Below are 56,854 nucleotides of genomic sequence, written 5' to 3' on the forward strand. Positions count from 1 at the left end.
TCTGAAGCGGGCAGCGTCTTTCTTCGGGGCGGAGCTCGACCGCCAACACCGGAAGTAGTCGCGTTCATCGACGCGAACAAGACCGACGTCGTCGAGGGTCGCCCGCTGGGAGTCGAGCCCATCTGCGCTGTGTTGCAGGTAGCTCCGAGCACGTATTACGCCGCGAAAGACCGCGCCCCGTCAGTGCGGTCGATCAATGACGCCGTCCTGACCCCTGAGCTTGTCGCTCTCTGGGAAGACAACTACCGCGTCTACGGGGTCCGCAAGCTCGGGAAAGCGGCTCGGCGCGCCGGGCTCGAGATCGGCCGCGATCAGACGGGCCGGCTCATGCGAGCGGCGGGTATCGCCGGGGCGACCCGGTCGAAGCGGGTGAAGACGACCAGACCAGATCCGACCTCACAGCGGCACCCTGATCTGGTGAAGCGGGAGTTCACCGCGGCCGCGCCGAACCGGCTCTGGGTCACCGACGTGACGTTCGTGCCGACGTGGGCCGGCGTCGCATACGTCTGCTTCATCATTGACGCGTTCAGTCGGATGATCGTGGGGTGGCGGTGCGCGTCACATATGGGTACCGAGATGGTTCTCGACGCGATCGAGATGGCCCGCTGGTCCCGGGGCCGCCATCACGAGGATCTGCGTTGCCACAGCGATGCCGGGTCTCAATTCACGTCGATTCGCTACGGCGAACGCCTCGCCGAGATCGGCGTGACGCCATCGATCGGAACCGTCGGCGATTCGTATGACAACGCGCTGGCCGAGACGGTCAACGGCTACTACAAGACCGAACTGGTCCGCGGACCGGCCAGATCTGGCCCCTGGAAGACGGTTGAAGATCTGGAACTGGCGACCCTCGGATGGGTGCACTGGCACAACCCACAGCGCCTGCATGGCTACCTCGGCGATGTCCCACCGACCGAGTTCGAGGAAGCGTTCTATGCTGACCAAACAGCAGCCGACCGGCTGCTGGGAATCAAATAACGCGAGTCTCCATCAAACCCAGAGCGCTTCAGGGCATCCGTCGCGAGCTTCTTGTGCTGGCCGCCACGCAGGGCTCCTTGATGGGCGTAGGCCTCGACCAGGATGCTGAGATCCTCGGTGGCGCCATCCAACTCCACACGTCCGCCGTTACCCGTGGGGATCGACGTCTTTGTGAGCGCGACGTCGAGTCGCTCGCCGAGGGCGGCGATGATGAGCACCTCGGCGCCCCGCTGTGTGTGCGAATCGGAAGGATGAACTGCTGGCAGCTCTTCGTTCACGTTGGCCCATCGAGCTGCGCGTTGGGAACCGCGGGGGAGAGCTCAGGTGTCATCCGTCAAACTCCCACGGCTCCCGATATTGAGCGCCATCACCCAACGCATCCACAAGCTCCTGAGGACAGACGAGTCTGTCCTCTCCATAGTCATGGGAGCGACTCTGATCCCACACGCTGCCAGCCACGGAGGTCACCGAAAGCCGGTAGCAGGTGTAAACGGACGACTGGGACGGCGCAAACCATCCGCCTGTGTCGGAGCTGCCGCCCGGACGGTGCCCGGAGGTCACGAACAGATCAAACCCCACGACCGGGTCATCGAACCTATCGGAGCTTTCGGACACGTTGTAGAAGACGGTCGCGCCGACGGCAGGATCGATGAAGTCGGGACTCGAGACCCCATCCCAGTAGTCCGCAGCATCGCCGAGCGACTCGATGAAGCTCTTCGGGTCAGATCCCGCGAGAGCGCGGTCACCGATGACTCCGTAGACGACGTTCTCCTGCCGATCGAGCTGCAACCAGAGCCTGGAATCGATTGGGGCGGGCGCGCATGCCGCGCACATTAAGAGCGCGCCGACGATCGTGGCGCTCGCGACCACCCGCCTCGCATCAAGGAGCATCGGTCCCATTATCTGCGCATGTGAGGAAGGTCCGTCGCCATCAAAGACTGAACCGGAGTGACACATGCTGCCCGCGAGGTCATGGATCCTTGCCTGCTCGTGGTTCGATCGCCGATGGCCTCGCAACTCGCGATGTCAAGTGGCACGCGAGCGTCGTCGGTCAGAGGTTCCGCAATGCGTCGCGCACCCTGCCTGCTGCTTCCTCGGGGGTAACAGCGGGGATGCACTGGTGATCCAGCGATGCACTCCATTCGGCGGCCGATGGAAGGTGCGCGAAGGACACCTTGGAAGCTCTCGTGTACGGACCCCACCGCCCGAATACCTCGGATGCGGTCGCATCGATGTAGCCGGCCTCGGCGAGTGCCCAGAGATCGTAAAGGTCTCGTGGGGCTTCCCGGTCGTTCCACGAAGACAGCTTCGACGCAACGAACGCTGCGGGGGTGAGTACTCGTAGACGCGCGGGTGGAGCGTCGCTGTAGCGCTGCTCGATATCGACTATCTCGGTGGGCCACTGCGGATAGCCCTCTGACGACAGCAACTGGATCTGCACGCGCACATCCCCTACCTGCATCACGGACGGATGCGGGTGTCTCGCCTCCCTCAGCCGCGGGGTGAACGTCACTGTGCCGAAGCTGCGGCGCAGTTGACGGGTGACAGCCTCCTCGATCTCGTCGGCAATTGCTGACCTGTCGCCGAGTGCAATGAGGTCGATGTCCTCCGAAAGACGTAGTTCCGTGAGGTGTGTGCGCGAGAGCGCGGTACCGCCGAAGAAGACGATGTCGTCGGTGCTCACGCTGCTGATGGCGGCGAGCGCGTGTGAGATGACGTGGTCCCGGGCGACCTGTTCTGAGTCAACTCCGAACGTAGCCTCGACCTGTTCGCGTTCGCCGTCATCGAGGACTCCGGGGACTGGCTCAGCCATTCGCCGTCTCCAGTCGCTTCAGCATGTCCCGTGCGCCGGCCGGCACGATACGAGCGCGCGCGACGATCTTGGCAAACTCATCTGGCTTGACCTGGGGCGTAAGGTTCTCAACGGCGCCCGCGACTTCTCGACCGAGTCCATCGCGATCCATGCGGCCCAGGAGGTCGAACAGGGTCTGCTCGGGTGTCGTGACGAGTCCCTCACCGAGTCCCGTGCGTTCCAATACGAGCTCAAGGGTGTCCATGTTGCGAGGAACGAACTTGACGAGCCCACCTCCCTCAAGGGTGACGGGTGCGTAGCCGCGTCGAGGCACCGCAACCGTGGCGACGCCGATAGCCCGTGGGATGGCAGCCCAGTGGCGCGCGGCGCTGACTCCCATGAGGGCAACTTCTCTCGCGCCGAATCGCGCCGTCGCAAGCGCGAGAGCGGCCGCCTCCAACGGTGGCTTCCATGTCCGACCATCGCGGCCATCAGGAACCGCCGTGTAGACGCCATGAGCTAGCCGCACCAGCGCGCCCTGCTCGACTAGCCGGTCCGTTGTCCGCCAGGTGTTCCGTGCCAGCTCGGGGACCTCCTTCAGGCGCAGGGTGCGAAGCGGTGCCCGCGCGACAGCGCGCACGATGTCAACGTCCGCGGCCATACTTCCTCCTCTTCTCATCGGAAGTATACGCCGGGCGTCTATTTACGATGAGTAAATTGGTGACGCATCCACCCGCGGCAGGCGGAGGATCCTCGCGCCGGGCGCTGGATGGGCTCAGGCTCCGCCGGTGTAGACGAACGCGACGCGGGCGGAGCCGTCTCCGCGGAGGTGCCAGCGGTTCCGCAGCGCACCGGGGTGGGCGACAGCGTCCCCGGCGCCGAGTTCCCAGATCCCGAGGCCTTCGATCTCGAGCGCGATGGCGCCTTCGATGACGTAGTGGATGACTTCGCCATCCGTCTCGAACCAGTCGCCGACCTGCTCGCCGGGGCGGATGACGTACTCCTGCAGCGAGGATTCACCGGCGTGGATGACGCGGGTATGGGCGGTGTCGGATGCCTCAGAGACCGGCACCCACGTGGCATCCGCTGCCCGTGAGACGTGCACGACCTCGGGGTCAGGGTCGGCGGGCAGGAGCGCGGAGGGGGAGATGTCGAGGGCGTTCGCGATGCGATACAGGGTCAGCAGCGACGGCATCGTCTGGCCCGACTCGATCTGACTCAGAAACGGCTGGCTGATCTCGGCGGCCGAGGCGAGCGCCCGCATCGACAGCTTCTTCTCGGTGCGTGCCTGCCGCACCTGCCGCCCGATTCCGACGCCGATCTGCGTCTCGTCGGATGCCGCACCCGACGCACCATCGGAGGTACGCGCGGGAGTGGACACGGCTCCAGAATAGGCCGACCACGCAGTGAGCGCCGGGCCGAGGCATCCGCCCCCCGCATTCAGTCGCGCCGAAGTGTGGGTGGCCGCCACGCGCACTCGCATCATGGCGCGACCGAAAGGCGGGGAGCGTGACGGCATCGCGCTCCGCCAGCCGACCACGCAGTAGCCTCTCGTCAGGGCGATCGGAGCCCGGACTGGATGGGGGTGGGCCGATGTCGGCATCCGGGGAGCGGGAAGCGCTCGCGGCGCGCATCCGCACCGTCGTGTCCGACACCGACGTGCGGGAGATGCGCATGTTCGGCGGCGTCGGCTTCATGGTCAACGACGCGCTTGCGATCGTCGCCGAGCACGGCGGAAGCGCCCTCGTGCGCACGGATCCGGACCTGCGTGACGACCGGCTGAGCCGCGGCGCGATCCCCGCGGTGATGAGCACCGGCCGCGTGATGGGCGACGCGTGGCTGCGGCTTCCCGCGGCGCTGCTCACCGACGACGCCGAGCTCGCCGAATGGGTTGCTGTCGGCATCCATGCGGGCGATCGCCTGCGCGAACAGGGCCGCTGAGCCCGCACAGGCCCACGCGGGGGCTAGTGCCATTCCCGTTGAGTCGCGCCATGTCGTGGGTCAGGATGCCAGACACCCGCGTGGGGGCGCGACTGAACAACCTAGACCCGACGCAGCCAGACTCCGACTGCTGTTGAGTCGCGCCATTGTGCGGGTCTGGATGCCGCACACCCGCGTTTCGGCGCGACTGAACGCGCCCGAACCTCTGAACGAAGCTGGGCTACTCGCCGCGGGCGTTGTAGACCAGGGAGTCGCTGGCGCCGTACGCGCGGTAGACCTCCAGGGCCTCCTCACGGCCGACATCCTGAGTCACCCGGATGCCGCGGGCCTCGAACTGCTCCGCCCAGTCGGCCACCATCGGACCCTCGTCGAATCCCGAGAGCTCTTCGAGCTCGGGACCGGACCCGGCCACGACCAGAGACCGCACGCCACTCCACATCGTCGCTCCGTAGCACTGCACGCACGGGCGCCAGTTGACGACGAGCGACAGGTTCGCACCGTCCTCGCCGAGGTCCCAGCGGCCCAGGCGCTGCTGCGCGAGCCCGAGGGCCATGACCTCGGCGTGCCCCGACGACTTGCCGGTCGAGAGCACGACGTTCACGCCAGCCGAGACGAGCTCGCCCGTGGTGTCATCAACAACGATCGCGGCGAACGGACCGCCGTTGCCCTCGCGCCAGTTGCGGTCGGCGAGCCGGTTCACGAGGGCCATGCGCTCCTCGAGCGTCGGCAGCACGGCGGGCAGCGTGTCGGCCTCGTCGACCAGCCACGTGGGCAGGGTCATGGTGAAGGAAGTCGCGATCGTCATGGTCACTCCGGGTTTCGGGCTGGGGTCGGGTCAGGATGCTGCGCGTCGCCGCTCTGCGCGAGGCGCCACACACGCTGGCGGGTGAAGGGCTGGTGGAAGGGTCGCTTTCCGAGCGCCCGGGCGATGGCGTTGCCGATCGCGGGGGCGACGGGGTTGTAGGGCGACTCGCTCATGGACTTCGCCCCGAACGGCCCGACAGTGTCGGAGGTGTCGGCGAGGAAGACCTCGGTCTCGGGAACGTCCGCGAACTGCGGCACGCGATACACGCGGAACACGGGGTTCAGCACCGCGCCGTCCTCGACGAGCACCTCTTCATACAGGGCGCTGCCCACGGCTTGCGCGACGCCACCTTCGATCTGCCCGCGCAGCTGGGCCGGGTTCATCACGGTTCCGGCATCCGCCGACTGCACCGACTGCAGAATCCGCACGACGCCGGTCTCGGCCTCGACCGCGACCCTTACCGCGTGCACATTGAACGACACCGAACGTAGGTGCCCCTCCTCGTCACCCGTCGCGAACAGTCCGTCCTCATCGCGCTCCTCGTCCGATGCAGCGGCGACCAGATCCGTGAACGACACGACCCCCGCGGGCGTCGCGACTCCCGCATCCGTCAACAGCCCAGCGCCCGGGTCGGTCCCCGTCTGCGCGGCGGCGAGCTCCAGCATCCGTGCCCGCAGGGCCTGGCACGCGGCGGCAAGCGCCTTGCCCGCCACGGTGATTCCCGTCGAGGCGAAGGCGCCGGTGTCGTGGGCGACGGCGTCGGTGTCGGCAGTCCACAGGTGCAGCCGCTCGAACGGTGCCTCGAGCACGGATGCCGCGATCTGCCGCAACACGGTCGTCGTGCCGTTCCCGAACTCGGCGGTGCCGGCGCGCACGACGTAGGTGCCGTCGGGACGCAGTGCCACCCGCGAGCGTGAGACATGTCCGCGCGGGGCGATCGTCGCGATCATCGCGACAGCCATGCCCTCACCGACAGCCCAGCCCTCCGGCGCCCCGACGCCGTTGCCGCGGCGCAGCGCATCCTGCGCGAGATCGAGGCACTGGTCGAGGCCGTAGCTGCCGATGATGAGGTCGCGTTCGTACGGGTCCTCATCCGGATGCAGCGGGTCATCGGCCCGCACGATATTGCGCCGCCGCAGCTCGAAGGGGTCGAGATCGAGCTTCTCGGCGAGCATGTCCATGGCGGATTCCACGCCGAGCATGACCTGCCCGAGCCCGTACCCACGGAACGCTCCCGAGGGCACGTTGTTCGTATACACGGCCTCGGCGTCGATGTGGCGCACCGGCGTCCGGTACACGGTGGTCGACTCGGCAACACCGTGGAACATCACGCCGATCGCGTGGTTGCCGTACGCACCGGTGTCGCTGAGCACGTCGAGCTTCATCGCGGTGAGCGTGCCGTCGGCATCCGCCCCGAGAGTCACCGAGACGCGCATCGGATGCCGCAGCGACGCCCGCGTGAACTGCTCGGTGCGGCTGAACTCATAGGTCACGCGCCGCCCGGTGCGCAGCACGGCCAAGGCGACGAGGTCTTCGGTGAAGATCTCCTGCTTGCCGCCGAACCCACCACCGACCCGCGCGGCGAACACGCGGATCCGTTCGCGCGGCAGGTCGAAGATGTGCGCGAGCTCGTCGCGGGTGAGGAAGGGCACCTGGGTGCTCGAACGGATGACGAGCCTGCCGTCGTCGTCGAGCCAACCGACCGCGCCGTGGGTCTCTAGCTGGGCGTGCGTGACGCGGGAGGTCTGCCAGGTGCCGGTGACGGTGACAGCACTGCCGGCCAGCGCCGCGTCGATGTCGCCCCCGTGCCCCTCGTGCAGCTGCGCGACGACGTTGCGGGATGCGTCGGCGACCCGGTCTTCGGGGGTGCGGCCCGGATGCAGCACGGGCGCGCCCGGGGTGCGAGCCTGCTCGGGGTCGAAGACGGCGGGCAGGATGTCGTACTCGACGTGCACGAGGCGGGCTGCCGCGTCGGCTGCCGCCGCGGTCTCGGCGACGACCGCCGCGACCCGCTGCCCGATGAAGCGGACGGTGTCATCGAGCACGCGCGTGTCATCGGGGTCGTCGGTGCGGTGTTCGTGCCGGGCCGTGGAGAAGCGGGTGGCCGGGGCATCTTCATGCGTGAGGACGGCGACCACGCCGGGAACGGCGCGGGCGGCATCCGTGTCGATCGAGACGATGCGGGCATGCGCGTGCGGCGAACCGACCACGCGCAGCACGAGCGAGCCGGTGACCGGCTCATCGAGCGTGTACGGCTCGCGGCCCTGCACGATACGGCGGGCCGGCTCGGGAATAACCGACGTGCCGATGCCGCCCGAGGCGACAGGCCGCGACGCGGAACCGGTTTCGCGCACCGGGCCGAGCACGGCCGCCGTGATCGCCTCGCGGATCGGACGGTAGCCGGTGCAACGGCACAGGCTCCCCTTCATACGGCGGTCGAGTTCGGGCAGGTCGGCTTCGGTGAGGGTGGATGCCGTCACCGCCATCCCCGGGGTGCAGAACCCGCACTGGAACCCGAAGTGTTCGACCAGCTGTTCCTGCACCGGATGCAGCTCGTCGCCTGGAGCTAGGCCGCCCGCTGTCGTCACGACAGCGCCATCCATGCGCTGCGCCGGCACGATGCACGAATGGACAGGGGCGCCATCCACGATCACGGCGCACGCCCCGCAGTCGCCAGCGTCGCAGCCCTTCTTGACCTCGGTGTGTCCATGCTCGCGCAGGAATGTTCGCAGGCACTGACCCGGAGCGGGGTCGCCGGTCAGCTCGGTGCCGTCGACGGTGAGTCTCATGCGTCCCCCTTCGCGACATCGGCGCGCACCCGCTCGGCGAGCAGGGCGGTGATCGCGCGCCGCCAATCCGCTTCGCCCAGCGCATCGGTGAAGAAGTCGGTCGGACTCGTGACATCCGCCCGCAGCTGCGCGAGATTGGGAAGTCCGGGGTACCGAAAGACATGGGGGGTGAGAGTGGATGCCGTGACCGCGATGACCGTCGACCCGTCCTCGTTGCGGCGGCCGCTCACGACGATCCCCGAGCGGCCGAGCTCGGCGAGGGCCATCTTGTGCAGGCTCACGCGGGCGCGCATCGCGGCCGCGGGAACGTCGAGCGCGCGCAGTACCTCGCCCGGCTGCAGGGTGTTCTTCGCCTGACCGGTGATGAACTCCGAGACCGGCTGTCGACGTTCGCCGCCATCCGGTGTCCAGATCACCGCTTCCCCGCCGAGGGCCGCGAGAAGGGACACCATTGCGGCCGCCGTGAACGACTGGCAGACGTTCCCGCCGACCGTTGCGGTGTTCCATACCTTGAACGACATAAGTAGCGCGTGCGCGGCATCCGGGATCGCTCCCGCGGCGTGCCAACCGTCAGGCACCGACGTCTCGAGCTCGCCCCGCGACCAGGCGACGAGACGTGCGATGGTGCAGGTCGCGGCGACGCGGAGCCCGGCATCCGTGATCTCGACCTCGGGCCAGCCCATGCGCGTGATGTCGACGAAGCCGGTCACCTCGGGTTGCGGTTCGCTCATCAGCCACGTGCCGCCGGCGAGGATCTTCTCGCCAGCCGCGAGAGCGAGGTCGTCGCGCGTGCTCGCGAAGCGGTAGGAGGTGACCGAGGTGATGTCCATGAGCCCCTCCCTCCGGCATCCGATGTTGACTCAGCGAACACTCCGAGTGAAGCAGTCGAGGATTTCGCGAGTGTTTCGCCGCGGCGCGTGCCAGGCTAAGTGAGTCGAGAGGAACCCGGATGCTCATTACCGGAATGGTCTTCGCCGCACTTGCCGCCCTGCTGCACGTATACATCTTCTGGCTCGAATCCCTCGCCTGGGGCGGAGCCCGCAGCCGAGCGACGTTCGGGGTACGCAACGACGCCGAGGTCGAGATCACCCGCGCCTTCGCGTTCAACCAGGGCTTCTACAACCTGTTCCTCGCGATCGCCGCGATCCTCGGCATCGTACTGGCCGCGATCGGCTCGGTGGCTGTCGGTGTGACCCTCATGCTCGTGGGAACCGGCTCGATGCTTGCAGCAGCCCTCGTACTGTTCGTCACCTCGCCCGACAAGCGCCGCGCCGCTGTGACGCAGGGCCTCTTCCCGCTGCTGGCTGTCGTGAGCCTGGTCATCGCCCTGCTGATCGGCTGAACGCGGGACTAAAACCCGACTCTCCCGGCGTTGTGCTTCGGGTGCGCTCGTTCCGGGTGATCCTCGAGAAGCGCCGCACTCGACATCCGTACGAAGGAGAATCATGCGCGCACTCGTGCAGCACCAGTTCGGTGACCCGGCAGAGGTCCTCGCCGTTGAGGAGGTCGAGCTCCCCGAACCCGGACCGGGTCAGGTGCGGTTGAAGGTCGTTCTCAGCCCCATTCACAACCACGACCTCTGGACAGTGCGCGGCGACTACGGCTACAAGCCTGAGCTTCCGGCGCGCGCCGGCACCGAGGCACTCAGCGTCGTCGACGCGCTCGGTGAAGGAGTGACGGGTGTCGCGGTCGGTCAGCGCGTCGTGACGGCATCCGTCTTCGGGGTCTGGTCCGAATACGTGATCGCTCCCGCTGCAGCGCTCATTCCGGTGCCGGATGCCGTCGCCGACGAAGCCGCAGCGCAGATCATCTCCATGCCGCTGAGCGCCGCGAGTCTGCTCGAGTACCTCGAGGTCGGCGAAGGCGACTGGACCGTGCAGAACGCCGCGAACGGCGCCGTCGGACGCCTGGTCGCCCAGCTCGCCGCCTCACGCGGAGTTCGGGTGCTCGGCCTCGTGCGTCGCGCAGCCGGTGTAGACGAGCTCGCTGCTGTCGGCATCCACGATGTCGTTGCGACGGATGCCGAGAACTGGCGCGACCGCGTCGCCGAGATCACCGGCGGCGCATCGATCCGCGCCGGTGTCGACTCGGTCGGCGGTGCTTCCGCCGGAGACGTGACCTCGCTGCTCGGCGAGAACGGCACGCTCGTGGTGTTCGGGGCGATGGCATCCCCGACCATGGAGATCCCGTCGGGCGACGTGATCTTTCGTCAGCTCACGGTCCGCGGATTCTGGGGCAGCAAGGTCAGCGCCGCCATGGATCCCGCCCATCGCGTCGAGCTGATCCGCGAGATCATCACCCTCGTCGCGCAGGGCAAGCTCGATCTGCCCGTGTCGCAGATCTTCGGCCTCGAGCAGATCGCCGATGCCTCGCGCCTGAACTTCGAGCCCGGCCGCGTCGGCAAGGTCATGCTGCGCCCGTAAGCCCGGCGCGAGGCTGACGGAGACCGCCGTCAGAGCTCGAGTTCGACAGCAGTCTCGAGGGCTGCCTCGATCGAACGCATCCACCCCGCCTGCAGGTCTGCCTTCGTGCCCGAGTAGAGCGATGCGCCGTCGACGAGGTTGCTCGAGCACGCGCACACCATGCCGGCGCGAAGGCCCCGCAGCCGCGCGACGATGTAGAGGGCTGACGCCTCCATCTCGACGTTCAGGATTCCCATCGTGTTCAGTTGCGAGATCCACTCCGGGGTCTCGGCGTAGAACGCGTCGTCGCTCACGCTGATGCCTCGGTGTGACGTCGTGTCCGCAGCCTCGGCGATGCGTTCCGCGTGGCGGGCGAGCGTCGTTGTCAGCTCCAGGTCCGGTACGGCCGGGAAGCCCTTGGGGAGGTAGGCGTCAGTCGTGCCGTCATTGCGGAAGCTGCCCTCGCTGACGAGCAGGTCGCCGGGCGCAATGCCCGGCTGCAGACCCGCCGAACTGCCGACGCGGATGAAGGACGTGACGCCCACGCGGGCGAGCTCCTCGACGGCGATCGCGGTGGAGGGGCATCCCATGCCGGTGGAGGTCGCGGTGATGTGACGCCCCTTGTACCAGCCGGTCATCGTGCGGTGCTCGCGGTTGTGTGCGACCTCTTTCACGTCGGTGAGGAACTCGGCAACCAGCGGCACCCGGAACGGATCACCGGGCAGCAGCGCGACGCTCGAGACCTCTCCGGGCGCGATGGCGATGTGATACTGGCGGGCGTCGAGACCTGCTGCTGATTTGTCGACGACTGACATGGGTACCTCCTGGGTTCTGAGACGATCGGGTCGTCGCAGTCCCCGCCCTGGCGCCGGAGCCATGGTTGATAGGACGTGCTCTGCCGTGACGCTAACACCGCGCTGTTTCGCGCCTGTTTCTCGTGCGAGATCAGACCCCGATACGCTCGCCCGCATGACCGCGTGCGGGATTGTGTTGGCTGCCGGGGCGGGGCGTCGATACGGACACCCCAAGATCTTCGCGACGAACGCTGATGGTGTGCTGTGGCTTGAGCAGGTCGTCGTCGCGCTCCGCGAGGGTGGATGTTCTGAGGTACTCGTGGTCATCGGTGCCGAATCAGAGCGCGCGATATCGATCGTTTCGACGCTCGGCGCGGTGAGCGCGGTGGTTGCCGCCGACTGGGAACTCGGGCTCTCGGCGTCAGTTCGTGCGGGACTGGCGGCTGCCGCGAACACGGATGCCGACTCCGCCGTCATCGCACCCGTCGACGTGCCTGGCATGCCGGCATCCGTCGTTGCGCGCGTGCTTCAGGCTGGTGCTGGACGGGAGGGGCTCGCCCGCGCGATCTACGACGAGCGGCCCGGTCATCCGGTTGCGATCGGGCATGATCACTGGGAGCTGGTGGCGGCATCCGTTCACGGTGACTCGGGCGCGAACCGATATCTGGTGCAGCACGCAGCGGTCGCGGTCGAGTGCGCCGATCTCTGGGATGGTTCCGACATCGACGCCCGCTCGTGACGCAGGGAGTCAGGTGCGGAGCACGACGTTGATCGGCTCCTCGCCGCGCTGCATCCGCTCTGCCTGCGTGCGCACCAGTGCCGCGATCCGGGGCCGCATCGCCGCTGACGCCCCGCCGACGTGCGGCGTCAGCAACAGACCGGGGGCCTCCCACAGCGGGTGACCCTCCGGCACCGGCTCCGGGTCGACGACATCGAGTGCCGCGCGGATCCGACCCGCGTGCAGATGGCGAAGCAGGGCATCGGTGTCGACAAGGCTCCCGCGTCCGACGTTGACGAGCAGCGCGTCATCCGGGAGCGCCGAAAGGAAGGCTTCGTTGACGAGCTTCGCTGTCTCTTCCCCACCAGGCAGAGCAAGGATGACGATCTCTGTCCGGGGGAGCAGGCCCGGCAGCTCGTCGAGCGCGTGCACGACCATCCCGTCCTCGGTCCGCGCGTGCGTGGCGACAGCCTCGACGTGGGCCTCGAATCCGCGCAATCGCGCTGCAATCGCCTTTCCCACTCCGCCGAATCCGATGATGAGCACCCGGCGGTCGGCGAGGCTCGAGGGGAATGCATCGCCCTCGCGCGGCCCCGCCCAGCGACCGGCATCCTGCGCCGCGACGAAGCGCGGGATCTGCCGCTGCGACGCGAGCGTCAGCGCGACGGCGAGCTCGGCCGTCGACCCCTCGTGCACTGACGCCGCGTTCGCATAGACGATCCCGGGCGGCAGATGACGCGCGGCAGCCTCGTACCCGATGGACTGACTCTGCACGAGCCGGACCTCGACACCCTCGAGCCGCGCGAGCACCCGGGGGCTGCGCATGTACGGCGGAACCACGATGTCGAACGCCGCCCGCGGCGCCGAATCGCCCATGTCCCACCGCACCACCTCGATGCCGGGAAGCCCTGCGAGGTCTTTCTCGAGCTTGTCGTCGGGTACGGAGATCACGAGAGCGCGCGCGTCGGAAGTCACCCCTTCACGCTACCTATCGCGGCGGTACGGATGCCGATACGCTCGCGTCAGCGCGCGGCATCCATCCTCGCGCGGCGAAGGAGCAGGGATGGAACTGGCGATCAACTACTGGGCTGTGCTTCTCGCAACCCTGTCGACGATGGTGGTCGGGACGATCTGGTACACACCCAAAGTGTTCGGGACGCGGTGGGCGAAGCTCGCGAACGTCGATATGAATCGCCCCGGATCCAGTGCCACACTGGCGATCATCGTGACGGTTGTGGTGAGTTTCGTGTCGGCCTGGGTGCTCGCCGCAGCGACAGTCGTTGTGTGGCACGCCTTCGGCGGCAACTTCCTGCTGACCGCGGTCGGAACCGGCGCCGTGCTCTGGGCAGGCTTCACCGCCGCGCGCTTCATCACCCATGACGCGTTCGAGGGGCGTCCCACCTCGCTGACGGTGCTCAACATCGCGCACGAGCTGGTGACGGTTCTCGTGATGGCGCTCATCATCGGCGTCTGGCCGCCCGCGGGCACCGTCTGAGTTGCCAGCGATGTGAGTACCCTCCTTCAGTCGCGCCGAGATGTGAGTTGCGCGGGTGCGAACCCGCAGGATGACGCGACTGAACTAGTGGGGCGCGCGGTCCAGCACGATTCAGGCGCGCAGTCCGGCGCGATTCGGTAGCGCCGATGTGTGGGTCCTACGGTGCTCGACCCGCAGCATGACGCGACTGAACGATCAGGCTTTGGTTGGGTCGCGTCGTTGTGCGAGTTGCCCGGTGTGGGAGCCGCAGGAAGGCGCGACTGAAACGGGGGGTCAGGCGGCGGCGCCCACGACTGCCGAAATCGCGGACGTGAAAAAGCTCAGGCCGTCGGTGCCCGAGCGCATCGCCGCGCGCGTGTCGGGGCCGAACCCGGGCTCGACGGCGTGCTCCGGATGCGGCATCAAACCGACCACGTTGCCCCGCTCATTCGTGAGCCCGGCGATGTCATCGAGCGAGCCGTTCGGATTGACTCCGAGGTAGCGGAACGCGACGAGACCCTCGCCTTCGATCCTCTCCAGCGTCTCGGCGGAGCAGATGTAGCCGCCGTCAGCGTTCTTCAGCGGGATGACGATCTCTTGCCCGGCCTCGAAGCCGCTCGTCCACGCGGTGTCGGCGTTCTCGACGCGCAACCGCTGGTCGCGACGGATGAACTGCTGGTGCGCGTTGCGGATCAGGCCCCCGGGCAGCAGGTGAGCCTCGACGAGCATCTGGAAGCCGTTGCAGATGCCGAGGATCGGCATCCCCTTCGCTGCGGCATCCGCGACCTCGCGCATGATCGGCGCGTGGGCGGCGATCGCACCGGCGCGCAGGTAGTCGCCGTAGCTGAAGCCGCCAGGAAGGACGAGCGCATCGACGCCAGCGAGGTCGTGGTCGCCGTGCCACAGCGCAACGGGCTCGGCCCCAGCGACACGGATGGCGCGCTGCGCGTCGCGATCGTCGAGCGAACCGGGGAAGGTGATGACCCCGATGCGGACGGTCACTCGATGACCTCGATGCCCACGACATCCTCGATTACCGAGTTGGAGAGAATCTCGTCCGCGATTCGCTGAGCGGACTCCAGGAGCGCGTCGTCGACCTCGCCCTCGACCGTCAACTCGAAGCGCTTGCCGATGCGCACACCGGCGAAGCCGTCGATTCCGAGCCGGGTCAGGGCGCCGGCAACGGCCTTTCCCTGGGGGTCGAGCAGCTCGGCCTTGGGCATGACGTCGACGACGATGGTCGGCATGGGGCGCTCCGGATGTCGAGGGAGGGGGCCCTCTCAGTCTACCGAGCCGCCTGGATGCCGCGCTGACGGCCCGTGATCAAACCGTTACCTGAAATCGTGGGAGCGCTCCCTTGACGATGTGGGAGCGCTCCCGTACCGTGTTCCGCAGTCGTGGGAGCGTTCCCACGGCGGCCAGGGTTCCGCCCTCCCTCGGTTCCCAGGCACAAGCCAACGGGTGCCCGTCCGGCATCCATCACACAAAGGAGTGACTGTGTCATCACGTGCCTTCCGTCGCAGCGCGATCGTCGCCGCAGCATTCGGCGCCTCCGCGCTCGTCCTCGCCGGCTGCTCGGGCAGCGGCGGGGGATCGGCATCCGTCGACCCCGACGAGCCGATCACCCTCACGATCTCGACGTTCAACGACTTCGGGTACACCGATGCGCTGCTTCAGCAGTACATGGATGAGAACCCGAACGTCACGATCGTCCACAACATCGCCGCCACGTCGAACGACGCACGCGCGAACTACTTCCAGAAGCTCGGCAAGACGGGTCTTGCCGACATCGAGGCCATCGAGGTCGACTGGCTGCCCGAGGTCATGCAGTACGCCGACCTCCTCGCGCCGGTTCCCGCCGACCTCGCGAGCCGCTGGCTCGACTGGAAGGTCGAGGCCGCGACCGACCCCGATGGCAACCTCATCGGGTACGGCACCGACATCGGTCCCGAGGCCGTCTGCTACCGCACCGACCTGCTCGAGGCCGCCGGTATGCCCACCGACCCGGATGCCGTCGCTGAGCTCCTCACCGGAGACTGGGACACCTACTTCTCGGTCGGTCAGCAGTACGTCGACGCAACCGGCAAGGCATGGTTCGACTCGGCCGGCGCCACCTACCAGGGCATGATCAACCAGGTCGAGGCCGCGTACGAAGACCCCGAGACCGGGGAGATCATCGCCACCACCAACCCCGAGGTTGAGGACATCTACAACGCGGTGCTCGACGCGAGCGCCACGCAGTCCGCTCACCTGCAGCAGTGGGGAGACGACTGGTTCGCAGGGCTCGCCAACGGCGACTACGCCACGATGCTCTGCCCCGGCTGGATGCTCGGTGTCATCTCGGGCAACGCTCCCGACGTCACCACGTGGAACATCGCCAACGTGTTCCCCGGCGGCGGTGGAAACTGGGGCGGTTCTTACCTGACCGTTCCCGCCAACGGCGCGAACGTCGCTGCCGCGCAGGCGCTCGCTGACTGGCTGACCGCTCCGGAGCAGCAGATCACCGCCTTCGAGGACGCCGGAACGTTCCCGAGCCAGGTGGAAGCTCTCGCTGACCCGATCCTGCTGGACTCCACGAACGAGTACTTCAACAACGCTCCCGTCGGTTCGATCTTCACGGATCGTGCCAACGCGGTGACTGTTGCACCGTTCAAGGGCCAGTACTACTTCCAGATCAACGACGCCATGCAGCAGGCGCTGACCCGTGTCGAAGACGGCACGCAGAACGCGCAGCAGTCGTGGGACCAGTGGGTGTCTGAAGTCGACCTGATCGGCTGATAACCCGGCTGCGGACCCGGCGATCCCGCCGGGTCCGCAGCACATCCCCCTCGATCTCAGGAAGCTCTCGTGACCAGCACACTCAGCCGCCCGGCATCCGACGCCCCGGCGCAGACCCCCGGCCGCTCGCCTCGGCGCATCGGCTTCGGGCACCGGCTCAGCCGGTGGGACCTGAAGCTCTCGCCCTACCTCTACATCTCGCCGTTCTTCATCCTCTTCTTCGTGGTCGGACTCTTCCCGATCGCCTACACGGCAGTGATCTCGTTCATGGACTGGGATCTGGTCCGCAACTCCGGCGAGTTCATCGGCTTCGAGCAGTACACGTGGGTTCTGTCGAACCCCAAGTTCTGGATTGCGCTGCGCAACACCTTCAGCATCTTCTTGCTCTCGAGCGTGCCGCAGCTGATCATCGCGATCTTCATCGCGGCGATGCTCGACCAGAACATCCGCGCCAAGACCTTCTGGCGCATGGGCGTCCTCGTCCCCTACGTCATGGCACCGGTCGCGGTTGCCCTCATCTTCAGCAACATGTTCGCCGACCAGTACGGCCTGGTGAACAACCTCCTCGCCTCGATCGGGATTCCCCCGGTGCCGTGGCACTCGGATGCCTTCGCCAGCCACATCGCCATCGCGACGATGGTGAACTTCCGCTGGACCGGCTACAACACCCTCATCCTGCTCGCTGCTATGCAGGCGATCCCACGCGACTACTACGAAGCGGCGACCGTCGACGGTGCAGGCAAGATCCGTCAGTTCTTCTCGATCACGGTGCCGAGCCTGCGCCCCACGCTGATCTTCGTGATCATCACCTCGACGATCGGTGGCCTGCAGATCTTCGACGAGCCCCGCATGTACGACCAATACGGCACCGGCGGTGCCAACTCGCAGTGGCTGACGATCACCCTCTGGCTCTACAACATCGGCTGGGGCGAATGGAACTTCGGCCGTGCCGCAGCCCTCGCCTGGATCCTGTTCATCATCATCCTCGTGATCGGTGTCATCAACCTGCTCGTCACGCAGAGCGTCGTGCGCACTGAAGGCGGCCGTGGTGAAGTCAGCCGCCGTGAGAGGCGCGCACAGAGCCGCGCCGCGCGCGAACGTCTGGCGGCCGACGCAACCGCCGATTCGACATCCAAGGAGGACGTGCGATGACCGCCGTCGAGCCGATTCCGGTAGCCCCTCACGACGAGCACCCGCCGGAGGAGCGCAAGCCTCGCCGCCGCCGCGGCATCCGTGGCCAGCGCCCCGGGTGGGTCACGTACGCCGTTCTGGGTGTCTTCCTGCTCGGATGCTTCTTTCCCTACTACTGGTCGCTCCTGATCGGTTCGGGCGACTCGAGCACCATCCGCGACCCCAACATGTCGTGGATTCCCGGTGGCAACTTCTTCGCGAACGCCGCTGCCGTGGTCTCTAACCCGGCTGTGAATTTCTGGCTGGCCCTGTGGAACAGCATCTGGAGCTCGGTGGTCATCGCGGCATCCGTCGTGTTCTTCTCGACGCTTGCCGGGTGGGCCTTTGCGAAGCTGCGCTTCGCGGGGAGCCGCTGGCTGCTCGTCTTCGTGATCGCGACAATGGCGGTTCCCACGCAGCTCGGCGTCGTGCCGCTGTACATCCTGTTCGCCGACCTCGGGTGGACCGGCCAGATCGGCGCGATCATCATTCCCGCGCTCGTGACGGCGTTCGGGGTGTTCTGGATGACGCAGTACCTGCAGCAGGCGGTGCCCGATGAGCTGATCGAGGCCGCCCGTGTCGACGGTGCCAGTTCGTTCCGCACGTTCTGGACGATCGGCATCCCGGCGGCGCGTCCCGCCGCCGCGATGCTCGGACTATTCACGTTCGTGACGGCCTGGAACAACTTCTTCTGGCCGTTCATCGTGCTCGACCGGCAGAACCCGACCCTTCCCGTTGCGCTGTCGCTCCTGCAGTCCAACTACTTTGTCGACTACTCGATCGTTCTCGCCGGAGTGATCCTCGCTACGATTCCGCTCCTGATTCTCTTTGTTTTCGCGGGCAAGCAACTCGTGAGCGGCATCATGGCAGGAGCAGTGAAAGGCTGAAATGACCACCGATTTCTCGACCGAAGCCGTGGCTACGGCATCCGCGTCGGCTCGCCCGTTCCCGACCAACTTCCTGTTCGGCGCAGCGACAGCGGCCTATCAGATCGAGGGTGCTGCCCACGAAGACGGGCGACGCGATTCGATCTGGGATGCCTTCAGCCGCGTCCCTGGAGCGGTGATCAATGCCGACAACGGCGACGTCGCGTGCGACCACTATCACCGGTATCGCGAGGATGTCGCGCTCATGCGTGACCTCGGGCTGCAGACGTACCGATTCTCGACCTCGTGGTCGCGGATCCGTCCCGACGGCGGTGCGCTCAACCCCGCGGGGCTCGACTTCTACAAGCGCCTCGTCGACGAGCTGCTGGATGCCGACATCCTGCCGTGGCTCACGCTCTACCACTGGGACCTGCCGCAGGCGCTGCAAGAGCGCGGCGGCTGGGCCGTGCGCGAGACCGCAGACCTGTTCACCGAGTACGCGCTCGATGTGCACGACGCCCTCGGTGACCGGGTCAAGGTCTGGACCACGCTGAACGAGCCCTGGTGCTCGTCGTTTCTCAGCTACACCGCCGGCATCCATGCCCCGGGCCGCTTCAGCGTCGCCGAGGGGATGCTCGCCTCGCACCACCTGCTCCTCGGTCACGGCCAGGTTGTGCGGGAACTGCGCGCGCGCGACGAGTCGCTGAACCTCGAGATCACGCTGAACCTCACGGTTGCCGAGCCCGTTGCCGACGCTCCGGCCGATCTCGACGCCGCACGTCGCATCGACGGCCAGTTCAACCGGTGGTTCCTCGACCCGATCTTCCGCGGTTCGTACCCGGCCGACATCGTCGAAGACATCCGTGCCGTCGACGGGGCTGCGGTAGCCGAGTGGGAGGGGGCTGTCTCGGATGCCGACCTCGCCGTGATCTCGACGCCGATCGACAGCCTTGGGGTGAACTACTACCACGGCGAGCTCGTCGGCGGCACGCCACCGGCGGTCAGCCCCGGCGGCGGCGAAGCGCCCACCGAGCGGGAGACGGCATCCCCGTTCCCCTCGCACAAGGGCATCTTCTGGCACGACCGGGGGCTCCCTCGTACCGCCATGAACTGGGAGATCCAGCCCTCGGGTCTGACCACCCTGCTGCGACGCGTGTGGGACGACTACGCCGAGCCGGCCGGAGTCACGCTGTACGTCACCGAGAACGGTGCTGCCTTCGACGACATCCGTGTCGACGAAGACGGGGTGGCGCGCGTCCACGATGCCGCCCGTACCGCCTTCCTCGAAGACCACCTCGCGGCGATCCTCGACGCTGCGGATGCCGGCGTGGATGTGCGCGGGTATTTCTACTGGTCACTCATGGACAACTACGAGTGGGCGTGGGGATACGAGAAGCGGTTCGGTATCGTACGAGTCGAGTACGACACGCAAGAGCGGGTCGTCAAAGACAGCGGTGCCCGGTACCGCGAGATCATCGCATCGAGGGCGCTACCCGAATCGCCCTAGGCGAAGCGCCCCGTCGAGGGAGGATACCCACGTGGACGGTGGAACGATGAGCGAGGCCGTCGTGGGCGAGGAGCTTGTGCGGGCTACTCCGTATCGCGGTGCTGTGACGATCGAAGAGGTAGCTGCGGCCGCTGGCGTGTCGCGATCGACGGTCTCGCGCGTTGTCAACGGCTCCACCGCCGTGAGCCCCGCGGCGCTGGATGCCGTCAATCGCGCGATCGCCGAGTTGAACTATGTGCCCAACCGCGCTGCCCGGTCGCTCGCGAGCAGGCAGACGCGCGCTCTGGCACTGGTCGTGCCCGAAGACACGACCCGCTTCTTCGGTGACCCGTTCTTCGCCGCCATCGTCTCGGGGATCAACGCGGGGCTGCGCTCGTCTGATTACGTGCTGAACCTCTTCATTGCCAGCGACGACCCGGGCGACAAGACGACGAGCTACCTGCGGTCGGGAAGCGTCGACGGCGCGCTGATCGCCTCGCACCACACGAGCGACACGTTCATCGATCGCATCGCCGCGGCCGTCCCGGTCGTCTACGGTGGTCGTCCGGTGCGCGAGCGCGGCACCGACTACTACGTGGATGTCGACAACGTCCGCGCCGGCTACGACGCCACCCGGTACCTGATCGAGAAGGGTTACACCGACATCGGAACGATCACCGGACCCCTCACGATGCCCGGCGGTGTAGACCGGCTCGCCGGGTACCGGCAAGCGCTCGCGGAAGCCGGCCTTCCGGAAGGCGCGCACGCCGACGGCGGGTTCACGACCGACGGTGGCGCAGGCGCGATGCGCCGCATCCTGAACGCCGGGCCCCCGCCGCGCGCGCTGTTCATCGCGAGCGACCTCATGGCCCAGGGTGCCATCTCGGTGCTCGCCGGCGCGGGGCTGAAGGTGCCGACGGATGTCGCCATCATCGGTTTCGATGACTCGCCGGTCGCCGAAACCGTGGACCCACCGCTCACGACGATTCGCCAACCGTCGTTCGAGCAGGGGGAGCACATGGTGAGCGTGCTGCTCGACCTGCTCGCCGGCGGGACGCCCCCGCACGCGACGATTCTCGACACGGAACTGATCGTCCGGCAGAGCTCCTGAGGGCAGTCCCGCCGCCGGGTCGGGGTCAGGAGCTCGTCAGGCGGTCGATGAGTTCGCGGTACTTCTCGGCAGTCCGCTCGACGATCTCGGCGGGCAGTTCGGGGGGCGTGCCGGTCTTGTCCCAGGCTGCGGCGAGCCAGTCGCGCACGATCTGCTTGTCGAAGCTTGCCATGCGCTCGGCCGGAGTCGTTCCGGTGCGCCAGGCCTCGGCGTCCCAGTAGCGGGACGAATCGCTCGTGAGCACCTCGTCGGCGAGGGTCAGCTCTCCGTCGCGGATGCCGAACTCGAACTTCGTGTCAGCGAGGATCAGTCCGCGCGCAGCGGCGGTGTCAGCGGCGCGGCGGTAGGTCTCGAGCGACAGGTCGCGCAGCTGAGCCGCGCGGTCGGCGCCGACGAGCTCGACTGTCTGCTCGAAGGTGATGTTCTCGTCGTGTTCGCCCAGCGGCGCCTTGTACGCGGGGGTGAACAGGGGCTCGGGAAGTCTGTCTCCGTTGCTGAGCCCCGCAGGCAGCTGGATGCCGCACACCGTGCCGCTCGCGGTGTATTCGGCCCAGCCCGAACCGGTCAGGTACCCGCGCACGACACACTCGATCGGCAACATCTCGAGGCGGTGAACGAGCATGGCCCGGCCGCTCACGGCATCCGGTACCTCGCCCTGATCGCCCGCGAGATGATTCGGAATCGGCACACCGCCGTCAGCCCCCGCGAGCTGCGCGAACCACCACAGGCTCAGCGTGGTCAGCAGTGTTCCCTTGCCGGGGATGCCGGGCTCGAGCACGTGGTCGAACGCGCTGACGCGGTCGCTCGCGACCACCAGCATCCGGGTGTCGGCGTCGTCGTCAGGAAGGTAGAGGTCACGGACCTTGCCCGAGTAGACGGGATGCCATCCGGGCAGCGAAACGGGAGCGCCGTGATCTGTCACCCGAGCATTCTCGCAGGTCGCCTTCTGGTGCCGGGGACCGATCACAGGCGAGCGAGCGACTCGATGTCTTCGGTGAACTCCGCTGCTGCTTCGGGCGATACTGTCGCGCGAGTGGATGCCAGCGCCGCGAGGTAGTCCTCGGTTTCGAGACCTGTCGCGGAGTCTCCCTCGCGCATCGCGCGCCCCAGCGCCTCTTGTGAGGCGCGCCGCGCGGCGTACTCAATATCCGCGGGTGTCAGCCCTCCACTGGCCTGCACGAGCTTCGGCAGGTCGAGTTCGCTGAGGGAGTCGATCGGGATGTAGCGCGTCCAGATTGCTTCGCGGGCCTCGGCATCGGGCAATCCGATCGGCAGGACGTAGTCGAATCGCCCATGGCGGAGGAAGGCTGCATCCAGCGCTCGCACGAAGTTCGTCGCGCACACGAGCAGCCGACCCGGACGGTCGCGGAACTCGGCGATGAGCTTGAGCAGCTCGTTGGTCACGCCCTGCGTGGGCGAGGGTGGCGTGCCGCCGCGGCGGGATGCGATCTCTTCGACCTCGTCGATGAACACCACCGCGTGTTCGAGCTCACCGATCTTCTCGAATGACGTGCGTAGGGCGCTGGCCATACCGCCGGGGGCATCGCCCAGCCGAGACGGGAACAACTCGACGAACGGCCAGCTCAGGCGGGAGGCCACCGCGCGGGCGAAAGTGGTCTTTCCGGTTCCGGGCGGACCGAACAGCATGACAGCGCGCGGTGCCACGACCCCGAACCGTGCAGCCAGCTCGGGTTGCGCGAGCGGGGCGACGAGGCGCTCTTCGAGCAGGTTCTTCTCCTGTCGCATCCCCGCCACCGCGTTCCACAGGTCGCGGGGAAGAACGCGGCCACCGACCTCCTTCAGCAGATCCAGTTCGCGCCGCTGCACGGGGAGTCGGCGCTCGAAGTAGCGCAGGTGACGCTGCTCGTGGAAGCCGTTTTGCACCAGGTGCTGGGCTCCGCCGCCCTCCTCGGACACGAGGGCCGACAGCGTCCCCAACCCCAGCGGTGCCATCCGGCGTTCGAGGGCATCGAGCAGCTCGCCCGCGACACCCGGATCGACCTCGTCGTCGAGGGCGAAGAAGACGAGCCACCCCTGGGCGTGCGCCGCCCGACCGACGGCGGCGCCGACGACCTCCTCGCCGACGACGGCAACGATGGCGACGTCTTCGCGGCACGAGGCGATGACTTCGGCTAGCGAGTAGACAGCGCCACCCGAGCCGGCAACGGATTGCCACAGCCGCACGACGCCGTCGATGTCATCTGCGTGAGCCTCCCGCACGCGCGGGTGCTGCCGGATCCGAACCATCGGTGACCTCCCCACTGAGACCTGGCATCCGCGGCGACGGCGGATCTGAGCCGATCTTGGCGGGTGCAGGAGTCGCCTGTCTACTGGCATTCGATGGGAGGGCCCTCGCCGGGTTGTTCGGATGTCGAAATGAGCGTATAGTCCATATGGACTAGCCAACATGGACTACTTTGGACGGACGAGCCCAATGAAATCCGCGCACCACCCGCTGACGCCCATCGCGATCATGGCGATGGCGCTGCTGCGTGAGCACGACATGCATCCGTACGAGATGATCCGGCTATTGCGCCACCGCCGCGATGACCGCATGGTCCCCATCACGAACGGCACGTTCTATCACACGATCGCGCGCCTGCAGCGGGCGGGCTTCATCGACGAAGTCGGCAGTGATCGCGATGGCAACCGCCCCGAGCGCACGACCTACACGCTCCTTCCCGCGGGCGCCGAAGCGGTACGCGCGTGGCTACGGGCCGAACTGCCGCGGGTCGATCGCCCGATCGAGTTCCGTGTGGCCCTTGCCGAGGCGCACAACCTCGAGCGCGGCGAGGTGATCGAACTCCTCCGGCAGCGAGGAGCTCAACTCGACGCCGACTACGCCGAGCACCGGACCGGGCTCGCCGAAACACGCGCCGGCAGCGTGCCCGAGCAATACCTGATCGAGGTCGAGCGGCAGGAAGTCCTGCTCGCCGCCGAGACCCGGTGGCTCCATCAGACGATCGACCGCCTCTCCGACCCCGGCTACGCCTGGGGCGGCGACCCGAAGCCCCACGAAACCGTCTACCGCGCGCAGAGAGAAGCCGCACGCTCATGACTGAGACCACCCGCCCCGCTGCGCCGCCGGCATCCGACGCTCCGGCACGGAGCCCCTGGCCCGCGCTGTTCGCGCTCGTCATCGGGTTCTTCATGATCCTCGTCGACACGACGATCGTCGCTGTCGCCAACCCCGCAATCAAAGCGGCCCTCGACCCGAATACCGCCAACCTCGACAATGTGGTGTGGGTCACCTCGTCCTACCTGCTGGCCTACGCGGTGCCGCTGCTGATCACCGGCCGCCTCGGTGATCGGTTCGGGCCCAAGACCATCTACCTCATCGGACTTGTCATCTTCACGGGTGCTTCCCTGGCCTGCGGCCTCTCGCCGACGCTCGGTGCACTCATCGCCTGGCGTGCGGTTCAGGGGCTCGGCGCCGCGCTCATGACCCCCCAGACCATGGCTGTGATCACGCGCACGTTCCCTCCGCACCGCCGCGGTGCTGCCATGGGCCTGTGGGGAGCCACCGCCGGCGTCGCAACCCTTGTCGGCCCGCTCGCCGGCGGCCTGCTTGTCGACGGACTCGGCTGGGAATGGATCTTCTTCATCAACGTTCCCGTCGGCGTCATCGCGTTCGTGCTCGCGGCGGTCCTCGTGCCCCGACTCGAGACGCACCGCCACCGCTTCGACATCGTGGGCGTCGTCCTGAGCGCAGCTGCCCTGTTCTGCATCGTCTTCGGGCTGCAAGAGGGAGAGGCCTATGACTGGGGCGTGATCTGGGGCCCGATCTCGGTCTGGGGACTCATCATCGTCGGGGTCATCCTGCTCGGGATCTTCATCTGGACGCAGGCGCGCACCCGCAGCGAACCCCTCGTGCCGCTTCCCCTGTTCCGTGACCGCAACTTCTCGCTCGCGAACCTCGCTATCGCCGCTGTCGGCTTCGCTGTCACGACCATGGCGCTTCCGCTCATGTTCTTCCTGCAGCTGGCACGCGGCCTGACGCCAACCGAATCTGCCCTCTTGCTGATTCCGATGGCGGTGCTCTCGGGAGTGCTCGCACCGCTAGCCGGGCGGTGGCTCGACCGCACCGACGCCCGGTGGTTGCTCGTGCCCGGCATCCTTCTGGTCTCGGTATCGCTGTGGTGGTACGCCGCAATGCTGAACGTCGACACCCCGATCTGGATGTTCCTGCTCCCGTCGGCCCTGATGGGAATCGGCAACGCGGGAATGTGGGGCCCGCTGGCTACCGCCGCCACGAACAGCCTGTCGCCCCGGGAGGCTGGCGCGGGCGCCGGGATCTACAACACCACTCGCACCGTCGGCTCGGTGATCGGTTCGGCTGCGATCGCGGCGTTCATGCAGTCACGGCTCGAAGCGAATCTTCCGGGAGCTGCAGGCAGCACCGAGAGCTTCGGGGGCGGTGTGCTTCCCGCGCCCGTGGTCGATGGCTTCTCGACGGCCATGGCGCAGACACTGATGCTGCCGGCATCCGTGATTCTCATTGCTGTCGCGGCGTCGCTGTTCATCCACCGCAAGCCGCGCGAAAGCGCTAGCTGACGCGGGCGGCGATGTCGGAGCGGAACTGGCCACCCTCGAGCGTGATCTTCGAGAGCGACTCGTAGGCACGCGAGCGCGCCTGGCCGAAGTCGTCACCGATCGCCACGACATTCAGCACTCGGCCGCCGGTCGCCACGAGCCCCTCGGGTCCGGCGGCCGTTGCGGCATGCGCCAGGTGAACGCCCGCAACGGATGCCGCGGCGTCCGTGCCTGTGATCGGCCGGCCCACCTGCGGGGCCGCGGGATAGCCCTCGCTCGCGAGCACGACGGTGACTGCTGCGGTGTCGTGGAAGGTGGGCTGCGCTACGTCCTCGAGGTTGCCGGAGGCGGCCGCCAGCAGAAGCCGCGACAGCGGCTCGACCAGGCGCGGCAGCACGACCTGCGTCTCGGGGTCGCCGAAGCGCGCATTGAACTCGATGACGCGCACGCCACTGTCAGTGAGAATGAGCCCGGCGTAGAGCAGTCCGATGAACGGCGTGCCCTCGGCATCCAGCTGACGGATGACGGGCTCGGCGACCTCACGCGTGACCTGCTCGACAAAGGCGGCCTCGCCGCCCCACCCCTCATCGAGCCACGGGAGCGGTGAGTAGGCGCCCATGCCGCCGGTGTTCGGACCCTCGTCGCCGTCGCGGAGGCGCTTGAAGTCCTGGGCGGGACTCAGCGCGCGCACGGTGTCGCCGTCGCTGAGGAAGAAGAGCGAAACCTCCGATCCTGACAGGAACTCCTCGACCAGCACACCGCCGGTGCCGAGGTATTCGGCAGCGTGCTCGAGCGCCGCCTCGCGGTCGTCGGTGACGATGACGCCCTTGCCCGCCGCGAGTCCGTCGGCCTTCACGACGTGCGGGGCCCCGAATTCATCGAGGGCAGCGGCGACCTCGTCGAGCGTAGCGGCATGGGTGGCACGCCCCGTGGGGACGCCGGCTGCCGTCATGATGCGCTTGGCAAAGGCCTTGGATCCTTCGAGCTGTGCGGCGGCCTTACCCGGCCCGAAGGTCGGGATGCCGCGCTCGCGCAGCGCATCGGCGACCCCGGCGACCAACGGCGCTTCGGGCCCGATCACGACGAGTCCGATCGACTCGGTCTGTGCGAACGACGCGACCGCGACGGGGTCGTTTGCGTCAAGGGCGACCACCGTGACGTCCTGGGCGATGCCAGCGTTTCCCGGGGCAGCGAAGATCTCGTGCGCCTCCCCTTCGCTTCGCAGCGACGTGATGATCGCGTGTTCACGGGCACCGGAGCCGAGGACGAGGATTCGCACCCGGTCAGCCTACCGACCGGCGTAGCGTGGAACCGTGCCTCCCAAGATCACGACCGAAGCCGGACGCGCCGCCCTGGGAGCCGTTGCAGACGGCACGGCCGGCCGACCCGAGACCGCGACAGCTGTGCGGTATCTGTTGCAGCTGCTCGCCGAGAAGGCCCCGGGCGCGACCGTCGAGGTCCGCGTTCCGCCGTTCGGGGCGACACAGATCATCGAGGGGCCGCGCCACACCCGCGGAACCCCACCCAACGTCGTCGAGATGGATGCCGCCACCTTCATCGACCTCGCGACGGGGGTAAGCGGGTGGTCGGATGCCGAAACCTCCGGGGCGCTCCGAGCCTCCGGAGTGCGCGCCGACTTCTCGCATCTCCTCCCGCTCCGACCGTGAGCGCAGCATCCGTGCCGGGCTGGGCCGACTACCGGCGATCGATCGGCGATCGGTCGTCCCTCTTCGCCGCGCTCGCCCAGCGGTGGCCGATCGAGCGTGCCCTTTATCGCGCCGGGCGGACTGCTCCTGGCCAATACGAGTCACGGCGATGCCAGTGTTGCAGCGCTCGATCCGCGCCCCGACCTCGTCGCGACGGTGCACCACCGCGCAGATGACTACCGCCTCGACGAGCGACATCTCGAGGACTACCTCGTTCCCACGAAACCCGCCAGTGCGGATGCCAACCTCATCAGACAGAGCGGACGGGGCATCGCCTACACCCGAACCGCCTGTGCCTACGTCTTCCGGTTCACACCCGGCGCCTGAGTGTCGGGGCAGTGCGAGAATAGACACCATGTCCCCGACGAGTGACGACCACCTCGAGCAGGTGACGGTGCGGCGCAGCCCGAAATACTCCGTCTTCCTGCTGCTGGGCGGTGCCGTGGGCCTGCTCGTCGCGATGATCCTGACGTTCCTGTTCGACGGGACGACACAAGAGAGCCCGAACACGGGCCTCGTCTACTCCCAGATGCAGGTCTTCGGGTTCCTGCTGTTGATCTTCGTCTCGGCAGGCGTCGCCCTCGGCGGCGCGGTGGCCCTCATCTTCGACCGGATCTACGCGCGTCGCGCCCGCACGATGCGGGTCGAGCACGAGCGCATCATCTCGGCCGACTGACCGGAACCGGGTGAGGGCAGTCACATGGCAGTCCAGCGCGAGTCATCCTCACCCGACCCCCACGAACACGTCATCGACGTTCAGGTGCAGCGGGTTCACGTGCGCCGATCGCCACGGTACGGGCGCATCCTCGGCGTCGGCATCGCTGTGGGCCTCCTCATCGCTGCGGTACTGACCACTCTCGGGGCGGTGTCGGGCGACGGTGTTGCCTCGTCCGGCGAAGCGGGGGTCATCTGGGCGTTCGGGCTGAACGCGATGGTGTCGGTGGCAGTGTGCCTGCTGATCAGCGCGGGCATCATCCTCATCGCCGAGCGACGCACCTTCCGCCGCATCCGCGACGCACGTGCTGCGCAGGAGGTCACCTTCGTCGACGACCTCGCCCAGCCGATGACCGATCAGCCGCCACCATGGATGCGCGACGAGAGCTGAGGACGCGCCGGTAGGCTGTTCGGGTGGAGTCCCACAACGCCCCCAGCAATCCATACACCGCGGCCGGTGTCGACACGGCAGCGGGTGACCTCGCCGTCGAACTCATGAAGGCAGCGGTCCGTCGTACCCAGGGCCCCGAAGTCCTCGGTGGCGTCGGTGGCTTTGCCGGCCTGTTCGACGCGTCGACCCTGCGCGCCTATCGGCGTCCGCTGCTAGCGACGAGCACCGACGGTGTCGGCACGAAGGTCGCGATCGCGCAGGCCATCGACAAGCACGACACGATCGGCCAAGACCTCGTCGGTATGGTCGTCGACGACATCGTCGTGGTCGGTGCGCGACCCCTCTTCATGACCGACTACATCGCATGCGGCAAGGTCGTGCCCGAGCGCATCGCCGACATCGTCGCCGGCATCGCGCGCGGTTGCGAAGAGACCGGAACCGCCCTGGTCGGCGGCGAGACCGCTGAGCACCCGGGCCTGCTCGGGATCGATGACTACGATGTCGCGGGAGCTGCAACGGGCGTCGTTGAGGCTGACGCCGTGCTCGGGGCCGATCGCGTCGAGAGCGGCGACGTGGTTCTCGCGCTTGCTTCGAGCGGACTCCACGCCAACGGCTACTCGCTCGTGCGCCACATCGTCTCGGCATCCGGGCTGTCGTACACCGACACGGCGGCGGAGTTCGGTGGCGCTTCCTGGGGTGAGGTTCTTCTCGAGCCCACCCGCTTGTACACGGCGCCACTGCTTCGCCTGATCGCACAGTCCGGCGGCGGCGTCCACTCGCTCAGCCACGTCACCGGTGGCGGAATCGCCGCGAACCTTGCTCGCGTGCTCCCGGCGGGCACCTGGGTCGATGTGGACCGTGCGACCTGGACTCCACCGGTGGTGTTCCAGTCACTTGCCGACCGTGGCGGCATCCCCCTCTCAGACACCGAGGGCACGTGGAACCTCGGCATCGGCTTCGTTGCGGTCGTCGCGGCAGATCGGGCGGCGGATGCGGCATCCGCGCTGTCTGCCGAGGGTATCGCCGCGTGGCAGATCGGCGTTGTCTCCGACGGGCCGAGGCCCAGTGGTACGTACGTGGAAGGGGCGAAGGGCGTCGACGGCGGTGCCGTGCGCCTGGTCGGATCGTTCGCCGAAGGAGCGCAGTAACACCCCATGTGTGGAATCGTCGGCATGGTCGGGCGGGGTCCCGTCAACCAAGAGATTTACGACGCGCTTCTGCTGCTGCAGCACCGCGGGCAGGACTCCACCGGAATCGCCACGGCGGAACCGAGCGGGGTCTTTCACATCACCAAGGCGCGCGGCCAGGTCCGTGAGGCGTTCCGTACGCGCGACATGCGGTCACTGCTCGGCACGATCGGGCTCGGCCACGTGCGTTATGCCACCAAGGGCACAGCCTCCAGCGAAGAAGAGGCACAACCCTTCTACGTCAACGCGCCGTACGGCATCGTGCTGGTACACAACGGCAACCTCACCAACACGCGCGAACTCACCGACGAGCTCTTCCACAAGGATCGCCGACACCTGAACACGAGCTCTGACACCGAGCTGCTGGTCAACGTCCTCGCCGGCGAGTTGCAGGCGACGGTTTCGGGGATCGATCTCGAGCCCGACGAGATCTTCGAAGCCGTCTCCCGCGTCCACGCCCGCGTGGAAGGCTCCTACGCCACCATCGCCCTCATCGCGGGCCACGGCCTGCTCGCATTCCGCGACCCGTTCGGCATCCGTCCCCTGATCCTCGGCACGCGACGGGCCCCCGACGGGTCGTACGAGTGGGTGGTCACGTCCGAGTCCCTCGTGCTCGAGAACGGCGAGTTCGAGGTCGTCCGCGACGTCATGCCGGGCGAAGCGGTGTTCATCGACATCGACGGACACCTGCACACGAAGCAGTGCGCCGAGGACCCCCAACTCGTACCGTGCTCATTCGAATACGTCTACCTCGCGCGGCCGGACTCGATCATGAACGGGATCTCGGTCTACGAGGCGCGGCTGCGGATGGGTGACCGCCTGGCCGACACGATCGCGAAGTACACGCCCGAGGGGACGATCGACGTCGTCATGCCGATTCCGGACTCATCCCGGCCCGCCGCGATGCAGGTCGCGCGCAAGCTCGGCATCGAGTACCGCGAGGGGTTCTACAAGAACCGTTACGTCGGCCGCACCTTCATCATGCCGGGGCAGTCGGCCCGTAAGCGCAGCGTGCGCCAGAAGCTCAACGCTATGTCGAGCGAGTTCAAGGGCAAGAACGTGCTGCTCATCGACGACTCGATCGTGCGGGGAACGACCTCGAAGCAGATCATCCAGATGGCACGGGATGCCGGTGCGACCTCCGTGACCTTTGCCTCGGCTGCACCTCCCGTGCGCTATCCGCACGTCTACGGCATCAACATGCCGACCCGCCACGAGCTCGTCGCCCACGGGCGATCCATCCCGGAGATCGCTGAAGAGCTGGGTGCCGACTACGTCGTGTACCAGGAGGTCGCCGACCTCAAGGCTGCGATCCTCGAAGGCTCGGATGTCGAGGATCTCGACATGAGCTGCTTCGACGGGCGCTACATCACGGGAACCGTGACGGAAGAATATCTCGACTGGGTCGAGTCCAGTCAGGAATCCTGAGCGGGAGCGCGACGACGGGACGAGGCGCGCTCAGGCGGTCTCGTCGAGTTCGTCATCCTCGTCGTCGAACTCATCGGCCCACTTGTCGACGTACAGATCATCGTCGGACGGGTGACCCAGTTCCTTCTCGAGCGCCGCATAGTTGACGCTCGGGCTGTAGGACTTGAGTTCGCGGGCGATCTTGGTGTGTTTCGCCTTTTGACGGCCACGCCCCATGCGAGACCCCCTCATTTCTGACCCGCGGGCTGAAGCGCGGGTCTCCGCACTCCGCAGCCCGTGCATTCACGAATCCGGTCTTTCGCCGGGAAGAGTAGCATTCAGAATATCACGGAGCCCTCGAGGGCCCGCGGCTGTGCGCCCCTCGGCTCCGCATGTCGAGGAGGGAATCCCCATGGCGGACGAACGGCCAGAGCTCACAACGGCGCCCCTGGATGCGGAGGCGGTCCGTGGCGCGGTCATCGTCGGGGTCGTCCCCGACCAGAACCCCCGCGTCGTGAAAGAAGCTGCGAAGTTCGCCGCGATGATGAAGGCACCGCTCGTGGTAGCCCATGTCGACGTCACCCGGTTCGTGACCTACGAGGATCCCGACGGGTACGTGCACACCGCGCCGATCGACGTGAACATCGCACCGGGCGAGGCAGATATCGACCTCGTTCGCGCCTCGGTGGCCCACGCGCTGGAAGGGATCGACGTCGACTGGCGCCTCCATCAGCTCGTCGGCGACCCGGCCCTGGCGCTCAAGCATCTCGCCGAGCAGGTCGACGCTCGGTTGCTCGTCGTCGGGACCCGCAAGCGCGGTATCGGCGAGTCGATTCGAGAGTTCTTCACCGGTTCGGTCGCGGCGCGGTTGGTGCACCGGCAGGCGCGCCCGATCCTCGTGGTGCCCCTGGGCGAGCCGGCCCCCGACGACGAGGACCTCTGGCCGACCAGCTGACCGGCCCGATCGCAGGATCGACCGAGCCGCGACGGCCCCGGAGCATGCGAGAACGCTGATCCATCCTGCAATCGGTCCGCGGGGTGAGCCGGCCTCAGCCGCGCAGTGAGCGGGTGATGGCGCGGGTCACCTCGTCGAGGCCGGTTGCCAGCTCGTCGACGACGGATGCCGCGAGCGTGCCGCCCTTGGCAACGTGCGTGCGCAGGTCGGCGCGTACCTGGGCGCGGAACTCGCTGATCGCGACCTCGGCCCGGTGCAGCTGCTCCCGCGAGAGGGAGCGCAGGTCGTCGGTGACATCCCGCACCTGCTGATCGCGATCCTCTCGCTCTGCCTGGCTGGCGGCGGCGAGGTCTGCGCGCAGACTCTTCATCGCCTCGCGCACCGATCCGCGCACTTCGTCGGCGATCAGGCGCACCGAATCGGCGAGACCGTCCTCGATGCTCTTGAGGTCGCCGGCCCGGGATGCCACCTCAGCACGGCCGGCATCCGTGATCTCGTAGATCGTCTTGCGGCCGTCGACGGTCTTGGTCACCAGGCCCTCCTCCTCGAGCTTCGCCAGCCGCGGGTAGACCGTGCCGGCACTCGGGGTATAGGTGCCGCCGGTGCGATCCGACAGGGCCTGCATGATGTCATAACCGTGCCGCGGTCCCTCGTCCAGGAGAGAGAGCAGGTACAGGCGTAGGTCGCCGTGTGAGAAGACGGGGGCCATCACAGGCCCTCCGCCTCGCTCGAGGCATCCGCCGGTGTCGCAGCGGGGGAGCGGCGCAGCACCGTGAGTCCGCCCGCGACCGAGTTCGTGCGAACATCGACGAACGAGCCGCTGAGCTCGCCGGTTGAGCCGGTGTAGTTGGTCACACCGCTTCCCGACCGCATGACCCCATCGATCTGGACGCGACCGCTGACGCTTCGCACGACGAAGTTCGCCGGGAGCCCCTCATCGAGTCGGATCGTCGAGCTACCGCTGACGGTGTTCAAGCTGATGGCGTGGGCGTTGCCGGTGGTGTCGACGAGCATGTCGCCCGAAACGGTGTCGATTGTCGCCTTGCGGATGCTGCCGGTCGCGGCGACATCTCCCGAGACGCTGTTTGCCGACAGAGTGCCGGCGAGGTCCCGGATCTGCACATCGCCCGAGACCGCATTGACCGTCACGTCGCCGCTCAGACCGTCGACGATGATGTCCCCCGACACGGTGTTGAGGCGCGCACCGGCCTCGAGGCCCGATACGAGCGCGCTCGCGTTCACGACGCCGAGGTTCAGCGCGACCGATCGGGGGACTGCGACGCTGACTTCTGCCTTGGGGCCGCCGGATCCGAAGTTGCGGAAGGCTTCGAGGAAGTTGTCCCAGCGCAGCTGTGGGTGATCGATCTCGACTGTGTCGCCGGTCGCCTCGATGCGGAGGTCTTTGACGGTCACTCCGTACACCTCGATCCGCACGCCAGGCTCGTCGTGGGCGACGACATCGACCTGGCCGCCGACGAGGCCGATCTTGAGGGTGCGCACGTCGGCGAGGTCGATGACGCGCGTTTCTCCCGGGTGAATGAGCCACTTCTCGAGGGTCACGGTCCGCTCCGTTCTGAACACATGAAAGCAAAGACGCGATATAACGCGATTTGAGAATAACGCGATATAACGCGTTAAGCAAGATTCACCGTCCGCCTTCTTGACATTGACGCAACGTCAACTTCTAGCGTGGAGGCCATGACGGAATGGACCATCCACGAGGTAGCACAGCGATCGGGCGTGACCACACGCACGCTGCGGCACTACGACGACATCGGCATCCTGAACCCGACGCGTACGGGCGCGAACGGGTATCGGTACTACGGGGCTGAGGCCCTCGTGCGACTGCAGCGGATCTTGCTGTTGCGGGACCTGGGGCTCGCGCTCGGGGACATCGCCGAGGTCCTGGACGCGCAGCAGGACCCCGCCGCAGCGTTGCGCACACACATCGGATGGCTCCGTTCCGAGCAGGCAAGACTCGCCCGGCAGATCGCCGCGGTGGAATCCACGATCAGGTCATGGGAGGGAGGTGAATCGACGATGAACGACGACATGTTCGACGGCTTCGACCACACCGTCTACAAGGATGAGGTCGAGCAGCGCTGGGGCGCCGAGTCCTACGCCAGCTCGGACGCGTGGTGGCGCTCACTCGGCGCTGAGCAGCAGACGGCGTGGAAGAACACGACCGCTGAACTCGCGCGGGCCTGGGCGGCAGCCGCTGAGTCCGGCATCGCGCCCGGCTCGGCCGAGGCGCAGACTCTGGCGGAGCGTCACGTGGCGTGGCTACGGGCCATCCCCGGCACGCCCGCTCATGAGGATGAGACGGCGTTGAAGCCCTACGTCCTCGGCCTCGCGGAGATGTATGTGGCTGACCCTCGGTTCGCGGCGAACTACGCGACATCCGCCGGCGGCAACGGCGGCGCCGAGTTCGTACGCGACGCGCTCACGGAGTATGTGAATACCCGGCTGTAGCCATTTGGAGCCGCCACGGCAAACGGATGCCGCGCCCCTCCCCCGAGGAGCGCGGCATCCGTTCGTTGCGTCTGCGGTCAGCTGCGGCTGCCGCTGATGACCCTGAAGAGGAAGGCGATCAGGGCGATCACACCGACAATGAGGGCAACCCAGAGCAGCCAGTTCAAGGCCGTGTTGAGACCGCCGACGATGGCCAGCACGACGGCGATAACGATGACGAGCAGAAGTGCGATGTTCATGGGACACCTTTCGTTGGACGTCGGGGAGCATGCTCGACACGTGTCGGGCGTGCTCGCCACCCCGAGACGATGTCACCGTCGCCGCTGCACGACAATGGGGTTGTTTCCGCGCCCCGAAACCGGTATGCGAGACCTGCGATGCGCCGGTCGGAGCGTTAGCCTGAGCGGATGGCGACCAGACCGCGCTTATCGGGTGCTCACCTGTGGCTGGTGTTCGCGGGCGGCACGATCGGCACCGCCGCGCGACTTGTCATCCTGCTCATCGAAGACCCCTCGATCCAGTGGCTCTCCATACCGCTCATCAACATCATCGGCTCCTTCCTGCTGGGCCTGGTGACGGGACGGGCCGAGGCTCAGGCCGACCCCGCCCGCGCAACGAGAATGCGCATCTTCTGGGGCGTGGGCGTAATGGGAGGGTTCACGACCTACTCCAGCTTTGCCGTGCTTGCGGTGGACCCGGCGTCGCTGCCGCTGGCGATCGTCACGGTGCTCGCCGGGCTCGCGGCCGCTGTCGCCGGGCTCTGGATCGCCCGTCCCCGTCCGGCCTCAGCACGCGGACACTCCGCATGAGCCCGCTCCTGCTCGCTCTCGGTGCGGTCGCCGGCGGAGTCGGTGCCGCGCTGCGCTACAGCGCTGACGTCGCCATCCTGCGCTGGTGGGACCCGCCGTGGGGAGTCTTTGTCGTCAACGTCGTCGGATCGTTCGCGCTCGGCATCCTGACCGGTGCCGCTCCCTCCGCTGACCTGCAGCTTGTGATCGGGGGAGGCCTCCTCGGCGGCTTCACGACCTTCAGCGCCGTCTCGGTCACGACGATCCTGCTCGCCGAAGAGCGGCGGGGGCGGATGGCGATCGTCAACGTCGTCGGAACCTTCGTGCTCGCGCTCGCTGCCGCCGCGGGCGGGCTTGCTCTGGGCGCGGCGCTCGCCACCGGCGCGGGCTGATCGGGACTTTTCGGGATATCCCCCGGAATCACCGTGCGAAGATGGGGACGATACACCCGCGTATCGTCGCGTCCCGACAGCACCAAGCACAGCAAAGGCCACCGTGTCGAAACTCGCCGTCCTGAGCCTGAAAAACCGCGCCCTCATTGCGCTGGTCACGATCGTCGCTGCCCTGTTCGGCAGCCTCGCGTTGACCAGCCTGAAGCAGGAACTGATCCCCTCGATCGAGTTCCCCGCTCTCATCGTCGTCACGACGTACCCGGGAGCCTCGCCCGAAGTCGTTGCCAACGACGTATCGACACCGATCGAGACAGCCATCCAGGCCGTGCCCGGGCTCGAGTCGACAACTGCGACCAGCACGACCAACGCCTCGATCGTGCAGGCGTCGTTCACCTACGGCACCGACCTGGGCACCGCGGAGCAGAAGATCACGCAGGCGATCAACCGGATCTCATCCCAGCTGCCCGAGAACGTCGATCCCAACGTGCTCTCGGCGAGCATCGACGATTTCCCCGTCATCCAGATCGCCGTCACCGGCTACGACGACCAACAGACCATCCAGGCGACACTCGAATCCGTCGCGATCCCCGAGCTCGAGGATGTCGACGGCGTCAACGCCGCACAGATCGTCGGTGGCACCGGACAGCGCATCACGATCACACCCGACCCAGCGAAGCTCGCCGCGACCGGCTACACGCAGCAGGCGATCCGTGACGCCCTCGACCAGAACGGCGTGCTGTTCCCGGGCGGCGAAATCACCGAGAACGAGCAGACCCTCACGGTGCAGACCGGCTCGAAGATCACCTCGGTCGATGCGGTGGCGGCGCTGCCGCTCGTTCCCACGGATGCCGAGCAGTTCCAAGCCGGTACGGTGACGATCGCCGACGTCGCCACGGTCGAGCAGGGACAGGACCCCGTCACGACGATCTCGCGCGTGAACGGCGAGCCGGCAGTGACGATCGCGATCACGAAGCTTCCGGCAGCCAACACCGTCGATGTCTCGCACGGCGTCGTCGACATCCTGCCTGAACTCGAGCAGCAGCTCGACGGAGTGACCCTCACCGTCGTCTTCGACCAGGCGCCCTACATCGAGCAGTCGATCGAGACCCTTGCTGTCGAGGGCGGATTCGGCCTGCTGTTCGCCGTGCTCGTCATCCTGCTCTTCCTGCTGTCGGTGCGCGCGACGCTCGTGACCGCGATCTCGATCCCGACGAGTGTGCTGATCACCTTCATCGGCCTACAGGCGTTCGGGTACTCGCTGAACATCCTGACCCTCGGGGCGATCACGATCTCGATCGGCCGCGTCGTGGATGACTCGATCGTCGTGATCGAGAACATCAGGCGCCACTACGTCGGCAAGGCCGACAAGCTGACGTCCATCGTGCGCGCTGTGAAGGAAGTCGGGTCGGCGATCACATCGTCGACGATCACGACTGTCGCCGTCTTCTTGCCGATCGCCTTCGTCGGCGACGTGACCGGCGAGCTATTCCGGCCTTTCGCCCTGACCGTCACGATCGCGCTGCTGGCTTCGCTCCTGGTCGCCCTCACGATCGTGCCGGTGCTGGCTTACTGGTTCCTCAAGCCCGGCAAGCCGCTGCTCGACGAGGTCGGGCGCGAGATCGACCCCGAGAACCCGGCGGCTCCCCTCGATCGGCTGCAGCGCGGTTACACCCCGATCCTGCGGTGGACGCTGCGCCACTCCTGGGTCACGCTCGGTCTTGCGGTTCTCGTTCTCGTGGGCACCATCGCCGTGGCGCCGCTGATGAAGACGAACTTCCTCGGGGATTCCGGGCAGAACACCTTTACGATGACGCAGGACATCGGGCCGGCCCCGAGCCTCGAGGCAGAATCTGCCGCCGCGGAGCCGGTCGAGGAAGCCCTCATGGGTATCGACGGGATCGAGACCGTGCAGGTCTCGATCGGTTCCAGCGGCAACGCACTGCGGGATGCCTTCACCGGTGGTGGCAGCGGAATCACGTACTCCATCACGACTGAGGCAGGCGTCGATCAGGTCGCGCTTCGCCAGGAAGTCCAGGACACCGTCGAGGCGATTCCGGATGTCGGCGAGATCACTGTCGCGGGCAGCAACGGCGGATTCGGCTCGACCGACATCGAGGTGGACGTCACTGCTCCCGACGCCTCGACGCTGCAAGAGGCGACGGATGCCGTCGTCGCGAGCCTCAGCGACCTCGACGACGTCAGCCAGGTCACGAGCAACCTGTCGGCATCCTTGCCCTTCATCTCGGTGCAGGTCGACAGCGACAAGGCGGCATCCCTCGGCCTGTCGGAGGTCGCAGTGGGAGCGATCGTATCGAGCACGATGCAGCCGCAGAACATCGGCAGCGTCGAGGTAGACGACACGTCGCTGACGGTGTACCTGGCCTCAAACGACCCGCCCACCACGATCGACGAGCTGCGTAACCTCCAGGTGTTCACGGCCCAGGGGCCGGTGCCGCTGTCAGATGTTGCGACTGTCGAGGAGTCGCAGGGACCGACATCGATCACCACGCAGGACGGCACGCGCACCGCGACAGTGACGGTTACTCCCGCCACTGACAACCTCACGCAGGCGACGACATCCGTCACGGAAGCGCTCGACGCGGCTGATCTGCCGTCTTCGGCCAGCGCTGATCTGGGCGGTGTCGCGACCGACCAGGCCGACGCCTTCAGCCAGCTCGGTCTCGCGCTGTTGGCAGCGATCCTGATCGTGTACGTCGTCATGGTCGCGACCTTCAAGTCGCTGCGCCAGCCGCTGCTTCTGCTGATTTCGGTGCCGTTCGCGGCGACCGGTGCGATCCTGCTGCAGATCGTCACCGGCATCCCGCTGGGGGTTGCATCGCTCATCGGCGTGCTGATGCTCATCGGCATCGTCGTCACAAACGCGATCGTTCTCGTCGACCTCGTGAACCAGTACCGCGAGAAGGGCCTGAGTGCCCACGACGCGACGATTGCCGGTGGCACGCGGCGTCTTCGTCCGATCCTGATGACCGCGCTCGCCACGATCCTCGCGCTCACGCCGATGGGACTCGGGATCACCGGCACGGGCGGGTTCATCTCGCAGCCGCTCGCGATCGTCGTGATCGGCGGACTCATCTCGTCGACGGTCCTGACGCTGCTCGTGCTGCCGACCCTCTACAACCTCGTCGAGGGCGCGAAGGAGCGGCGGCAGGCCAAGCGCGCCGCGCGATCCGGTCAGACGGATGCCGAGGGCGGGCTCGTGCTCGCCGGGGTGGGGGCGGGTGCCGCCGCTGCCGGCGCCGCGGGTGGTGCCGAGGACGTGCCGCTGACGCGGCGCGAGTTGCGCGAACGTGAGGCACTGCGGACCGGCCAGATTCCGATCCAGTCGCCTGCCGGATCCGAGGGGGTCGAGGACCAGGTGGGCGAGGACCAGGTTGGCGAGGACGAGGTGGCGACCGAGTCCGATGCCGGTGAGCCGGAGGGTCTCGAGCCCGCGGCCGATGGTCCAGAGCCAGCCGTCGACGAGACCAATGAGCCTGATATCACCGAGCCTGACGCTGTCGAAACAGACGCTGTCGAATCAGACGCTGTCGACCCCGAGGCCGTCGAGTCGGAGGGCGACGAGCCGGAATCTGATCAGACCGAGACCGACGGTGGAGCCACCGAGGAATCAGCCGACAGCGCCGAGACTGCCCACGCCGAGACAACCGATGCCGGCGACATACCGGGCGCCGAGAACTCGGACGACGACCAGAACGGACGTCAGCCCGAGTAGGCGATGCCCCAGCTCACGGTCCAGGTCTCGCCGGGCGCCAGCCAGCGCAGACCTCGACCGGAGTTGAGGGCGTCAGGCACCGCGCTCATCGGTTCGATGGCGACGGCCAACTCGCGGTTCGGGTAGCGGTCAGTCGTGTATACCTGCACGTAGTCGAGGTCCGGGCCCTGCCAGATCGTGACGGTCCGGCCATCCGGCGCGCTCAGGTGGTGGCGCAGCATCCCGTCGGCGTCCCGGGCGATCTCGGTGTAGCACGTGTTGAGCGAGACATCCCCAAGTCGAGCGCCGTCCCGAAGGTCGGATGCTGCGTCCACCGGAACCTCATCGACGGGAATCAGCGCGTCATCGAGCACGAGCATCTTCGCGCCCGGCGAGGTCAGCACGAGATCGGCGGTCGGAACATCACCGAGCGTGAAGTACGGGTGGGTGCCGAGCGCTGCGGGTGCGGCATCCGTGCCGACGTTCTCGATGACGTGGGTGACCTCGATGCCATCGGCAGTCAGCGCATACGTGACAGTCGTATCGAGCTGGAAGGGGTAGCCGCTCTGCGGAAAGACCGTCGCCGCGAGCGTGATCTTGTCGCCGGACTGCTCGGCGACGGTGTACGGCATGAAGCGCAGCAGCCCGTGTGATGCGCCGCCGACCGACGGATCGGTGAGCCACAGCTGGTAGGAGGTGCCGTTGTGGCTCCATTTGCCGTCGCGGACGCGGTTCGGCCAGGGGACGAGCACGGTTCCGGATGCCGCGGGCGCCGGCATCCCCAGGGGGTAGGGCGCAATGAGGTCGACGCCGTCGACGGTGAGCCCGCGAATCGTCGCGCCCACCTGCGTGAGGTGCGCCGTTACGCGACCGTCGGCGCTCGAGAGGTGGAACTGCTCCCCGGTGGGGTCGTGGCGCGTGTCGGTCATGGGTCCTCCTCGGCGGGTGTCGTGCCCATGCTAGAGGCCCTGAGTGACGCATCCGTTCCGGTGGTGCCGGGGTGCCGACGTGGGGGTTTCTCAGGGTGAGCCTGTACCCTGGATCGGTCGGCTCTGGACATTGCCTTGTATGGCGAGTGGGTTTGTGAGTCCTTGGGGCCGATGGTGAGCGCTGATCGGCGCACATGACCATCACATGAATGGCCCCCGGCCAAGAGAGTCCGGGCCTGTCGAGCGCGTCTCGACTGCTGTTCTCGTGCGAGAGAACCCAGGAAGAACACACCCATGCCCAAGAGCAAGAAGCCGGCTGGCGGCCGCGCAGCCAAGAACTTCGAACCGCGCTACGGCGAGAAGACCGCGTACCAGGACCGCAAGCGTCGCCCCGGTACGTCGTCGGCCGGAAAGCCCGGCAGCAAGAGCCCCAGCCACCGCGGCTACCGCCCCGAGACCGCTGAGTCTGGCGGGGAGCCCAAGCGCCGCTGGACGGCGCAGGAGCGCGCAGGGCGCGACGAGGCCCGCGCCATCCGTACCCACGCCCGTGACGACCGTCCGCGTCGGGATGACCGTCCCGCACGCGATGACCGCCAGCGCTCCGGCGGTTACGACCGCGGGTCGCGTGATGACCGTCCGCGTCGGGATGACCGCCCCTCGTACGGCGATCGTCCCCGTCGGGATGACCGCCCGTCTTCTGGTGATCGTCCGCGTCGGGATGACCGTCCGCAGCAGGACCGCTACTCCGATCGTCCGCGTCGGGACGACCGCCCCGCCTACTCCGATCGTCCGCGTCGCGATGACCGTCCCTCGTACGGTGACCGCCCGCGTCGGGATGACCGCGGTGGCTATGGCGACCGCGCGCGCCGCGACGACCGTCCCGCGTGCGCCGACCGCCAGCAGCGTGAGGGTCAGGATCGCTACTCCGATCGTCCGCGTCGTGATGACCGTCCCTCGTATGGTGACCGTCCGCGTCGGGATGACCGCCCGGCATACGACCGCCCCCGTCGGGATGACCGCGCTGGCTACTCCGACCGCCCCCGTCGTGATGACCGACCGCGCCGTGACGACCGTCCGAACCGCTCCGACTGGAACGCGCCGGCCCGCTCGGCTGCCCACGAAGAGCATGTCGACGTTGTCCACGAGCGCCTGCAGGCCGAGGCCGTGCAGGCTGACGCCGTTGACGGTATCGGCTTCGGTGACCTCGGGTTCGGACAGAACATTGTGAACACGCTCGCCGACCTCGGCGCAGCCACGCCGTTCCCGATCCAGGCCGCGACGATCGCGCCGATCCTCGAGGGCCGCGATGTGCTCGCGCGTGGACGCACCGGATCGGGCAAGACCATCGCGTTCGGTGCACCGCTGGTCGAGAGCATCCTGCGCTCGCAGGCGGGAAGCCGTCGTGAGTTCGGCCGATCGCCCAAGGCGCTGGTGCTCGCTCCCACGCGCGAACTTGCGCTGCAGATCGACCGCACGATCCAGCCGATCGCCCGCAGCGTCGGCCTGTTCACGACGCAGATCTACGGTGGCGTGCCCCAGGCGCGCCAGGTCGGTGCCCTCAAGAAGGGCGTCGACATCATCGTCGGCACGCCGGGCCGCATCGAAGACCTCGTCGAACAGGGCAAACTCGACCTCTCCGACATTCGGATCGCGGTCCTGGACGAGGCTGACCACATGTGCGAGCTGGGCTTCCTCGAGCCGGTGCAGCGCATCCTGCGCCTGACCGCCGACGGTAGCCAGAAGCTCCTCTTCTCCGCGACGCTCGACCGTGAGGTTGCCGCGCTCGTCGACGAGTTCCTCGTCGAGCCCGCGGTCTACGAGGTTGCAGGTGAAGACCAGGACTCGAGCACCATCGAGCACCGCGTGCTCGTGATCGATCATCGCGACAAGGCTGAGATCCTCAACTCGCTCGTCGACCGCGACGGCAAGACCCTCGTCTTCGCCCGCACGCGCGCGTACGCCGAGATGCTCGCCGAGCAGTTCGACGACGCCGGCATCCCGTCGCTGGCGCTGCACGGTGACCTCAACCAGGCCAAGCGCACGCGCAACCTCGAGAAGCTCACCTCGGGCCGCGTTCGGGTGCTCGTTGCCACGGATGTCGCCGCGCGCGGCATCCATGTCGACGACATCGACCTGGTCGTACAGGCCGACGCCCCCGACGAGTACAAGACCTACCTGCACCGATCGGGCCGCACGGGCCGCGCGGGCCGCGAGGGTCGCGTCGTGACCCTCATCACCCGTCAGCGTCGTCGCCGCATGACCGAGATGCTCGACCGCGCCGAGATCGACGCACCCTTCGAGGAGGCCCGCATCGGCGACGACCTGCTCGAGGAGATCGCGGGCCGTCAGCTCGCCGACGTCGACGCCTGACGCGCCGCCGCCACCTCTCTGACGTAGGCAATATCCCGCAGGCAGGACGAATCCTCACCGGATCGTCCTGCCTGCGGGATGTGTCCTACCTCCATGCGTAGAAGCGGCGGGCTCAGAACAGCATCGCTGCCGCGTCAGCTCGCGTGCCGCGCGAGGTCGTGACGACGGATGCCGCCGCGCGGCGCGCAGCCAGACCGGGGACCGGCTCGCGTGGGGGTGCTTCTTCCTCGGCGTGCCCGGTCAGGCCGTGAACCCGCAGCAGCGGCCGAACGCGCTTGGCGAGCCACTGACGGTACGGCTTCGGCGCGTACGCGGAAGCGCCCGGGTACAGGCCGCGATACGACCCGACGAGTTCCGGATGCTCCCGCTCGAGCCATTGCCAGAACCACTGCTTCGCCCCCGGGCGCAGGTGCAGCGCGCCGAAGACCACTCGGTGTGCGCCGGCCGCTCGGATGCGCCCCAGCGCATCATCGAGCGAGGCAATTGAATCGGTGAGGTGGGGGAGGATCGGCATCAGGAACACGGTGACGCGGAATCCGGCATCCGTCGCCGCTCTCACGGTCTCGAGGCGCGCGGCTGCGCTCGGCGTCCCCGGCTCGAGCGTGCGCTGTAGTGCATCGTCGAACACGGCTATCGACATCGCCAGTGAGACATCGACCTCATACGAGGCTTCTGTCAGAAGCGGAAGATCCCGGCGTAGCAGCGTGCCCTTGGTCAGGATCGAGAACGGGGTGCCGGCATCCGTCAGCGCCTGGATGATGCCGGGCATGAGTCGGTACCGTCCCTCGGCCCGCTGATACGGGTCGGTGTTTGTGCCGAGCATGACCGGATCGCCGGTCCACGACGGCCGTGCGAGCTCTGTGCGCAGCACGTCGGCGACGTTGACCTTGACGACGATCTGCGAGTCGAAGTCGCGCCCGGCATCCAGCTCGAGGTACTCGTGCGTGCCGCGGGCGAAGCAGTTGTGACTGATAACGCCGTTCGCGATGAAATCACCGGTGCCGGTCGTGATGTCGACCATGTCGATGCTGTGCCCGAGATCTTCGATTTCGACGACGCGGAGGTCACTCGATGTCTTCACCGCAGTGTCGACTATCGAGAGCTTTCTCGTGATCGCGGGTCGTGAGATCTCGAAGAAGCGCATCCGCGAAGCCAGCCCGCCCGTGACCCGGATAGCGCTCACCCCGTTCGGTCGCGGCCCCTCGGTGACGGCAGGGATGGCAAAGCACGCGAGTGCCTCGCGGACCGTGCCGAGCACGTCCGCGCTCTTGTTGCTGATTCTCAGCACACCCCGGGAACAGGAGCCTTCGGCGTCGAAGATTCCGCCCAGGTATCCAGCGAGCCACTCCTCGCTCAGGTCTGCGGGTCGCTTGATGAGGGCCTCAATTGCGGCGACCCCCTCTTTGCGTGCTGTATGGATGGCGAGCATGGCGCGCCGTTGCTCGGTTGCGGCTGTGAACGGCCTCACGTTGGTGGGGATTCCCTCGAGCGCTAAAAACGCCTGGGTGCGTTCCAGAGCCTCCGTGTCCGCAAGCGCGAGTCGAAAGGCGTGAATCGCGCCGGTGCGACCCCGACGCGGGTAAGTCCTGTGCAGGATCATTCCGTCGCCCTGGATCATTCCCGCCAGATAACCCAGTCGCCACAATCTGTCGGCGCCGTCACGGCTCACGGCTCGCGCTGCGCCCATGCCGAAGCCCATGAGGCGGTTGTTAGCGGTCAGGTAGGGACGCTGCTCCGGTCCACTCATCGCACCCTTCACGTGCTTCCAGCCCCGCTCGGTCAAGAAGCGGTGATCGGCGCTTGCGATGAGCTCTGTCCCATCGGCGAGGGTCACGCGGTGCGCGCGTCGATTCGTCGTCCACTTCGCGCGCACCGTTGTGGCGACGTACCGGCGGTAATCTCCGCGGCGTTCGGTGCCGATGATCGAATCGCCGACCCGGAGATCGCCGAGGGTGCGGGTGCGGCCGTCGGCGAGCAGGATCGTGGTTTCCGGAGCTAGGCAGTAGGAGCACGCATGACTGCATCCGCGATAGGGGTTCACGGTCCAGTCGAAGGGCATCGCCGATGCGCCAGGGACGTGGTTGAGGGCGCTCTTGGCAATGACCTCGTGGAAGGTCATGCCCGCAAACTCGGGTGTCGTGACGGACCGGACGAAGCCCCCGAGGTGCTCCATCCCGGGCAGCGCGTTGGCGTCGCTCGCGCCGATCGCCTGCCCGTTCCATCGCATGCGCATAGTCGAACAAAAATACGATTGACTGTCAACCCGCGACGCGGATAATCCGAACTGGATACCGAACCTGGAGGCATCCTACAAACGCGAGACGCAGTACCGCCCCACGTGAACCGCAATCCCACACCGGGTGCGAAGCGCTGACAGCCCGCGGGCATAGAATCGCGTCGGCGACGGGGCCGAACCGCCGATTCCGGCAGGCCCGCGCCATCGATGTGGAAGGAAGGGCTCACATGGAGCGCGACATCTACGACGAAGACCACGAGGCGTTCCGCGACGTCGTCAAGGAGTTCGTCAAGCGATACGTCACGAACGAGGCAATCGCCCGGTGGGATGCCGACGGCGAGATCGACCGCGACACGATGAAAGCTGCCGGTGAGTCCGGACTCATCGGACTGTCGGTGCCGGAAGAGTTCGGCGGTGCCGGGATGCTGCAGGACTACCGCTTCCGCGCGATCGTCATGGAGGAGGTCATCGCCGCGGGCTCGGGATCCCTGGCCGGCGCTTTCGGCATCCAGGATGACCTCGCCGTCCCCTACCTCGTGCACATGGGCACTCAGGAGCAGAAGGAGAAGTGGCTCCCCGGCATGGCAACCGGCGAAGTGATCGGCGCGCTCGCGATGACCGAGCCCGGTGCCGGCAGCGACCTGCGCGGCATCAAGACCACGGCCAAGAAGGTCGACGGCGGTTACATCGTCAACGGCGCGAAGACCTTCATCTCCAGCGGCAAGACGGCCGATCTCGTCGTCACGTTCGTCAAGACCGGCGAGGGCAACCGCCCGGATGCCTTCAGCCTGCTGCTCATCGAGAACGGCATGGAAGGCTTCGACCACGGCAAGAAGCTGCACAAGATGGGCTTTCACGGTCACGACACCGCCGAGCTCTCGTTCAGCGACGTGTTCGTTCCCGAGGGGAACCTCATCAGCGGCCGCGAAGGCATGGGCTTCGTGCAGCTCATGATGAACCTGCCGCTCGAGCGCATGTCGATCGGCGTTGCAGGTGCCGCGGCGGCGCAGGCAGCTCTCGACTGGACACTCGCGTACACGAAGGACCGAGAGGCGTTCGGGGAGCGGATCGCCGACTTCCAGAACACCCGGTTCCGCCTGGCCGACATGGCTGCCGACGTGGAAGCACTCTGGGCATATACCGACCGCGTTATGCGCGCCTACAAGGACTCCAAGCTCTCGGCCGAAGAGGCCGCGAAGTACAAGTTCTGGGCGACCGAGCGGGAGTGGGCAGTGCTCGACCTCGGCGTGCAGCTGCACGGCGGCTACGGCTACATCACCGAGTACCCGATCGCCCGCGCGTTCCTCGACGCTCGCGTCCACCGCATCTACGGCGGCACGAACGAGATCATGCGCGAGATCGTCGGACGAGACCTCGCCGGCAAGCGCTGATCACGCTTCACCCAGCGGATGCCGCGACCCAGACCTCTCAGGAGGTGCGGGTCGCGGCATCCGTCGTTTGTGGCGCCCGGCTGGGCGAGGAACAACGCGACTGACTAGGCGAGGCCCCAGGGGAAGAAGAGGGTGAAGAGGGCTGCGGATGCGAGCCAGAAGGCCGCGATGAAGACGACATCCCGCGCGCGGAACGGGACGAGGTGCCGCTCGGTGCGATCGGGGTAGGCGCCGAAAGCGCGGGAGTCCATCGCGAGGGCGACCCGCTCGGCGTGACGGATGGCGCCGGCAAGCAGCGGCACGAGGTAGCTGGCCCACCGGCGTACGCTCGCGATCGGCCCGCGTCCGCGGTGGGCGCCGCGCACCCGGTGGGCCTGCCGGATGATCTCGAGTTCGTGACCGAATCGGGGTACGAACCGGAAAGCCGCCAGCGCCGTATACCCGATCCGGTATGGGACGCGCAGCTGCTGCACGCAGGCGCGTACGAGATCGGGGCCGGTCGTGCTGAGGCCCGGGATCAGCGAGAGCGCGAGGATCGCGGCGAGCCGGAGGCCCGTTGCGAGTCCGATCTCGAGCGCGCCGCTGTAAAGCGTCCACGCGCCGATCTGCAGCACGGGCGGGGTGTCCGCGACGAGGGCGGCATCCGTCCAGAGCGAAAAGCTGAACCCCAACACTGCGACAGCGCCCGGTATCGCGAGCACGAGAAGGACCGCGGCCCGGATGCTGAGGCTGACGCCCACGAGCAGCACGAGGTACGAGAGGGCGAGAAACGCCAGAGGTGTCGCAAGGTCGCGCACGAACACGAGCAGCACCAGGGCCGGGAGCACCGCTGCGATCGTGGCGAGCGGGTTCAGTCCGTAGAGGAACCGCACCGCAGAGGTCTGCCGCACCGGGGCATAGGGATCATCGGCGACGGATGCCGGGAGCATTGTCGGCGCCGTCGTCACGACGCACCCCCGGGGAGGTCAGTGACGCGCGTAATCGCGCGAAGCTCCGGGTGCGTGACAAGCGGTGCGAGTGCGCGCGCGAGTGGCGGAACGCGCAGCCCGGCGCGGGCGATGAGGTCGGCATCCGCGAAGACCTCACCCGGCGTTCCGGTCGCGGTGACCCGACCCGACTCCATGACGGCGACACGGTCGGCATACTCGGCGACCAGCTGCATGTCATGGGTGACGACGATGATCGTCGTGCCGTCCCGGTTGAGGTCGCGCAGCAGTCCGAGAAGTTCGTCGGCTCGGGCGCGGTCTTGTCCGAACGTCGGCTCGTCCAGGGCGAGCACGGGGGCCCCGGCGACAAGGGCGGTCCCGACCGACAGGCGCCGCTTCTGCCCGCCCGACAGCAGGAACGGATGAACGTGCGCCCGCTCGCGCAGCCCGAAGCGGTCGAGAAGATCGAGTGTCCGCCGCTTGATCTCGGCCTCGTCGAGGTGCTGTCGGCGCAGGCCGTGCGCGATCTCGTCGAACACCGATCCCGCGATGAACTGGTGCTCCGGATTTTGGAACACGAACCCGACGTGGGTCGACAGTGACCGATCGTCCTGTCGCGCAACGTCGAGTCCGTCGATCCGGACCGTGCCTCGGGGTGGGGCGAGAACCCCGGCGAGGGCTTGGATCAGCGTTGTCTTGCCCGCCCCATTGGCACCGACGATCGCGAGGAACTCGCCGTCCTGCACATCGAGTGCGACATCCGTCAGCACTTCGGTCTTCTTGCGTCGTAGGGTCAGCCCCCGCACCTCGATGCGGGTGACGGATGCCGACACCGGCGCCTCCGAGGCCGCGGCCGCCTGGCGCAGAGCGGGCGGCGCGGGCTGCTGATCGAGCGCCGCGCGCAGTTCCTCGGGGTTGATCGGCAGCGGATCGAAGTGATATCCGCCCTCCCGCAGCCGCAGGGCCGCGAGCGTCGAGGTCGGCAACCACACCCCGAGATCGTGAAGCTCCGCGGCGCGCTCCCGCAAGATCTCGTCCACCGCCCCGTCGGCGATCACCGCGCCGGCAGCATCCAGCACCACGACGCGGTTCACGAACGAGGCAGCGGCGTCGAGGTTGTGCTCGATCAGCACGATGCCCTTGTCACCGGATGCCGCGAGTTCGGCGAGGGCCGCGTACACATCGTCGATACCTTGCGGATCGAGGTTGGCCGTCGGCTCGTCGAGCACGAGAAGCGGCGAACCCATGGCCAGGGCGCACGCGATCGCGAGGCGTTGACGGCCGCCGCCGGAGAGGCGATCAGGGTTCTCGGCCCGCCTCTCCCACAGTCCGACGCGACGCAGCGCCGCTTCCGCGCGGGCGAGCACCTCGGCCACCGGGAGACGCAGGTTCTCGGGCCCGAAAGCTACCTCGTCGAGCACCGTGCCTGTCACCAGCTGGGCATCGGGATCCTGGAACACGATCCCGACGTGTGTCGACAGCTGCGCCACGGAGTGCGTCGCCGCATCCATCCCGGCTACCTCGACGCGCCCCGACAGCGTCGCGGGCACGGCGTGCGGGATGAGTCCGTTCATCGCGAGCGAGAGCGTCGACTTACCCGAACCGCTCGGTCCGAGAAGCAGCACGACATCGCCGCGCGACACCTCGAACGACACGGATGCCGGGGTGGTGGCATCCTCGCCCTCGTGCGTGATTCCGACCTCACGCAGCCGCAGGAGCGGAGTGTGCTCGGCCCCGACACTCGCCTCCGGCGCCACCGTCTCGCCGAGCGAGGGGGCGACGGATGCCGAGCGCGCGGCGGAATCGGGGGGAGCTGTCACGGGTCCTCGTCGGAAAGGGAAGTACGCCCTAACTTAGCTGAACCTAACTCCACACGCCCCGAGATTCGGGTTTCGCGGGAGTCTGGCTCGGAGCATCACGAGCGGCGGGCGACGCCGGCGCGACGCAGCGATACGCCGATCCCGAGGCCCGCGGCCGTCCACGCGACGGGTCCGAGCACCGCGACGATGAGGTAGATGATCTGTGCCCACAACGGCAGCGAGGCGAGGTCGGCGGCGAACGCGACGACAACGGCGACCAGGACGCCGATGATCACGGCCGAAATGAAGAACCGCCAGGCATCCCACACCCGATAGCGGGTGAGCGCGGCGACGAGCTCCTGGATGCCGCCGAAGAGGATCGCCGTACCGAGGAATCGCAGCGCCCACTGGGGAGCCATGGCGCTGGCTACCAGCGCTGCGAACACATGGCTGAGAAGCGCCACCCACGGGAGCCGAATGACCTCCTGCGCGATGATGCCCGGCAGCACGTGGGCTCCGAGGACGAAGCCATACAAAATCGGTGCAGCCCCGAGGACGAGCGGCGTGACCCATCCCGCGATGCCCGCGAGCAGCCCCGTCGCGACGCCGATGGCGGCGGTCGTCAGGAGCACACGCGTCGTCAGGACGGAGGTTCGGGCCACCGTATCAGCGTACTGCCGCGTTCGGGACCAAAGTCGGTCTCAGAGGCGTCTGTGTCGCCGCGTCAGGCGCACCCCCGGCAGCGGTGGAGCGGGGATGCGCTCCGAGCCGTGGTCGACGACGTGACCGAACCGGGCTGTGGAGTTCTCCCAGTCTTCACGGGCGGCGACGATCTCATCGTGCGAGCGTCCGACGAAGTTCCACCACATCACGATCTCGTCGGGGAACGGCTCACCCCCGAGCAGGAACACCCGGGCTCCGGAGTCCGTGCGGAGGGTGATCGCGTCACGATGCGTGCCGAGATACAGCAGGTGGTGAGCGTCCAGGTCGGCGGTGCCGTGCGCATCGCCACCCGGCGCATCGCTGACCGTCGCGTCACCATCGATCAGCAGCAGCGCGTGCTCCCATGCCTTTTCGAGTGGGATGAGCACGTCGGCTCCGGGCGTCAGGTCCAGCTCGGCGCCGACGATCGGGGTGTGCGTCGTCGCGGGGGAGGGTGCCTCGCCGAGCGTCCCGAGCACAACGGTAGCCTGCGCGCTTCCCGCGGCAGCGGGCAGGTCGACCACCGGAAGATCCGCGTGCTGTTCGAAGGATGCCGCCCCGAACCGGGTCGCTTCAGGGAGGGCCACCCACAGCTGCAGGGCGTCGAGCTCGACATCCGTCTCGCCAACCGAGTACTCGGAGTGGGAGATGCCGGCGCCGGCGGTCATGAGGTTGAGAACGCCGCGGCGCACGATCACGTCGCTGCCGACCGAATCGCGGTGGCGCACCTCGCCGCTGATCGGCCAGGTCACGGTCTGCAGGCCGATGTGCGGATGAGGTTCGACGCGCATCATGGTGCGCTGCGGCCCGAACCGGTCGAGGAAGCACCAGGCTCCGACGAGCGGGAGGTCGCGCTGCGGGAGCGCGCGAGAGACCTGCATGGCCCGTATCCCGCCGAGCGGGACATCCCTCATCTCGAGGTTCAGCAGGCGGGGTCCGTCGCAGTCGGCTGCCCCTTCTTCGGCCACCGCTGCGTCCGAGTCGAGTCGGGTCATCCCCGTGGCGCCGAGCCGTGGGGCCACGCGACCTCGAGCCCGTTGACCTCGTGCTTCTGCAGGTAGCGCACCACGAACGAGCACTCCGGCACGACGGTCTCACCACGGGACGCGACATCGGTCATTGCCTGTCCGATGAGTTCGGTGCCGAGGCCTCGGCCCGAGAAGGCCGGATCGATCTCCGTGTGGGGGAAGACCAGGCGACCCTGATCGTCGGCGACAAATTCGGTGAAGCCGGCGAGGGCTCCGTCGAGGCTGATCTCGTATCGTCCCTTGTCGTCGTTGCGCACGACCTCGGGGGTCACGTCAGTATCGGTCATCACCTGTCCTCTCGTTGCTTCCTCCCAACGTAGGCGGGGGCTGTCGTGTTCCGCGAGGGTCAGTGCGCGTGGGGGCGAGTCGCTCGCGTCAGGCAGACTCGGGGGGTGACTTCCCCGCCCACGCTCACGGACGCCGTGACAGGCGCCGCACCGGATGCCGTCTATGACGCTTTCGTGTCGTGGGCCGAGGGGCGCGGCATCCGTCTCTACCCCGCGCAGGATGAAGCTGCCATCGAACTCGTGTCGGGTTCGCACGTGGTGCTCTCGACGCCGACCGGAACGGGCAAGTCCCTCGTCGCGATCGCTGCTCACACCGCCTCGCTTGCCCGCGGCGGCCGCTCGTACTACACCGCGCCGATCAAGGCCCTCGTGGCCGAGAAGTTCTTCGCGCTCGTCGAGATCTTCGGTGCCGAGAACGTGGGAATGATCACGGGAGACTCGTCGGTCAACGCCGACGCACCGATCGTGTGCTGCACTGCCGAGATCCTCGCCAACATCGCGCTACGACAGGGCACGGATGCCGACATCGACGCCGTCGTGATGGACGAGTTCCACTACTACGGTGATCCCGACCGCGGCTGGGCATGGCAGGTGCCACTGCTGCTCCTTCCGCGTGTGCAGTTTCTGCTCATGTCAGCGACCCTGGGCGATGTCGCCCCGATCGTGACTGACCTCGAGCGCCGCACCGGCCGCGAGGTCGCGCAGATCACGGGCGTCGAGCGTCCCGTGCCGCTGCACTTCTCCTACGAGCGGCGCCCGGTTCACGACGTCATCGAGCGATTGCTGGAGGAGTCCGAGACCCCGATCTACATCGTCCACTTCTCGCAGGCCGCAGCCCTCGAGCGCGCCCAGGCGCTCATCAACACCAAGATCGCATCGCGCGAGCAGCGCGATCAGATCGCTTCCGAGATCGGCGGGTTCCGGTTCACGACAGGCTTTGGGAAAACGCTCTCGCGGCTCGTACGCGCTGGGATCGGCATCCATCACGCCGGCATGCTGCCGCGTTACCGGCGCCTGGTCGAAACCCTCGCCCAGCGGGGGCTGCTCAAGGTCATCTGCGGCACCGACACCCTCGGCGTTGGCATCAACGTGCCGATCCGCACGGTGCTCATCACGGCGCTGACGAAGTTCGACGGGACGCGGATGCGGCAGCTCACCGCCCGCGAGTTCCATCAGGTCGCCGGCCGCGCCGGCCGAGCCGGGTTCGATCCCTACGGCAATGTCGTCGTCATGGCTCCCGAGTGGGAGATCGAGAACGCCGTCGCGCTCGCCAAGGCGGGCGACGACGCTTCCAAACGCAAGAAAATCGTGCGCAAGAAGGCCCCGACCGGCCAGGTGAACTGGGGCGAGGGGTCGTTCGAGCGTCTCGTCGCCGCCGAACCCGAGCCGCTGACCCCGCACCTGCAGCTGACCGCCGCGATGCTCATCAACGTCATCGGACGCGGGGGCGACGTCTTCGGCAACGTGCGCTCGCTCGTCTTCGACAACCACGAGCCGCGCGCGCGGCAGTATGAACTCGCCCGCCGGGCCATCGCGATCTTCCGCACGCTCGTGACGGCAGGCATCCTGGATACCGCGGCTGACGGCATCCGTCTCACGGTCGATCTGCAGCCGAACTTCGCCCTCAACCAGCCGCTCTCCCCCTTCGCCCTCGCCGCGATCTCCCTGCTCGAGCCCGATGCGCCCGCCCCCGCGAACTCCGCAGAATCGCAGGAACTCCGCAGTCCTGAGCCAGAATCCTCCGAACGTGGCGCGAATCTGCGAACGTCGAGTGCCAAGACGACGGCCGGCACCGGGCACTACGCGCTGGATGTCGTGAGCGTGATCGAGGCGACCCTCGACGACCCGCGGGCGATCCTTTCGCAGCAGGAGTTCCGCGCGCGGGGTGAAGCGGTGGTGGCGATGAAGCGCGACGGGCTCGAGTACGACGAACGGATGGCGCTGCTCGAAGACATCACCTCCCCGAAGCCGCTCGCCGAGCTTCTCGCTCAGTCGTTCGCTGTCTTCGCCTCGAGCCAGCCCTGGGTGCTCGATTTCGAGCTCTCGCCCAAGTCGGTAGTTCGCGACATGTACGAACGGGCGATGTCGTTCGGTGAGTTCGTCTCGTTCTATCAGCTCGCCCGGAGCGAAGGTCTCGTGCTGCGCTACCTCTCGGATGCCTACCGCGCCGTCCGCCAGACCGTGCCGGCCGAGGCGCAGACCGACGAGGTGCTCGACCTCATCGAGTGGCTCGGCGAGCTGGTCAGGCAGGTCGACTCGTCGCTCGTCGACGAGTGGTCGGCGCTCGTCGATCCGTCGCCCGACCCCGAGGCGCCTGTCGTGCCACCCGCGCCGCCCTCGGTGCTCACCAACCGCCGCGCGTTCATGGTGCTGGTGCGCAACGAGCTGTTCCGCCGCGTGCAACTGGCAGCGCTCCAAGACGACGACGGGCTGGCAGAGCTCGATCCGGGCGTCGACTGGTCGGCCGCGATGGACCGGTACTACGACGAGCACGACGAGATCCTCACCGGCGGTCCCGCGCGCTCGCCGCAGCTGTGCGTGATCGATACGACGGATGCCGACACCTGGCGCGTCGAGCAGATCATCGACGATCCGGCCGGAGACCACGACTGGCGCATCCGTGCCGAGGTGGACCTTGCGGCATCCGTCGAGGAGGGAACCGCTGTCGTTCGCGTCGCTGAGGTCGTGCGGCTGTGAGCGGCGACGGTGCTGGCCGTGGCAGCGTCAGCGGCGCCGGATACGGTGGAGCGGTGAGTGCGCCCGAGGATCCCTACGCCGACCTGGTGTGGGATCCGGACGATCTCGCTCCACCGCCCGACGGCGACGAGCCGCCCGAGGACTGGGCGCCGGCCGCCGCCGGCATCCAGGCCGCACCTGCGGCTCCCGCCCGCTCGTTCGCAGGTGCAGATCCGCTCGCCGTGCTGGGCGAGGTGTACGGATACGACGCCTTCCGCGCCGACCAGGCCGACATCGTCGACCATGTCACCGCGGGCGGGGATGCCGTCGTCTTGATGCCGACCGGCGGCGGCAAGAGCATCACGTACCAGGTTCCCGCGCTCGTGCGCGAGGGCACGGGCCTGGTGATCTCGCCCCTCATTGCCCTCATGCACGACCAGGTTGAGGCGCTCCGAGCGAACGGTGTGCGCGCTGCCGCACTGAACTCCACGCAGTCCGCATCCGAGCGCTCCGAGACCGAGCGCGCCTACCTCAGTGGCGAGCTCGACCTGCTCTACGTCGCTCCCGAGCGCCTGTCGGGCGCCGCGACGACGGCGCTCCTGCAGCGGGGTCGGCTCAGTGTCATCGCGATTGACGAAGCCCACTGTGTCTCGCAGTGGGGCCACGATTTCCGCCCCGACTACCTCGCCCTGGGGGATCTCGCCGAGCGCTTCCCGGGCGTCCCCCGTATGGCGCTCACGGCGACTGCCACGCGCGAGACGCACCGCGAGATCACCGATCGGCTTCACCTGCCCGATGCGCGCCACTTCGTCGCGAGCTTCGATCGTCCCAACATCCAGTACCGCATCGAGCCCAAGACCGATGCGCGCCGCCAGCTCACCGCGTTCGTGCGCGCCCAGCCCGCCGGCGCCTCGGGCATCGTCTACGCCCTGAGCCGCAAGAGCGTCGAGCAGACCGCCACCTACCTGCGTGGTCAAGGCGTTGACGCACTGCCGTACCACGCGGGGCTGGATGCAGGCATCCGTGCCGCGAACCAGCAGCGGTTCCTTCGCGAAGACGGCGTCGTCATGGTCGCGACGATCGCGTTCGGGATGGGGATCGACAAGCCCGACGTCCGTTACGTCGCCCACATCGACCTCCCGAAGTCCGTCGAGGGCTACTACCAGGAGACCGGCCGCGCCGGCCGCGACGGCGAGCCGTCGGTCGCGTGGATGGCGTATGGCCTCGCGGATGTGGTGCAACAGCGCCGCCTCATCGACGGGGGCGAGGGCGATCTTGCCCGCAAGCGTCGCCAGCACCAGCACCTGGATGCCATGCTCGCCCTCTGCGAGACGGTCGAGTGCCGTCGCGTGAACCTGCTCGGGTATTTCGGCCAGCCCGCCGAGCCGTGCGGCAACTGCGACACGTGCCTCGAGCCGCCCGAGACGTGGGACGGCCTCGTTCCGGCCCAGAAGCTCCTGTCGACGATCGTGCGCCTGCAGCGTGAGCGTGGCCAGGCGTACGGGGCGGGCCAGCTCATCGACATCCTGCGCGGCGCCGACACCGAACGGATCCGCCAGCTCGGTCATCAGACCCTCGCGACCTACGGCATCGGGTCCGACCTGTCAGACCAGGATTGGCGCAGCGTCGTGCGCCAGCTCCTTGCCCGCGGCATCCTGGTCGCCCGCGGCGAGTATGGAACTCTCGCTCTCGGTGAGGCGGCCGGCCCCGTGCTCAAGGGCGAACAGGCAGTGCCCCTGCGCCGCGACGTCGCCGGCCGTGCGGGGTCTGCCCGGGTCCGCAAGACTGCCGCGACGGATGTCGCCCCAGCCGACCGCGACCTGTTCGAGGCCCTCCGGGCCTGGCGCGCCGAGACCGCGCGTGAGCAGGGAGTCCCCGCGTACGTCGTCTTCGGCGACGTGACCCTGCGAGCCCTCGCCGCCGCCCGCCCGACCTCAGCCGCAGGGCTGGAGGGAATCACCGGGATCGGCGCAAAGAAGAAGGATGCCTACGGCGACGCCGTCCTTGCGGTCGTTGCCGCCCACTCACCTTGAAAACCAAACATCGCTCGGTTTAGTGTGGGGGGGAGGCCGCCTTCGGAATCGCATCGAGCCGCGAATACGTCGTGGAGCGCCACCTCACGCACTTCAACCTGCTGGGCGCAGCGCCCACGGCACGCGAGATCGCGCGCTGGCACAACAAGCTCCAGGAACTCGCAGCCTCGACGCGCCTGGGCATTCCCGTCACGATCTCAACCGACCCGCGCCATTCGTTCAGCGAGAACCCGGGCGCGGCGATCTTCGCAGGGCCGTTCTCACAGTGGCCCGAGCCGCTCGGCCTTGCCGCGACCCAGGATGCCGAACTCGTCGAGCGTTTCGGTGACATCGCTCGCCAGGAATACACCGCCGTCGGCATCCGTGCTGCCCTGCACCCCCAGGTCGACCTCGCCACCGAACCCCGCTGGGCGCGTCAGTTGCAGACCTTCGGCGAAGACCCCGACCTGTCGGGACGGCTCGGCGCCGCCTACATTCGCGGCTTCCAGCACGGCTCAGCCTTCGGGTCGGGCGCCGTCTCGACGATGGTCAAGCACTTCCCCGGAGGCGGCCCGCAGAAAGACGGCGAAGACCCCCACTTCGCGTACGGCCGTGAGCAGGTCTATCCCGGCGGAAAGTTCGAACTGCACCTGAAGCCCTTCGAAGCGGCGTTCGAGGTCGGCGTGCGGCAGGTCATGCCGTACTACGGAATGCCCGTGAGAAGTTCGTGCTCGGGCTCTTCGACAACCCCTATGTCGACGAGGATGCCGCGGACCGCATCGTCGGCAATGCCGAGTTCCGTGCGGCGGGTGTCGCAGCCCAGCAGGCGTCGGTCACGGTGCTCACCAACGGCGTCCAGCGCGCCGCGACAACGCCCACGCTGCCGTTCGCAGCGGGACTGCGGCTCTATGTCGAGGGCATCGATCCTGCCGTGGCAAGCGGGTACGGTGAGGTCGTCGAGAGTCCGGACGATGCCGACCTCGCGATCCTCCGGCTGCAGGCTCCCTTCGAGCCGCGCGCCACGGCGTTCGAGAACTTCTTCCACGCCGGCTCGCTTGACTTCGCCGACGAGACGATTGCCCGCGTCGTGAAGATCGCGGCGGTGACGACCACTGTCGTGGATGTCTTCCTCGATCG

Annotated in this window: 54 protein-coding genes and 1 pseudogene (1 of these 55 cut by a window edge); 29 read left to right on the plus strand and 26 right to left on the minus strand. The window is 67.6% G+C overall.

Annotation, left to right across the window (positions count from 1 at the left end; all coding sequences use genetic code 11):
- Positions 1-978, plus strand: a 978-nt coding sequence (locus AADH62_RS03495; protein WP_341578288.1) for an IS3 family transposase, incomplete at its 5' end; no start/stop codon positions are given.
- Here the strand turns inward: AADH62_RS03495 and AADH62_RS03500 are convergent.
- The 5 genes from AADH62_RS03500 to AADH62_RS03520 all read right to left on the minus strand — a co-directional run bounded on the left by AADH62_RS03500 (position 933) and on the right by AADH62_RS03520 (position 4,151).
- Positions 933-1,196 (minus strand): hypothetical protein, encoded by a 264-nt coding sequence (locus tag AADH62_RS03500; protein WP_341578289.1) that lies wholly within the window; start codon positions 1,194-1,196, stop codon positions 933-935. The two genes, AADH62_RS03495 and AADH62_RS03500, sit on opposite strands and share 46 nt — an antisense overlap.
- 109 nt (positions 1,197-1,305) lie before the next feature.
- A complete protein-coding gene (locus AADH62_RS03505) occupies positions 1,306-1,869 on the minus strand; it encodes a hypothetical protein (RefSeq protein ID WP_341578290.1) in 564 nt (187 codons plus the stop codon).
- A 160-nt stretch (positions 1,870-2,029) separates the two neighbouring features.
- Positions 2,030-2,791, minus strand: coding sequence for a nucleotidyl transferase AbiEii/AbiGii toxin family protein (locus AADH62_RS03510; protein WP_341578291.1), 762 nt, complete (start codon positions 2,789-2,791; stop codon positions 2,030-2,032).
- Positions 2,784-3,431 (minus strand): type IV toxin-antitoxin system AbiEi family antitoxin, encoded by a 648-nt coding sequence (locus AADH62_RS03515; RefSeq protein WP_341578292.1) that lies wholly within the window; start codon positions 3,429-3,431, stop codon positions 2,784-2,786. Before AADH62_RS03515 ends, AADH62_RS03510 begins: the two co-directional genes overlap by 8 nt.
- Positions 3,432-3,545: 114 nt before the next feature.
- A complete protein-coding gene (locus AADH62_RS03520) occupies positions 3,546-4,151 on the minus strand; it encodes a helix-turn-helix domain-containing protein (RefSeq protein ID WP_341578293.1) in 606 nt (201 codons plus the stop codon).
- 212 nt (positions 4,152-4,363) lie between these two features.
- Between AADH62_RS03520 and AADH62_RS03525 the strand changes: the two genes are divergently transcribed.
- Positions 4,364-4,711 carry a TfoX/Sxy family protein gene (locus AADH62_RS03525; RefSeq protein WP_341578294.1) on the plus strand — a complete coding sequence of 116 codons (348 nt, stop codon included), beginning with the start codon at positions 4,364-4,366 and terminating at the stop codon, positions 4,709-4,711.
- A 220-nt stretch (positions 4,712-4,931) separates the two neighbouring features.
- On the opposite strand, the gene AADH62_RS03530 is transcribed toward AADH62_RS03525, so the two are convergent.
- Genes AADH62_RS03530 through AADH62_RS03540 form a run of 3 tightly spaced genes read right to left on the minus strand, consistent with a single transcriptional unit; the run spans position 4,932 to position 9,135 of the window.
- Positions 4,932-5,516, minus strand: coding sequence for a nucleoside deaminase (locus AADH62_RS03530; protein WP_341578295.1), 585 nt, complete (start codon positions 5,514-5,516; stop codon positions 4,932-4,934).
- Between the two features lie 2 nt (positions 5,517-5,518).
- The gene (locus AADH62_RS03535; protein ID WP_341578296.1) at positions 5,519-8,305 is read right to left on the minus strand and encodes a molybdopterin-dependent oxidoreductase; all 2,787 of its coding nucleotides are present in this window, start codon (positions 8,303-8,305) and stop codon (positions 5,519-5,521) included.
- Entirely contained in the window at positions 8,302-9,135 is an 834-nt protein-coding gene (locus tag AADH62_RS03540; protein WP_341578297.1) for an FAD binding domain-containing protein, read from the minus strand. Before AADH62_RS03540 ends, AADH62_RS03535 begins: the two co-directional genes overlap by 4 nt.
- Positions 9,136-9,254: 119 nt before the next feature.
- On the opposite strand from AADH62_RS03540, the gene AADH62_RS03545 reads away from it, so the two are divergent.
- Both AADH62_RS03545 and AADH62_RS03550 read left to right on the plus strand, forming a co-directional pair.
- The gene (locus tag AADH62_RS03545) at positions 9,255-9,647 is read left to right on the plus strand and encodes a DUF1304 domain-containing protein (protein ID WP_292712881.1); all 393 of its coding nucleotides are present in this window, start codon (positions 9,255-9,257) and stop codon (positions 9,645-9,647) included.
- Between the two features lie 103 nt (positions 9,648-9,750).
- Positions 9,751-10,728: a zinc-binding dehydrogenase gene (locus AADH62_RS03550; protein ID WP_341578298.1), complete on the plus strand. Its 978-nt coding sequence runs from the start codon at positions 9,751-9,753 to the stop codon at positions 10,726-10,728.
- A gap of 29 nt (positions 10,729-10,757) precedes the next feature.
- Here AADH62_RS03550 and AADH62_RS03555 read toward each other — a convergent pair whose 3' ends face one another.
- Positions 10,758-11,522, minus strand: coding sequence for a nucleoside phosphorylase (locus AADH62_RS03555; RefSeq protein WP_341578299.1), 765 nt, complete (start codon positions 11,520-11,522; stop codon positions 10,758-10,760).
- A 154-nt stretch (positions 11,523-11,676) separates the two neighbouring features.
- Between AADH62_RS03555 and AADH62_RS03560 the strand changes: the two genes are divergently transcribed.
- A complete protein-coding gene (locus AADH62_RS03560) occupies positions 11,677-12,240 on the plus strand; it encodes a nucleotidyltransferase family protein (RefSeq protein WP_341578300.1) in 564 nt (187 codons plus the stop codon).
- A gap of 9 nt (positions 12,241-12,249) precedes the next feature.
- Here AADH62_RS03560 and AADH62_RS03565 read toward each other — a convergent pair whose 3' ends face one another.
- Entirely contained in the window at positions 12,250-13,194 is a 945-nt protein-coding gene (locus AADH62_RS03565; protein WP_341578301.1) for a 2-hydroxyacid dehydrogenase, read from the minus strand.
- An 88-nt stretch (positions 13,195-13,282) separates the two neighbouring features.
- Here AADH62_RS03565 and AADH62_RS03570 point away from each other — a divergent pair, with 88 nt between their 5' ends.
- Entirely contained in the window at positions 13,283-13,714 is a 432-nt protein-coding gene (locus tag AADH62_RS03570; RefSeq protein ID WP_341578302.1) for a DUF1761 domain-containing protein, read from the plus strand.
- A gap of 273 nt (positions 13,715-13,987) precedes the next feature.
- Here the strand turns inward: AADH62_RS03570 and purQ are convergent, their stop codons facing one another.
- Both purQ and purS read right to left on the minus strand, forming a co-directional pair.
- Positions 13,988-14,695, minus strand: a complete 708-nt coding sequence (purQ, locus tag AADH62_RS03575) for a phosphoribosylformylglycinamidine synthase subunit PurQ (protein ID WP_341578303.1) — start codon at positions 14,693-14,695, stop codon at positions 13,988-13,990.
- Positions 14,692-14,940 (minus strand): phosphoribosylformylglycinamidine synthase subunit PurS, encoded by a 249-nt coding sequence (gene purS, locus AADH62_RS03580; RefSeq protein WP_341578304.1) that lies wholly within the window; start codon positions 14,938-14,940, stop codon positions 14,692-14,694. Before purS ends, purQ begins: the two co-directional genes overlap by 4 nt.
- 250 nt (positions 14,941-15,190) lie before the next feature.
- Here purS and AADH62_RS03585 point away from each other — a divergent pair, with 250 nt between their 5' ends.
- The 5 genes from AADH62_RS03585 to AADH62_RS03605 all read left to right on the plus strand — a co-directional run bounded on the left by AADH62_RS03585 (position 15,191) and on the right by AADH62_RS03605 (position 21,104).
- On the plus strand, positions 15,191-16,471 hold the full coding sequence (locus AADH62_RS03585) for an extracellular solute-binding protein (protein WP_341578305.1): 1,281 nt from the start codon (positions 15,191-15,193) through the stop codon (positions 16,469-16,471).
- A 69-nt stretch (positions 16,472-16,540) separates the two neighbouring features.
- Complete coding sequence (locus AADH62_RS03590; RefSeq protein WP_341578306.1) at positions 16,541-17,623, plus strand: sugar ABC transporter permease; 1,083 nt, start codon at positions 16,541-16,543, stop codon at positions 17,621-17,623.
- Complete coding sequence (locus tag AADH62_RS03595) at positions 17,620-18,528, plus strand: carbohydrate ABC transporter permease (protein WP_341578307.1); 909 nt, start codon at positions 17,620-17,622, stop codon at positions 18,526-18,528. The genes AADH62_RS03590 and AADH62_RS03595 overlap by 4 nt, the downstream gene beginning before the upstream one ends.
- 1 nt (position 18,529) lies before the next feature.
- Positions 18,530-20,014, plus strand: coding sequence for a GH1 family beta-glucosidase (locus tag AADH62_RS03600; RefSeq protein ID WP_341578308.1), 1,485 nt, complete (start codon positions 18,530-18,532; stop codon positions 20,012-20,014).
- A 46-nt stretch (positions 20,015-20,060) separates the two neighbouring features.
- Positions 20,061-21,104: a LacI family DNA-binding transcriptional regulator gene (locus tag AADH62_RS03605; protein ID WP_341578309.1), complete on the plus strand. Its 1,044-nt coding sequence runs from the start codon at positions 20,061-20,063 to the stop codon at positions 21,102-21,104.
- A gap of 25 nt (positions 21,105-21,129) precedes the next feature.
- On the opposite strand, the gene AADH62_RS03610 is transcribed toward AADH62_RS03605, so the two are convergent.
- Positions 21,130-22,026 carry a phosphoribosylaminoimidazolesuccinocarboxamide synthase gene (locus AADH62_RS03610; protein ID WP_341578310.1) on the minus strand — a complete coding sequence of 299 codons (897 nt, stop codon included), beginning with the start codon at positions 22,024-22,026 and terminating at the stop codon, positions 21,130-21,132.
- A 41-nt stretch (positions 22,027-22,067) separates the two neighbouring features.
- Positions 22,068-23,351, minus strand: coding sequence for an ATP-binding protein (locus AADH62_RS03615; RefSeq protein WP_341578311.1), 1,284 nt, complete (start codon positions 23,349-23,351; stop codon positions 22,068-22,070).
- Positions 23,352-23,538: 187 nt separating this feature from the next.
- On the opposite strand from AADH62_RS03615, the gene AADH62_RS03620 reads away from it, so the two are divergent.
- Together AADH62_RS03620 and AADH62_RS03625 are read left to right on the plus strand one after the other, a co-directional pair.
- Positions 23,539-24,162: a PadR family transcriptional regulator gene (locus AADH62_RS03620; RefSeq protein ID WP_341578312.1), complete on the plus strand. Its 624-nt coding sequence runs from the start codon at positions 23,539-23,541 to the stop codon at positions 24,160-24,162.
- Entirely contained in the window at positions 24,159-25,658 is a 1,500-nt protein-coding gene (locus AADH62_RS03625) for a DHA2 family efflux MFS transporter permease subunit (protein ID WP_341578313.1), read from the plus strand. The genes AADH62_RS03620 and AADH62_RS03625 overlap by 4 nt, the downstream gene beginning before the upstream one ends.
- On the opposite strand, the gene purD is transcribed toward AADH62_RS03625, so the two are convergent.
- Positions 25,651-26,916: a phosphoribosylamine--glycine ligase gene (gene purD, locus AADH62_RS03630; RefSeq protein WP_341578314.1), complete on the minus strand. Its 1,266-nt coding sequence runs from the start codon at positions 26,914-26,916 to the stop codon at positions 25,651-25,653. The two genes, AADH62_RS03625 and purD, sit on opposite strands and share 8 nt — an antisense overlap.
- A gap of 34 nt (positions 26,917-26,950) precedes the next feature.
- Here purD and AADH62_RS03635 point away from each other — a divergent pair, with 34 nt between their 5' ends.
- The 6 genes from AADH62_RS03635 (at position 26,951) to purF (ending at position 31,063) form a co-directional block, all read left to right on the plus strand.
- Positions 26,951-27,304, plus strand: coding sequence for a sterol carrier family protein (locus AADH62_RS03635; RefSeq protein ID WP_341578315.1), 354 nt, complete (start codon positions 26,951-26,953; stop codon positions 27,302-27,304).
- A 96-nt stretch (positions 27,305-27,400) separates the two neighbouring features.
- Positions 27,401-27,670: a hypothetical protein gene (locus AADH62_RS03640; RefSeq protein ID WP_341578316.1), complete on the plus strand. Its 270-nt coding sequence runs from the start codon at positions 27,401-27,403 to the stop codon at positions 27,668-27,670.
- Positions 27,671-27,698: 28 nt separating this feature from the next.
- The gene (locus AADH62_RS03645) at positions 27,699-28,019 is read left to right on the plus strand and encodes a potassium transporter Trk (protein ID WP_341578317.1); all 321 of its coding nucleotides are present in this window, start codon (positions 27,699-27,701) and stop codon (positions 28,017-28,019) included.
- Between the two features lie 24 nt (positions 28,020-28,043).
- Entirely contained in the window at positions 28,044-28,448 is a 405-nt protein-coding gene (locus tag AADH62_RS03650; protein WP_341578318.1) for a hypothetical protein, read from the plus strand.
- A gap of 23 nt (positions 28,449-28,471) precedes the next feature.
- Positions 28,472-29,596: a phosphoribosylformylglycinamidine cyclo-ligase gene (purM, locus tag AADH62_RS03655; protein ID WP_341578319.1), complete on the plus strand. Its 1,125-nt coding sequence runs from the start codon at positions 28,472-28,474 to the stop codon at positions 29,594-29,596.
- A 6-nt stretch (positions 29,597-29,602) separates the two neighbouring features.
- On the plus strand, positions 29,603-31,063 hold the full coding sequence (purF, locus tag AADH62_RS03660) for an amidophosphoribosyltransferase (protein ID WP_341578320.1): 1,461 nt from the start codon (positions 29,603-29,605) through the stop codon (positions 31,061-31,063).
- 30 nt (positions 31,064-31,093) lie between these two features.
- On the opposite strand, the gene AADH62_RS03665 is transcribed toward purF, so the two are convergent.
- Complete coding sequence (locus AADH62_RS03665) at positions 31,094-31,279, minus strand: DUF3073 domain-containing protein (RefSeq protein WP_228179361.1); 186 nt, start codon at positions 31,277-31,279, stop codon at positions 31,094-31,096.
- A gap of 175 nt (positions 31,280-31,454) precedes the next feature.
- On the opposite strand from AADH62_RS03665, the gene AADH62_RS03670 reads away from it, so the two are divergent.
- Entirely contained in the window at positions 31,455-31,997 is a 543-nt protein-coding gene (locus AADH62_RS03670) for a universal stress protein (RefSeq protein ID WP_341578321.1), read from the plus strand.
- Between the two features lie 94 nt (positions 31,998-32,091).
- Here the strand turns inward: AADH62_RS03670 and AADH62_RS03675 are convergent, their stop codons facing one another.
- Positions 32,092-32,706 carry a PadR family transcriptional regulator gene (locus AADH62_RS03675; protein WP_341578559.1) on the minus strand — a complete coding sequence of 205 codons (615 nt, stop codon included), beginning with the start codon at positions 32,704-32,706 and terminating at the stop codon, positions 32,092-32,094.
- Positions 32,706-33,557, minus strand: coding sequence for a DUF4097 family beta strand repeat-containing protein (locus AADH62_RS03680; protein ID WP_341578322.1), 852 nt, complete (start codon positions 33,555-33,557; stop codon positions 32,706-32,708). Before AADH62_RS03680 ends, AADH62_RS03675 begins: the two co-directional genes overlap by 1 nt.
- A 138-nt stretch (positions 33,558-33,695) precedes the next feature.
- Between AADH62_RS03680 and AADH62_RS03685 the strand changes: the two genes are divergently transcribed.
- Entirely contained in the window at positions 33,696-34,469 is a 774-nt protein-coding gene (locus tag AADH62_RS03685; RefSeq protein WP_341578323.1) for a MerR family transcriptional regulator, read from the plus strand.
- A gap of 77 nt (positions 34,470-34,546) precedes the next feature.
- Here AADH62_RS03685 and AADH62_RS03690 read toward each other — a convergent pair whose 3' ends face one another.
- The gene (locus AADH62_RS03690) at positions 34,547-34,708 is read right to left on the minus strand and encodes a hypothetical protein (RefSeq protein WP_341578324.1); all 162 of its coding nucleotides are present in this window, start codon (positions 34,706-34,708) and stop codon (positions 34,547-34,549) included.
- 168 nt (positions 34,709-34,876) lie between these two features.
- Here AADH62_RS03690 and AADH62_RS03695 point away from each other — a divergent pair, with 168 nt between their 5' ends.
- The 3 genes from AADH62_RS03695 (at position 34,877) to AADH62_RS03705 (ending at position 39,382) form a co-directional block, all read left to right on the plus strand.
- Complete coding sequence (locus tag AADH62_RS03695) at positions 34,877-35,278, plus strand: CrcB family protein (RefSeq protein WP_341578325.1); 402 nt, start codon at positions 34,877-34,879, stop codon at positions 35,276-35,278.
- Complete coding sequence (locus AADH62_RS03700) at positions 35,275-35,649, plus strand: CrcB family protein (protein ID WP_341578326.1); 375 nt, start codon at positions 35,275-35,277, stop codon at positions 35,647-35,649. Before AADH62_RS03695 ends, AADH62_RS03700 begins: the two co-directional genes overlap by 4 nt.
- 103 nt (positions 35,650-35,752) lie before the next feature.
- Positions 35,753-39,382, plus strand: a complete 3,630-nt coding sequence (locus AADH62_RS03705; protein ID WP_341578327.1) for an efflux RND transporter permease subunit — start codon at positions 35,753-35,755, stop codon at positions 39,380-39,382.
- Here the strand turns inward: AADH62_RS03705 and AADH62_RS03710 are convergent.
- A complete protein-coding gene (locus AADH62_RS03710) occupies positions 39,370-40,290 on the minus strand; it encodes an aldose 1-epimerase family protein (RefSeq protein ID WP_341578328.1) in 921 nt (306 codons plus the stop codon). The two genes, AADH62_RS03705 and AADH62_RS03710, sit on opposite strands and share 13 nt — an antisense overlap.
- Positions 40,291-40,584: 294 nt before the next feature.
- On the opposite strand from AADH62_RS03710, the gene AADH62_RS03715 reads away from it, so the two are divergent.
- Positions 40,585-42,660: a DEAD/DEAH box helicase gene (locus AADH62_RS03715; protein ID WP_341578329.1), complete on the plus strand. Its 2,076-nt coding sequence runs from the start codon at positions 40,585-40,587 to the stop codon at positions 42,658-42,660.
- A gap of 112 nt (positions 42,661-42,772) precedes the next feature.
- Here the strand turns inward: AADH62_RS03715 and AADH62_RS03720 are convergent, their stop codons facing one another.
- The gene (locus AADH62_RS03720) at positions 42,773-44,887 is read right to left on the minus strand and encodes an intein-containing Rv2578c family radical SAM protein (RefSeq protein WP_341578330.1); all 2,115 of its coding nucleotides are present in this window, start codon (positions 44,885-44,887) and stop codon (positions 42,773-42,775) included.
- Positions 44,888-45,123: 236 nt separating this feature from the next.
- Here AADH62_RS03720 and AADH62_RS03725 point away from each other — a divergent pair, with 236 nt between their 5' ends.
- Positions 45,124-46,287: an acyl-CoA dehydrogenase family protein gene (locus AADH62_RS03725; RefSeq protein WP_341578331.1), complete on the plus strand. Its 1,164-nt coding sequence runs from the start codon at positions 45,124-45,126 to the stop codon at positions 46,285-46,287.
- A gap of 104 nt (positions 46,288-46,391) precedes the next feature.
- Here the strand turns inward: AADH62_RS03725 and AADH62_RS03730 are convergent, their stop codons facing one another.
- The 5 genes from AADH62_RS03730 to AADH62_RS03750 all read right to left on the minus strand — a co-directional run bounded on the left by AADH62_RS03730 (position 46,392) and on the right by AADH62_RS03750 (position 51,029).
- Positions 46,392-47,216, minus strand: a complete 825-nt coding sequence (locus AADH62_RS03730) for an energy-coupling factor transporter transmembrane component T (protein ID WP_341578560.1) — start codon at positions 47,214-47,216, stop codon at positions 46,392-46,394.
- Positions 47,217-47,230: 14 nt separating this feature from the next.
- Positions 47,231-49,033, minus strand: a complete 1,803-nt coding sequence (locus AADH62_RS03735; protein WP_425355638.1) for an ABC transporter ATP-binding protein — start codon at positions 49,031-49,033, stop codon at positions 47,231-47,233.
- Between the two features lie 95 nt (positions 49,034-49,128).
- A complete protein-coding gene (locus AADH62_RS03740; protein WP_341578332.1) occupies positions 49,129-49,674 on the minus strand; it encodes an ECF transporter S component in 546 nt (181 codons plus the stop codon).
- A gap of 39 nt (positions 49,675-49,713) precedes the next feature.
- Positions 49,714-50,709, minus strand: coding sequence for a pirin family protein (locus AADH62_RS03745; protein WP_341578562.1), 996 nt, complete (start codon positions 50,707-50,709; stop codon positions 49,714-49,716).
- The gene (locus AADH62_RS03750; RefSeq protein WP_341578333.1) at positions 50,706-51,029 is read right to left on the minus strand and encodes a GNAT family N-acetyltransferase; all 324 of its coding nucleotides are present in this window, start codon (positions 51,027-51,029) and stop codon (positions 50,706-50,708) included. Before AADH62_RS03750 ends, AADH62_RS03745 begins: the two co-directional genes overlap by 4 nt.
- A 105-nt stretch (positions 51,030-51,134) precedes the next feature.
- On the opposite strand from AADH62_RS03750, the gene AADH62_RS03755 reads away from it, so the two are divergent.
- The 3 genes and pseudogenes from AADH62_RS03755 to AADH62_RS03765 all read left to right on the plus strand — a co-directional run.
- Positions 51,135-53,726 (plus strand): DEAD/DEAH box helicase, encoded by a 2,592-nt coding sequence (locus tag AADH62_RS03755; RefSeq protein ID WP_341578334.1) that lies wholly within the window; start codon positions 51,135-51,137, stop codon positions 53,724-53,726.
- A gap of 53 nt (positions 53,727-53,779) precedes the next feature.
- A complete protein-coding gene (gene recQ / locus AADH62_RS03760) occupies positions 53,780-55,738 on the plus strand; it encodes a DNA helicase RecQ (RefSeq protein ID WP_341578335.1) in 1,959 nt (652 codons plus the stop codon).
- Between the two features lie 41 nt (positions 55,739-55,779).
- Positions 55,780-56,854: pseudogene (locus AADH62_RS03765) on the plus strand (glycoside hydrolase family 3 N-terminal domain-containing protein) (its annotated part continues 292 nt past the right edge of the window); the annotation flags it as partial.

The sequence above is a fragment of the Microbacterium schleiferi genome, assembly GCF_038150145.1.
In the GTDB taxonomy this organism is placed as follows: domain Bacteria; phylum Actinomycetota; class Actinomycetes; order Actinomycetales; family Microbacteriaceae; genus Microbacterium; species Microbacterium schleiferi_B.

Coding starts and splice junctions, on each gene's coding strand:
- AADH62_RS03505 (WP_341578290.1), bottom strand. CDS start 1,869: ATGCTCCTTGATGCGAGGCGGGTGGTCGCGAGCGCCACGATCGTCGGC.
- AADH62_RS03510 (WP_341578291.1), bottom strand. CDS start 2,791: ATGGCTGAGCCAGTCCCCGGAGTCCTCGATGACGGCGAACGCGAACAG.
- AADH62_RS03515 (WP_341578292.1), bottom strand. CDS start 3,431: ATGGCCGCGGACGTTGACATCGTGCGCGCTGTCGCGCGGGCACCGCTT.
- AADH62_RS03525 (WP_341578294.1), top strand. CDS start 4,364: ATGTCGGCATCCGGGGAGCGGGAAGCGCTCGCGGCGCGCATCCGCACC.
- AADH62_RS03530 (WP_341578295.1), bottom strand. CDS start 5,516: ATGACGATCGCGACTTCCTTCACCATGACCCTGCCCACGTGGCTGGTC.
- AADH62_RS03535 (WP_341578296.1), bottom strand. CDS start 8,305: ATGAGACTCACCGTCGACGGCACCGAGCTGACCGGCGACCCCGCTCCG.
- AADH62_RS03540 (WP_341578297.1), bottom strand. CDS start 9,135: ATGGACATCACCTCGGTCACCTCCTACCGCTTCGCGAGCACGCGCGAC.
- AADH62_RS03545 (WP_292712881.1), top strand. CDS start 9,255: ATGCTCATTACCGGAATGGTCTTCGCCGCACTTGCCGCCCTGCTGCAC.
- AADH62_RS03550 (WP_341578298.1), top strand. CDS start 9,751: ATGCGCGCACTCGTGCAGCACCAGTTCGGTGACCCGGCAGAGGTCCTC.
- AADH62_RS03555 (WP_341578299.1), bottom strand. CDS start 11,522: ATGTCAGTCGTCGACAAATCAGCAGCAGGTCTCGACGCCCGCCAGTAT.
- AADH62_RS03560 (WP_341578300.1), top strand. CDS start 11,677: ATGACCGCGTGCGGGATTGTGTTGGCTGCCGGGGCGGGGCGTCGATAC.
- AADH62_RS03570 (WP_341578302.1), top strand. CDS start 13,283: ATGGAACTGGCGATCAACTACTGGGCTGTGCTTCTCGCAACCCTGTCG.
- purS (WP_341578304.1), bottom strand. CDS start 14,940: ATGCCGACCATCGTCGTCGACGTCATGCCCAAGGCCGAGCTGCTCGAC.
- AADH62_RS03595 (WP_341578307.1), top strand. CDS start 17,620: ATGACCGCCGTCGAGCCGATTCCGGTAGCCCCTCACGACGAGCACCCG.
- AADH62_RS03600 (WP_341578308.1), top strand. CDS start 18,530: ATGACCACCGATTTCTCGACCGAAGCCGTGGCTACGGCATCCGCGTCG.
- AADH62_RS03605 (WP_341578309.1), top strand. CDS start 20,061: ATGAGCGAGGCCGTCGTGGGCGAGGAGCTTGTGCGGGCTACTCCGTAT.
- AADH62_RS03615 (WP_341578311.1), bottom strand. CDS start 23,351: ATGGTTCGGATCCGGCAGCACCCGCGCGTGCGGGAGGCTCACGCAGAT.
- AADH62_RS03620 (WP_341578312.1), top strand. CDS start 23,539: ATGAAATCCGCGCACCACCCGCTGACGCCCATCGCGATCATGGCGATG.
- AADH62_RS03625 (WP_341578313.1), top strand. CDS start 24,159: ATGACTGAGACCACCCGCCCCGCTGCGCCGCCGGCATCCGACGCTCCG.
- AADH62_RS03645 (WP_341578317.1), top strand. CDS start 27,699: ATGTCCCCGACGAGTGACGACCACCTCGAGCAGGTGACGGTGCGGCGC.
- AADH62_RS03650 (WP_341578318.1), top strand. CDS start 28,044: ATGGCAGTCCAGCGCGAGTCATCCTCACCCGACCCCCACGAACACGTC.
- purF (WP_341578320.1), top strand. CDS start 29,603: ATGTGTGGAATCGTCGGCATGGTCGGGCGGGGTCCCGTCAACCAAGAG.
- AADH62_RS03665 (WP_228179361.1), bottom strand. CDS start 31,279: ATGGGGCGTGGCCGTCAAAAGGCGAAACACACCAAGATCGCCCGCGAA.
- AADH62_RS03670 (WP_341578321.1), top strand. CDS start 31,455: ATGGCGGACGAACGGCCAGAGCTCACAACGGCGCCCCTGGATGCGGAG.
- AADH62_RS03675 (WP_341578559.1), bottom strand. CDS start 32,706: ATGGCCCCCGTCTTCTCACACGGCGACCTACGCCTGTACCTGCTCTCT.
- AADH62_RS03685 (WP_341578323.1), top strand. CDS start 33,696: ATGACGGAATGGACCATCCACGAGGTAGCACAGCGATCGGGCGTGACC.
- AADH62_RS03690 (WP_341578324.1), bottom strand. CDS start 34,708: ATGAACATCGCACTTCTGCTCGTCATCGTTATCGCCGTCGTGCTGGCC.
- AADH62_RS03695 (WP_341578325.1), top strand. CDS start 34,877: ATGGCGACCAGACCGCGCTTATCGGGTGCTCACCTGTGGCTGGTGTTC.
- AADH62_RS03700 (WP_341578326.1), top strand. CDS start 35,275: ATGAGCCCGCTCCTGCTCGCTCTCGGTGCGGTCGCCGGCGGAGTCGGT.
- AADH62_RS03710 (WP_341578328.1), bottom strand. CDS start 40,290: ATGACCGACACGCGCCACGACCCCACCGGGGAGCAGTTCCACCTCTCG.
- AADH62_RS03715 (WP_341578329.1), top strand. CDS start 40,585: ATGCCCAAGAGCAAGAAGCCGGCTGGCGGCCGCGCAGCCAAGAACTTC.
- AADH62_RS03720 (WP_341578330.1), bottom strand. CDS start 44,887: ATGCGATGGAACGGGCAGGCGATCGGCGCGAGCGACGCCAACGCGCTG.
- AADH62_RS03725 (WP_341578331.1), top strand. CDS start 45,124: ATGGAGCGCGACATCTACGACGAAGACCACGAGGCGTTCCGCGACGTC.
- AADH62_RS03730 (WP_341578560.1), bottom strand. CDS start 47,216: ATGCTCCCGGCATCCGTCGCCGATGATCCCTATGCCCCGGTGCGGCAG.
- AADH62_RS03745 (WP_341578562.1), bottom strand. CDS start 50,709: ATGACCCGACTCGACTCGGACGCAGCGGTGGCCGAAGAAGGGGCAGCC.
- AADH62_RS03750 (WP_341578333.1), bottom strand. CDS start 51,029: ATGACCGATACTGACGTGACCCCCGAGGTCGTGCGCAACGACGACAAG.